This is a genomic window from Pseudomonas sp. TH31 (assembly GCF_016650815.1).
Classification (GTDB): domain Bacteria; phylum Pseudomonadota; class Gammaproteobacteria; order Pseudomonadales; family Pseudomonadaceae; genus Aquipseudomonas.
The window spans coordinates 1-57,671 of the sequence record NZ_JAEKEZ010000027.1 but is presented as its reverse complement, the minus strand read 5'-3'; the positions used below and the strand labels follow the sequence as shown (position 1 = coordinate 57,671).

Sequence of the window (57,671 nt, the reverse complement as noted above, 5' to 3'; positions counted from 1 at the left end):
GCAATGCCTGAGCGCTGGAGTATCTCAGCCACTGATTGGGCGCGGGCCAGAGCCAGTACCTGATTGGCCTCGGGAGCACCGATGCGGTCGGTATAGCCGGTCAGTACCAAGTGCGGTTGCTGGCTGTATTCGTTGCGCAGCAGTTTGCCGAGTTGCTCCACGCTTTTCCGGCCCAGGGCTTTTATGTCTTGCACTCCAGATTTGTCGAAGTCGAACAGGGCATCGGAGGAAAGGTTCAGTTCTCGCGCCGGCGTAAGCTGCTTGATCTGCTGCAAGCTAGGTTGTGTGCAGTTCATATCCCATTTTTTTTGCTGGACTATTTTCTGATTCGCATCCAGCGTGACCGGAGCCTGACAGGTAACGTGCTGCCCGTTTTCGTCGAAACTGAAGGCATAAACGTTACCTTTAGGGATGGTCACCACCTTGGCCGGCTCCCCGGCCACAGGGGCCTTTTCGTCGACAACTACAGGTTGTTTGGTTGCGCCGGATAGGCCCTCGGTGTTGGAGCACGCCACCAGCGCCAATACAAGCAGAGTCAACAAGAAGATATTTTGGCCTTGCATCTTTGGAATACCATAACTTTTCATGAGGGCCCGATCTTAGGTGTGATCTGCCTAGTTGAGTAAAATGGTTAACAATTGCTCAGAATTCAAGTGGCAACAATAATGAGAAATCTGAACGGATTCTCGTTCTTTCAATGCCTCGCGGCCTTTTGTAGCAAGGTTTATCAAGTAAGGGAGTACTGTTTTCTGGCCGGTATGAATGTCCACAGTGGCAATCATCCCGGGGGCGTACGCCTCAACTGAATGCTAGGCGGTTAGCGATAACCGCGTAAAAATAGGATTGCTTTCCGCATCTTCTGACCTTTACCCGCCAACCTCAATGACCTCAAGCTGAGAGGCCAAGTCCTTAGCGTACGATTTTTTCTGTTTTCTCTATTCGTTCGTCGATAACACCGTGCGGGGTGATAAAACGGATGCGGCTGTGGCGATTCTCATGATTGTACCAACGGATAAAATCCCCACCAAATTTACGGATGGGTTGGATTTAAAAAATGGTTTTTGGTTACGCTGTTCTCCAGGCCTAAGATACTTCCGCCTATGAATTCAGAATTGTTTGATTTTTCCGCGATTGGCGACCCTATATGCTAAGAAAATCGAAAAGGCTTCTTTATTTTGCAATATCCACGAACGCCTGTCGCCGAGTTTTCCGATGAAGAAATTGACCTTCGCCGACGCCGAGTACGCAGGTAAACGCAAGGCGGTGTTCTTGATCGAGATGGATCAGGAGGTGCCCTGTAAAGGGCTGATCGCTCTGATCGAGCCTCATTACCCGACGGGTGAGTGTGGTCGCTCGGCTTGTTCGTTGATGGCGATGCAACGTGTAAACTGGTTCGGTTACAGCGATCCGGCGGTGAAGGACGCGTTTTACGAGACTTCCATCCTGCGCCAGTTTTCCGGGCTGAGTCTGGAGCGTATCCTTGACGAAACCACCATCCTCGACTTCCGTCGCCTGCTTGAGAAACATGAGTTAGCGGCAGGATTTCTGGGCGTGATCAATGACTACCTTGTGGCCGCGGCCTGTTATTGCGCCAAGGGACCATCATCTATGCCACGCTGGTCCATGTGCCCAGTTCGAATACAACTAAGAAAGGCAACCAGTATTACTTCGGGGCTAAAGTGTACATCGAGGCCAACGATTAGCCAGGCCTAGTGCGCTCCGTGGTGGTCACGTCAGGCCAATATCGCGGACGTCACCCAGATCGACAAACTGGCGCATGGCTCGGAGAACGTGATGTGCGCTGATACTGGCTATACCAGGGTCGAAGAAGGCGAAGAGCATGTAGGACGCCAAGTCATCTAGCAGATTGCGGCGCTGCGCAGCGCCCACAAGAAACACGGCAAACGCAGCGCGTTGTACAAGGCGATTCGTAAAATCGAGAAGGCCAAGGCCCGGGTGTGCGTCGAGATAGAGCATCTGTTTGGGCTGTTCAAGTATGGCTCGTCGACATTTGCTGGCGAATGAAAGAGAAGTACGTATGTAATGTGGGAAAAGGTGGCCACTACAGTCGAAAAGCATGAATTAGACGACGGAATTGATTGTATTACGACCTGCCGCCGTTTTTAAAACCGCTGATAGCGGGTGGCCGGAACATTTCCAGCTATTTCAGACCATCCCTGTAGCGCCAAAGGTGAAGATATCTTACTTGAAATCCAGTTCCCGATAGCAGCAATGGTTAAAGAGAGATTTTTCCGTGACAGGACATTAATTGACCAACCGTGCAAACACTACCTGAACGGAGTGTTGCTAGCCATCTAGGTATAGTTTACAGAGTTATACGGAAGTATGGCGTATGTGGCGCTGTTTTGGCGCCTGAAAAACATTATTTGCTCGCAGAAGGGTTGTTGTGTATTTTTTCCGAGTTTTATATTGTTTCTGAGCATATAACAGCTCGGGAAGAGCCCCCCTTAAATCGCTACCCGAGTTGCTGCGGGCTCAATATGTAGCGGGTTATGGAGAACAGTGACGCTCAGCACATAAGTAAGAACTGGAATAATAACTCTATCGTCGATATCTGAATTTCAGGAGGCGGAAAGCTATAACAAAGATCACAAGAGAGGGGCACGTATAATGAACAACCGGCTTGAGTTCTTAGGTCTGATTCATAGTGATATTGATGAGTTTTTTTTTCGGGCGAAATACGAACTTGAAAATAAGCTTAAAGATTTTGGCTTTTACAGCTATGCTTATATTGCAACTCTGAAAAATCGAAAAGTAACACCTGTGATAATTTCAAATTATCCGGCAAGCTGGTTAAGTGCGTACAAGGCTGCTAATTATCACCTGATCGATCCAGTGATCAACTATGGCCTGCTTAACTGTGCTCCGTTCTCATGGGGAAAGCTCCAAGGGTTAACCGAGGGTAAGGAGTTTTTTAAGCTTTCCGGGAGGCACCAAATTTCTTCTGGCACCACTTTCATTTTACATGACTCCGTCGGACTATTTGCCGCTCTGAGCGTGTGTAATATTAGCAACCAGGATGAATTTGAACAGCGCTTGGTTGATCATGCCGCAGAGATTCAGATGGCGCTAATCCACTTCCACGATTGCCTTCTGAGTACCCGAACCGTGGAGGAATTGTTTCCTGAGTCAAAGGATGATTTGCTCTCAGAAAAGGAAATGCTCGTACTCAAATGTGTTGTACGGGGTAAAGCCTATCGCGAAGTTGCAGCGATCTGCGCCATTTCCGAGCGCACGGTAAAGTTTCATATGTCCAACATATCCAGAAAATTACAGGTGTGTAATGCCAAGCAGGCGGTTTTCGAGGCTAAAAGACGAGGCATTATTTAATTTCAAGCCCGGTGGGGCAACAGATCCTGCGTTTGTCCACTTGGTACTGGTGGTGAGGCCACTGGATAATGTCAGAGTATGACAGAGAGTATTTCTGAGCGATAACTGCGAGTAGTTGTTTATGGTTTTGGGCTGTCACCGGCATCTCCAGCAGCAGCACCTTCTCGCCCGGCGAAGCCTCACCGGTATCTAGCACGTTGTAATGCCAGCCTCCTTTACGGACGATCCGTGCCATAGCATTACTTACCACGGTGATAATCGACCCCAGCCCAGTTGTGACAGCATAATTGTGCATAGTAAACAGCAGCATCTCAGACAGCGGCACGCTTGATAATCCCAGTAGGCGTGAACGGGTTTTGTCGACAAAAAAACGGCTGGCCTCAGCCGTCAAATGGTGCTTAGGAAGGTCGCAGCGAAAAAAATGGCGAAACGGCCCCTCGACCATGTAGGGGTGTACTGTATTAATTAGTCGCAGGCTCGCCAGAGGAACACCTTTCCACGTGCCGACTAGGTATGTGGTGTTTACACTATCGAACTCGTCGTGCTCGATACCATTTCTTATATTAATATTCCAGTTTAATCGGTCGGCGAAAACTTCTTTGCGCAACCGATATAATTCGTGCAGCCATGGTTGGGCGGCGCTTGCGTAGTTGATATAGTAGAACTCTATGTCTTTCATGACAACCCGCCCTCAAGTGGTATGTTGCGCAGGTGTCTCACACCCTGCGCATCTAATGATTACCTGCTGCTCAGCGAAAATCAACCAATTACAATTACACACAGAAAGAAAACCGGCTTTTTATGAATTGTACTTAGGTACATGCTAATTCGTTAAGATTTGCACTTACGTGCAGTTGTAGGGTTTAAAAAATTACGGCATGTTGTTGATAGATAGCTGGTCGCACCGCACACCTATGATTTACGAAGGCTGCTGGCGATTGTCTTAATAAGGTATGGACGCGCCAATTTTCCGCTGAAATATAATCGCTGCCTAATTTTTTAGCCCCTGTTGTCTTGAGTTTTTAAATATGGTTCTGCAACATTAAATCTGAATATCATCAGTAAAACTGGACAAGGAAATCATGAAAAATTCCGCTTTGTTAGAGCCTCGCCGTGTCGTTGTGACCGGGTATGGTGCTATATGTTCGCTCGGCCAAAACGTCGATGCTATTTGGGAGGGGATCATGAATTACCGGGTCGGATATCGAAAGTACAGACTCGATGACCCGACTATCCATGCAAGTTACTTTGGATTTATTGACGATTTCAGTGGCGATGCAATGCGCCCGTTCTCGAAGAAAATTTCCAAGATGTTACCACTGTTTGCCAAATACAGCCTGATTGCGACCCATGAGGCCATCCAGATGGCCTACGGTGAAGTGCCGCTAGACGAGTTTGTCTCGCCGTTTGATCGCGGGGTGATAGTGGGTACCGGCTGGGGTGGACTCGATACGGCCAACAGCAACAACAACGAATACCGAGAGAGTGGTATAGCCACCTCCTTCGCCACTGTCATGTCGATGTGCAATGCTGCAACCGCCGGCATTACCATGAACTGGAACATGCGTAGCATTCAGAACACCCCAGTCGCTGCTTGTGCCACCGGTACTATCGCCATCGGCGAGGCCTACGAGGCAATTCGAAGCGGTCGCGCCAAGGTGATGATCGCGGGTGGTAGCGAATCGCTCAAAGAGCAATTCAACGTCTGGTCGGTGGATGTCATCCAGGCGCTGACCAAGGAGCAAGAAAACCCGCGTCTGGCCTGCTGCCCGTTCAGCAAGGGACGCAGCGGTTTTGTACTCTCGGAAGGTGCCGCCGTACTGTGCCTGGAAGACTACGAACTGGCCAAGGCTCGGGGCGCGAAGATCCTCGGCGAGATTACCGGCTACGCCAACTATTCGGATGCTTATGACATGACGGCCCCGGCCGAGGACATGCAGGCCCGGATTCGGGTGATCCGAGACGTGTGCAAACAGGCGGGTGTGCAGGCGCAGCAGATCGACTACGTCAACCTGCACGGCACCTCAACGCCACTCAATGACGTCAATGAAACCAACTCAATCAAGATGGCCCTGGGAGATGCGGCGTATGGCATCCCTATGTCCAGCACCAAGTCCTACACCGGGCATCTGATCGGTGCCGCCGGCTCCATGGAAGCGGTTTTTTGCCTAAAGGCCATGGCCGAGGGAGTCGTCCCGGCGACGATCCACATGGACGAAGCCGATCCTGAATGCGACCTCAATTACGTTCCCAATAAGCACCTGCATGGGCAGACGTTGAATAACGTAATGAACCTGAGCTTCGGTTTCGGTGGCGCCAACGCCGGCATCATGCTGCGGAAGGTGAACTAATCATGCAGTTTCAATTCGGAGCACGGGATATCGAGGCGTGGGCCGGCCTGTCCGGTGATCGCAATCCGATCCACTTTAACCTCGAAGCTGCACGACGCATGGACGCGGCTGATGTGGTGGTTCATGGAATGCTGGCGCTGTTGCCGATCAAGCACCGTATGGGACGCGTCAATGGAGTGTTGCCTGACGACTGGGTGCAGTTTAAGGCGCTGCTAAAGGCCCCGGTGCTGCGTGACACTACTGTCGCGCTATCAACTACCCCGCGCACCGGCAGTACAGGCTTCAAGCTATTGTCGCAAGCGGGTACCAGTGAACATGTGATTGGTCATGTACGCACCGTGGAGGCCCCTGTCTGGATATCCAATGCTCTAGGCTTTGTGCTAGAGCGCGGGAAAGTGGCGATCTGGCTGCAACAGTTTCGCGACGGCCTGGGCCAGGGGGTCGATGACTGGGTCGCGCTCGATGCGCTGATCTTTTCCCACTTCATTGGCCACCACATCAGCGTGGTTTTCGACTGCCTGAGCGAGGATTTCCAAGCGAAGCTGCAGTCGAGCAAGCTCGAAGACCTGTCAGATCATCTGGTGGTGCAGACCAGCCATCAGATCACCTTCTGTACCTCGCAGCTCTCGCTGGGCGAGTTGCAAACTGATATCCGCTGCGAGATCGACAACATCAACCTGATCGAAAGCCCCGGCAAGACCGTCGGCACTCTCGATTTGGGCGTGCATGTAAGTGATCGCCACGTGATGACCATCACCCTCGGGTTGATGGTGAAAGAACTTTAACCCCATCAAGGAGCTGTGCAATGACAACTGTAGATAACGTATTTGGCGTAGTGCGCGATCTCATTCTTGAACTCAAGGATGTCGACGAAAGCGATTTGACCCTCGATACCAACATCGAGAGTCTTTCCTTAGACAGCTTGGATTTTATTGAAATGCAAGTCGTGGTCAAGAAAAAAATAGGCGTGGCACTGGACCCGGATTCGTTCGCCAGCCGCAATATTTCCAACCTGCGACAGCTGTGTGAGCTGATTGTCGAGCTCAAACAGTCGGGATCCGCTCTTGCCTGATCGGTATATCGGTACCGCTCACTCATTACTCTAGGAGCGATAAGGAAATGTCCATGCTGACCAATAGTGTGCTCACCATTTCAGAGTCAAAGAAGTCGAAGGTATGCAAGCTGAGCGAGGTCTCGCACCACAAAACAATGGACCATGCGACGGTGCTGCCCTGGGATCAGGACATTGATCTCGGCGTGTACCCCAAGAATCCCGAGCATTTGTGGATCAACGGTACCCGTTTTTGCGATGGCCTGAGCGAAGCGCAAAAACTGGAGCTTGCCTGGCTGGAAACTGCCCGTGACATCTCCATGTTCATCTGGTTGGAACAGACTATTCCGCCACTGTACATGGGATATGTCACCCAGTTTCACGACCGCATTTCTCAGGAACTGCAGGAATACCTGATGATCTTTTCGAAAGAGGAGATCATTCACACGCTCACCTTCAAGCGTTTCATGGGCAAGGCCAACCTGCAACTGTGGAAACCGCCGGTGGGGCTATACGAGCTGCTGACCCAGACGTTACCGAAAATGGAACCGGCAGTGGGCGTGCTGTTCACGTTACTGATCGAGTGGGTGGCAGAACTCGGTGCGATGCACACTTCACAGGGCAAGGATATCGAGCCAATGACGCGCACCATGTTCCGTGAGCACCACAGAGATGAAGCGAGGCACATTGCTTTCGGTCGCTGGATTAGCGAGTCGTTCTTCGAAACGACTAGCCCCGAGTCCATCGCCCAAGTACGGCAGATGAGCCAGCGGATCATCTCGGCGCTGATCGACATGTTTACCTACAACCCGGAAATCGCCCTTCATACCTCATTCGAGTTTCCGATTGCGGTCGATGACAAGGAGAGGATCGAGCAAGTGTGGCGTTCAGAGCACAACAAACGCCTTAACGACGAGCGTTTTGCTGAGTTATACGCTTGGGTCGACAAACTAGGACTGCGCCAATGAACCAACCGCCTTGGGACGCGATCTTCGTCGGTGCGGGAATTACCAGCCTGGCGTGTGCAGCCATGCTGGTCAAACGCCATCCAGGACTACGCCTTCTCGTCATCGACAAGCATATTGTCGTCGGCGGCTATGCCACGACCTTCAGTCGGCCGAGCCAGGGCGTCACCTTCGATTGCAGCCTACATAAACTCAGTGGAATGACAGAAGGTGGGAACCTGATTCGTATTCTTCGGGAGCTCGAACTGGATCGTGCCCTTGATCTGGTTTATCCCGACGATTATTTCTGCGCCTATCGCGCGGGTACAGTGCTGCCGTTGGCCAACAATGCCGAGCAAGCGGAGCAACAACTGGTTGCCCGTTTTGGGCATCAAGCCGAGGGGATTGCTACCTTCTTCGAGCACGTACGCACCTATGGCCGTAACGGTTATTACCAATTCCAGATGCTCAATGGCAGCTTCGAACCGGACATGACACAGCTGCGTTTCGCCCATCGGAATTTCAAGCACAAAACTGTGCGTGAGGTGCTACATGAGTTGTTTGACGATCCGTACCTGATCGAGATCCTCGCGGCGCCGGGCATCTATGTCGGTGGCTACTCCGAGGATCTAGGGTACCTGTACTTTCTACACGTTGTGTACGCCACGCTAAATCGTGGCAACGCTTACGTCGTGGGATCGTCGCAGCGGTTGTCTAACCTATTGGCGCAACGGGTGTTAGAGGCCGGAGGAAAGATCGCACTCAGCACTCACGTTGATGATGTGCTCACCGACGGCAATGGCAACGTCACTGGTGTACGCACCAGTCGCGGTTTTTTTAACTCGGCGCAGGTGTACATCAATACCTCGCCGCACTATGCACTGCAGTACCTGTTTTCGTCGGATATTGAACTGGCGGCGACCCGCGACAAACTTACGGCTCTGAAACCGGCACGATCGACCACTACTGTTTACCTGGTCATCGATCACGCTCCAGCCGAGTTGGGCTTGCATCACACCGAATCGATGTTATTCGCCGACGAAGCGACAGCCGTAGAGTTGCGCATGGCGGCGGAACGCTCTGGATACGACACCGAGCTCAGCGAACACGCCTTTTGGCAAATGTCGCCGATTGAAGTCACCAACTACCACGCGCTTGATGCCGCCGGGGGCAAGGTCGTGTGCCTGAATGTGCTCGATTCGATTGCCCATTGGCCTCGACGGCGTACCCCGGAATACCGCGCGAAGAAGCAACGTGCCAGTGAAGTGCTTGTCGAGCGCTTACTGATGCATGTGCCGGGCTTACGCGGACATGTGATGCATATCGAGGTGGCGACCCCGCACACCTACGTCCGCTTCACCAATAACACCGACGGTTCCGGTTACGGGGCGATGGTTGGCACCGACCTCAAGGGACATGTGTTTCATCACGGGTTCCCGGTGCAAGGCGTGCACTTCCTCAGTGCCTGGGTGGCCGGGCCCAGCTATGAAGCGGCATTCGGTTATGCAGAGATGAAAGCCAAACAATGGAAGCAAGCATGAGTAGGCGCGTGCAATCAACGGGCAGTTTCGGCATCACCCTCTCCAAGCTTTTCATCCGCGTCATGCTTCGACAGGTGCAAGGGTGGAAAATGGATGTTCCTCCCCGGGCAGCAGGCTTCGTTGAAGTTGGCCGCGACGGTAGTCATCTGGAGGGCGCCTCTCTGCGCACGACAGTTGTACGTCCACGTGGTGTGGTGCTTCTGTGTCATCCGTTCCTCAAATACGGTATGCACTACTTATTGAAGAACAAGTTCGATCACGAGTTTCTCGCCCAGGGCTACCACGTCATCGTGTTCAACTTTAAAGGATTTGGCCGCAGCACCTTCGGTGGCCATGCGTTTGCCGATGATGTGTTTGCGATTGCCCGGCGAGTCTCGCGGGACTTCCCTGGGTTGCCGATTCAATTGCTCGGCTGTTCATCTGGCGGCTACCACCTATCCCATGCCTTGGCGCGAGATTCCATGCCGTTCACCTCGGCGGTACTTGACAGTGTGCCGATCTCGGTTCGCAGCTATTTCACCCGTGGACCATTGCGCATAGCCATGCGCTGGATCAGCGGCAGCAATCTAGCGGTGCCTACGGGTACCTGTTCCATTGACTTGTCACTACGTGGCGTGCGGGACATGCCGATTACTTATCTCTACGGACGCAATGATTACTACATTCCAGAAGCAGGCGTTACCGAACTCGCCAAGAGCTGTCGCTCTCTGCAAGTGATCGGTTTCGACAGTTGTCGTCACCTGGAAACCCACAAGAAACACCGCGAGCGATACTTCGAGGAAGTCTTAGGTTTCTTTGCTCGAGCGGAAATCCAATCACGACCTGTGTCGGTGTAACCCGGCATCAGCGGTCAACACAAAAAGGATACTGGGAATGGATGTTCAGCGGGCTTCAGCGGGCAAATGGGTGCTGGTCACTGGCGGCAGTCGCGGTATCGGCCGATCACTGGTGTCGGCGTTGGCGAAGGAGGGCTACCACGTCGTCTTCACATATCAGTCGTCAGCCGACGCGGCAACCGAGCTGGAGCGGGAGGTCTCCGCAGCAGGCGGCGATGCGCACGGCTGCGCCTGCGATGGCCGCGATTATGACTCGGTAGAGCGTGTCTGTGCACAGTTGATTGCAGATCTGGGCGAGCCCTATGCGCTGATCAACAACATGGGGATCACCGGTGACCAGTTACTGTTCAACTTTGATGTAGGTCGTTATCGGGATGTGATGGCTACCAATCTCGATTCGGCGGTGTACTTCAGCAAATGCCTGGCGCCGGCGATGGCCTCAGAGCGCTGCGGCAAGATCCTCCATATGTCTTCGGTGAGCGGGCTCAAGGGCAATAAAGGCCAGTTGAGTTATTCGGCGAGCAAAGCGGCGATGATCGGCATCACCAAGACCATGGCACTGGAGTTGGCGCGCTTCAAGATCACCGTAAACGCGATTGCCCCGGGGTTCATCGCTACAGAAATGGTCGAGCAGATTGCCGATCCGATTCGCAAGTCCATCACCGACCACATCCCGCTAAAGCGCTTTGGCGAGGTCCACGAAGTCGCCGCCCTGGCTAGTTTCCTGCTTTCAGCGAATGCCGATTACATCACCGGTCAGACGTTTGTGATTGACGGTGGCCTGACAGTTTGACCATGAAGTCCAAGTCAGGCCTTAAATAGCCAGGAGAAGTTATGAGTGAACAATACGATACCATTTTTATAGGTGCAGGGCTGGGCGCGCTGGCGGCTGCTAGCTTATTAGCACAGCGTGGTCAGAAAGTTCTGGTCGTTGAAAAGCACAACATACCCGGAGGATACGCCAGCAATTTCCGCCGCAAGGACTTTAACTTTGATGTGTCGTTGCACTCATTCGATGGTGTGGTGCGTGGCGCCGAGTCGTTCAAGGTTATCGAAGCCTGTGGCGTAGCGGACAAAGTCGAGTTTCTCCATCATCCGACTTTGTATCGCTACCGCTCCCAAGACATTGACATTACGGTCGGGCATCGGGACCTAGAGGGCTACAAGCGTGAGCTATTCCGTTTCTTCCCTGACGAAGTTGGCAATATCAATCGCCTATTTGCCGAATCACAACGTAATTTCCGCGACTTGTGTGGATTTCTGTATTCGCGCAAGCCGTTTTGGATGCGATTCATTTCGACGCCGCTAGTCTACCCGCGCGTACTAAAATATGGCCACGAAACAGTCGACCATTTTTTCTCGCGCTTCACCAGCAATGATCGGCTCAAGGAAGTTCTGTCAGCGCAGTGGAGTTACTACGGCTTACCTGCCAAGGACCTCGCTTTCGGCTATTTTTCCTACCCGTTTATCGACTACTTACAGAACGGCGGCTACTCGATAAAAGGTGGCTCACAAGCCCTGTCCAATGCGTTGGTCGAGGTGATCGAAGAGTATGGCGGGCGGGTCGAGCTGGAGTCGGCAGTCAATCAGATTGTAGTAGAGCGTGGACGCATCAGCGGTGTGGTCACTCGTAAGTCGGGAAAGGTTAGCGCACGTAATGTGGTCGCAAACATCAGCCCTCAGGCGGTGGTAGCGATGGTGGGTGAACACCACTTTAAGGCACGTTACCTAGCGCGCATGCGCGAGCTCAAACTGTCAGTCTCCGGGTTTCAAGTCTACTTGGGGCTTAAGTGCTCGCTGAACGAACTGGGTGTCGGCTCGGAAGAGTACATTCATTTTTTTTCCCCAGAGAAAACCCAGCGGCAACAGTATGAGCATGTCCAGACCGGTGAGCTGCACGCCGACAAAACCAGTTGGTCAATAAACTACTTCTCCAACGTCGACCCTTCCATGGTGCCACCCGGAAAATCCAGCCTCGGTTTGTTCACGCTGACCGGCGCAAGTAGTTGGCATTCACTTGACAAGCTCGACTATAGACGCAAGAAGCTCGAACTTACTGAGCTACTAATCAGCAATGCCGAACGTGTCATCCCGGGGCTCCGCAACCACATCGAAGTCTGCGAAGCGGGCTCGCCGCGGACCATGACCAAATTCACCCATAACCCGGCTGGCGCGATTTATGGTTTCGAGCAGAGCACTCGGCAGTCCGGCTTATTCAATCGCTTCCCGCAGAAATACCCGATCAAAGGGCTGTACCAAGTCGGTGCCTGGACGTTCCCAGGCGCAGGCTTCATCGGCACGATGCTCTCGGCGCGTATGTTGGTCGACCGCTACTTCTGACCGGCGACTTTGCAGCCAACCAAACATTTCACGAGGCTCACCATGACCTATGTAGTGACTGATAACTGCATCCAATGTCGGCATACTAGCTGCGTCGATATCTGTCCCGTGGACGCCTTCCACCTGGGGCCGAACTTCATCGTAATCAACCCTGAAGAGTGCGTTGATTGCGGTCTGTGCCTGCCAGAGTGCCCGGAAGAAGCCATCCAGCCGGAGAACCAGCTGAACGACGTCAATCACCATTTCATTCAACTCAACGCCGAGTTGGCGAAGCGCTGGCCGGTGATTCTCCAACGGATTGAGCCATTGCCGGAGCATGAAAAGTGGAGCCGCCAACCGAACAAACTCGCGCTTTTGCAGCACGGTGTCGACCATGGCGCAGCACAACCAATCTTCCCTTCTTGATACCTGACTGGAAACGATGATGTATGCAAACTTTTGATCGTTTCAAAACGCTCAACCGAGACACATTTGACGTGATTGTGGTCGGTGCGGGTATCGGCGGCCTGACCGCCGCAGCGACGCTGGCCAATCGCGGCAAGCAGGTGCTGGTGCTGGTGCTTGATATGCACTACGAAATGGGCGGCTGTGCCACGGTGTTCCACCGCAAGGGCAAAGACTACGAATTCGATGTCGGCTTGCACTATATCGGCGATTGCGGAAAACAAGGCCTAATTCCGCGGATTTTGCGTGGAGCGGGCATCGACGATGGTGAAATAAGGTTCCTCGAGCAGGATCCCGAAGGATTCGACACCCTGCGCTTTCCCGACTTTCAGTTTGGGATTCCGCGTGGTTACGAGCGCTTTCGCGAAAAATTGCTGGAGGAGTTCCCACAGGAACAGGCAGGCATCAGCCGCTATTTCAAGATGCTGCAGCAAGTGTGGGACTTCATGGGTATCCACTCCCGGCCACTGACAGCATTGTGGGTGTTGCCGCGTTCGTTGATGTTGATGCGCCACGCCAAGTCGACCGTGAAACAGTTTCTCGATACCTGCACCCAGAATCAGCGTTTACGCGCGATTCTGACTAGACAGCTCGGCGTTTATCACCAACCTCCGAGCCGGGCGACCATGGTTGGCCATGCTGCCGTGGTCAATCACTTCCTGCAGGGTTCGCATTACCCCTCCGGAGGCGGCCAGATGTTCTCTGACAAACTCGGCGAAGTTGTGGAGCGCAAAGGGGGTAAAATTCTTTTACGCTCCAAGGTTGAGCGCATCCTCGTTGAGAATGGACGCGTCGTCGGTGTAGAGTTCAGTATCAAACACTTGGGTCAACGCGTGGTCAAGGCGGCGGCATTTATCTGCAACGCCGACATCAAGCACGCCTTGCTCGGCCTGATCGGCCCCGAACACCTCAAGCCGCAAACTATTCGTCGCGCGGAGCAGTTCGAAATGTCGCCGGCAATGGGCGTGCTTTATCTTGGCGTCGCCATGGACCTCAAGGCCATGGGGCTGAAGAACACCAACTACCGCGTCTACCCAGACTATGATTACGAAGAGGCGTGCCGCAATGTACTCGCGGGCAGCTTCCCAAACGATCCACACCTGTTCATCGGCAACGCCACCATGAAAGACCCGGCCATTGCCCCGCCCGGGATCTATAACCTGCAATTGATGTCCGTCGTGCCGACCACTGCCAATAGTTGGGGGGTTACCGACGCTGAACTCAAGGACGGCAGCTATCACAACAACTCGGCTTACCTGGAAAAGAAAGAATGGTACGCCCGGCAACTGATCGAGATGGCGGAGCGGGTGATTCCCGGTATATCCAAACACATCGTGTGCCAGGAAGTTTCGACGCCGTTCTCGGTGACCCGTTTCGTCGGTTCAGAGGGTGGCACCTCCTATGGTCTTGCGTTCACGCCGGAGTACTTCCTGCACAACCGTCCGGGGGCCAAGACCGAGATAAATAACCTCTATCTGTGCGGAGCTTCCACACGCACCGGTCATGGTATTTTCGGCGCAATGGTCGGCGGCGTGGAGGCCGCTGCAGCAGTTGCTTGACGTCGCGTGCGTTATGAAGTGATGTATATCGGTAAGCGGGCTGAAGCCGCACATACTTGAGAGGTGTACGGCTAGCTGACTGCCTGCACAACGGAACAACTGCATACCGCACGATATGTTCAACGTATGCGGGAGGTCGGCACCTATGATCCACTTCATTATTAAATCATCAAGCGCTCCTTAAAAAGGGCCCGAAGGTATTTTGTAGAGATTCACTTACATTAAGGCGCAGTGGGATGGGGAATGAATACAATTTGGCACTGATGATCGGCGCGGGACTTAGCGTGATAGCTGCATCGCTTCATATCGGTATCATCATAGCGGGTCCAGTATGGTATCGACTGTTTGGCGCTGGTGACCGTTTCGTATGCGCAGCCACCGCCGGGCGTTTTTTTCCGGCAGTGGCCACCGCAGTCATTTCGCTCATATTGTTCGCCTGGGCTGCCTACGCCTTGTCCGGCGCCGGCGTGATAGGTCGCTTGCCATTGTTGCGTCCGGCGTTAAGTGCCATCACGCTGGTATATCTGTTACGTGGCGTCCTTGGACCGTTTGTCTTGATGGGCACCGGGCGCAGCACCATGTTCATTGTAATCAGCTCAGTGATCTGTCTGGGTTATGGTCTAGTACATCTTCTGGGGTTGATTCAGAGTTGGGACGAATTGGCGTAACCGCTTGCTCTATAGGTCAGTTATTTAGAGGCGAATACTTACAGCAAGTTCAAGGTTGAAGAGCATTGCATCACTCATCTGGATCGCAAGACCGAGACGCTGTCGGATGATCATCTGACGGTTGCAGTGACCTAGCATGTGAAAGTGGGAACGGCGCAGTTTGTCGTGGCCGGTCAGGAGATTCACTATGCCGTTTGAGCGGCGCGATCTCGTTTGACAGTTGTTCGTTGACCGTTTCGAGGTGGTGGATCTTCTGGCCCACGGAGTCGACCTGGGACAGCAGCTGCATGGCCTGTTCAGCCAAGGCGCGCAGCTGTTTCGGTGTCATTTGGTCGAGGTTGGGCAACGAAGTCATGCCGCTGGTTGTGCCAGAGCAGGCAGTCAGCGGCAATAAACCGATGGGCTAATGGCAGGTGCTACAGCGCTGTGATAGAGTCGCCCGCGCCGACCCGTTGCCAAGGTAACCCTAGTACCAAGGCTTGAAGTTGCTCGCTATCGAGGGCGACTTCCGAGCCGTGCCGGATACCGGGCCAGTGAAACTTCCCTTGGTTTAATCGGCGCGCTGCGAGCCAGATGCCCACGCCGTCGCGCACCAGGACTTTCGTCCGGTTGGCGCGGCGATTGACGAAGAGGTAAGCGCAGCGCGGCTTCGCCGCACCGAATACAGCAATCACTCTGGCCAGCGCGGTTTCTGGCGCGCATGTCCATCGGTTTGGTGGCGAGCCAAATTGGCGTCGATGCGGATCACTGGGCAAGCTCACGGATAAAACGGGCACACCCAGCAGGATCTGAGGATGGCCACTTCACCGTAAGTGTTTGGTGGTCAAAAGGAACCTTGATGCTGACAGACACCTGCTGATCAGGCTGGACTTGGGACTCCAGCTTCATCGGAACGAAAGCGGGCAACGCCGGCGACTGTTGATCACGATAAGCAGGTATCTATTTACGAACGAGGTTGACGTTGATGCCGTGGCGCAAAGCTACGCTGGCCATCGACACGCACCGTTGCCTCCTTAAGCACTTCGCCGCAGGTCCACAAGCAGCGGCCGGGGCTACCGGAGCGCCTGAACGCGCGACTCCTAAGCAAAACCGTCAAGGGCAAGGTTTGTCAGATTCTGACGTCGATGACCGACCCACGGCGCTTCCCGTCCGACGAAATCGTCGACCTGTACCGCAAGCGATGGGGAGATCGAACTAGGCTTCGGGAAATGAAACAGACCCTGCTCAACAGCAACTATACATTGCTAACAAGACGCCCGAGATGATCGAGCAAGAGCTGCGGGGCGTTTTGCTGGGTTACAATCTGCTGCGCTACCAGTGGTGGGGATGAGTCGCCACTGTCCAGGTACTTACCCGTGCGCAATGAGCTTTAGCGCATGTACCTGGCCGAGCTGCATGCTTCATGCCCCGCACTATTTCCTGCCTCATTGGCAAGAGGAGCGTATTTATCCCCGAGCCATCAGGCTTGAATCCACGAAGTATCCGATCAGAAATAAAAATGCCGGTCAGCTTAACTGACTGGTATTAGCCCTTGAGGGCCCTTTTTTTAATGCTTGTCTCGTCCTGAATAGGGTTTACACCTTCTGACCTATCTTCAGGAGGACTCAATGGATTCGGGAAAAAGGCGCAGTCAGCGTGACTACACGCTGGCTTTTAAAATATCGGTCGTAGACCAAGTCGAAAAAGGCGAGTTGAGTTATAAAGAGGCTCAACGGCGCTACGGCATTCAGGGCCGGTCCACGGTACTGGTTTGGTTACGCAAACATGGTCGGCAGGACTGGAGTCAGGGCGCATCAATTCGAGTGCCGAGGAGCAGGTCCATGACCGAGCCAACCCTCCCGCTGACACCCGAGCAGCGGATCAAAGAGCTTGAAGAACAACTGGCGCTGAGCAATCAGAAGGCTCAGTTTTTTGAAGCTGTCGTGAACGTTTTGAAAAACGACTACGGTGTTTCTGTCATAAAAAAGCGACCCGGCAAGTCCTCTCGCAAAGGCAAATCCAAAGCCTGAGTATCACCAGGGCTTGCCTGTTCATGGGCATTTCGCGCCAAGCCTATTACAAACGCAACCGAGCTTTTGACGCCAAGACCTGCCAGGACCAGAAGATAGTGGACTTCGTTCTGGAAAAGCGGCGGCGCCAGCCAAGACTCGGTACGCGCAAGCTGCATTACTTGATGGGCTCCGAGGCCCCGGCATCGCTGTGCGTGGGCAGAGACCGCTTGTTCGCCGTCCTGAGAGAGGCGCGAGCGCTCGTTCCGCGCAAGCGGGCTTACCATAAGACGACTCATAGCCATCATCGTTTTCGCCGCCATCCCAACTTGCTCAAAGCGGGCCCGGAGCAAGTCGTCGCCAGTGGGCCTGAGCAGATCTGGGTTGCGGACATAACCTATCTGCCAACGCAGAAAAGTGTGGCCTACGTAAGCCTCATAACCGATGCCTACTCACGCAAGATCGTTGGCCATCATGTGCATGAGAGTCTGCATACAGAGTCAGTGATCAAGGCGTTGCACAAAGCTGTTGGTGAGCGTCAAACCACGCAAGCACTGATCCATCACTCAGATCGCGGAGCACAGGGCGGATTCAACCGGTCGTCGCAACACCTTTGATCGAGGTGTTTATGGGACGACCCGCAGGCTGGATGCAAAATTTGACCGGACGAGGAGCGATGCGCTCGCCAGGAGCGCCGTCACTTCGAAATGAAATCGAGCGGCTGTTTTGGGAGAAGATCGCAACCGGGATCACAAGCGAAAAGGCAGCGGAGGCCGTTGGCGTATCATCAGCGGTAGGCACACGCTGGTTTCGTCATCGGGGCGGGATGCCATTATTCATGTCGAACCACATATCAGGACGGTACTTGTCGTTCGCAGAGCGAGAAGAGATTGGGCTGCTTCGGGCGCAAAGTGTGGGCGTGCGAGAGATTGCCCGTCGCCTTGGACGAAGCTCATCGACAGTTTCACGGGAGCTTACACGTAATGCTGCAACTCGTTGCGGTCGGCTTGAGTATCGAGCTTCAGTCGCGCAATGGAAGGCAGAACTGGTGGCCAAGAGGCCGAAGCCAGCGAAACTGGTGACTAACCCACGACTGCGTCACTACGTGCAAGACCGTCTCGAGGGTAAGGTTCACGATGCTGATGGCCGTGAGATTGCTGGGCCTCAACAAGCTCCCTTTAAAGGCCGAAATAAACCACATCGCAGTGACCGTAAATGGGTCAATGGCTGGTAGCCCGAACAGATTACCAACCGGCTACAGATCGATTTTCCGGACGATGAATCCATGCGCATCTCTCACGAAGCCATATATCAGGCCCTTTATATTCAGGGGCGAGGTGCTCTCAAGCGCGAGCTAGTGAGCTAGTGAGCTGCCTGCGCACAGGGCGAGCATTGCGCGTGCCGAGAGCCAGGGCGCAGGCCAAAACGTGGGCACACGTCAGCAAGGATGTCATGATCTCCAGTCGCCCTGCTGAGGTGGAAGACCGGGCTGTACCTGGGCATTGGGAGGGCGACCTGATCATCGGTCTGAACCGATCCGCGATTGGAACGCTGGTCGAGTACTCAACTCGATTCACCATGCTCGTCCATCTGCCTCGCGAGGAAGGTTATGGGCTAACTCCTCGAACGAAGAACGGCCCGGCGCTGGCCGGCTACGGGGCTGTCACTATGGCCAACGCACTGAAGAAGACAGTGACTGACCTACCCATCGAATTGTGGCGATCTTTGACTTGGGATCTTGGAAAGGAACTATCGGATCACGCTCGATTTACCATCGAATCCGGAGTGAAGGTCTTCTTTGCTGACCCTCATAGTCCTTGGCAGCGCGGCACGAACGAGAATACGAACGGTCTTTTGCGGCAATATTTCCCGAAAGGCACCGACCTGTCTCGTTGGAGTGCCCAAGAGATCCAAGCTGTAGCTCATGCGCTGAACACAAGACCTCGAAAAACACTCGGCTGGAAAACACCTGCCGAAGCGCTGAACAAGTATCTAAAATCCATTCAACAATCCAGTGTTGCGACGACTGGTTGAATCCGCCCAGTACTGCTCCGATCTGTATCAACGACTGCATGCCAGGCATGGAATCAGGTGCTCAATGACCGATGGCTATGACTGCTATCAGAACGCGATGGCTGAGCGGGTAAATGGAATTTTGAAGACGGAGTTTCTGCTGCATCGTCCCAAGGATTTGGCCGAAGGTATGCGTCCGGCCAAGTCATCTACCCAGCCTCGCAAGGCCAAGACATGGTGTGCACTTAAAATTTAAGTGGGCACCAGTTCTAGCCTTTTAAGCGGGTATTTCATGCAGCCAACACGCCGTTCCTATTCAAAATCCTTCAAGGCCCAGGTCATTCAAGAGTGTGCCCAGCCCGGCGCTTCTATTGCCAGCATCGCACTCGGCCATAGCCTCAACGCAAACCTCGTCCACAAATGGATTCGGATGCACGCGCAGAAAAGCATGGCGCTGCAACCTGCATTTATTCCGTTACCCATGCAGTTTGGCGGAGCAAGTTCGCAAGCTACATCGTCGAATATCTGCGTCGAGATCCAGCACCCGTGCGGCACTGTCAAAGTGAACTGGCCAACCGAAAATGCTGCTGCCTGTGCGACCTTTCTTCGAGACCTGCTGCGATGATCCGCATCGACTTCATCTGGCTCGCTACCGAGCTGATGGACATGCGAGCGGGCACCGAAACCGCGCTGGCCAGGGTGATCGCGGTGTTCGGTGCGGCGAAGCCGCACTGTGCTTATCTATTTGCCAACCGCCGCGCTACTCGCATGAAAGTTCTGGTACATGACGGCTTCGGTATCTGGCTGGCTGCTCGTCGGTTGAACCAGGGCAAATTCCACTGACCAAGCATTCGTCATGGCGCTGAAATGCAGTTGGACACCGAGCAACTCCAAGCTCTGGTAGTGGGCCTGCCATGGCAACGTGCGGGTTGCGGCGGCGCGGTCACACTGCTTTAACGGCTGCCATTAGCCTATCGGTCTATCGCCGCGAACTGCCTGCTCTGGCAAAATCTGCAGCATGACTTCTTCGCCCAATCTCGACCAAATGTCCTCCGACCAACTGCGTGCCTTGGCAGCGCAGTTGCTGTCGCAAGTCGACACCATGGGCAAGAAGATCAACCGCGACCAAACGGTGATCGAGAAACTGACTCACGAGATCGCGCAGCTCAAGCGATTGAAGTTTGCCAAGCGCAGCGAGCAGATGAATCCCGAGCAGGCCAGCCTGCTCGATGACCTGATCGATACCGATATCGCGGCGATTGAAGCAGAGCTTCAGGCGTTGCAAACAGTGCCAGCGGCGACCGAGAAAAAGCAAAAGCCCAAGCGCACTGCATTGCCGGCAGAGTTTCCACGCACGTTGATCCATCACGAACCGGACAATACTCACTGCCAATGCGGCTGCGCACTCAAGCGCATCGGTGAAGATGTCAGCGAAAAGTTGGACTACACGCCCGGCGTATTTACCGTCGAACGCCATATCCGTGGCAAGTGGGTCTGTGATGACTGTGAAACACTGATCCAGGCGCCGGTTCCGGTGCAGGTCATTGATAAGGGCATCCCGACCGCTGGGCTGCTTGCTCACGTCATGATCGCCAAGTTTGCCGACCATCTTCCGCTTTACCGCCAGGAGTCGATTTTCGGACGAGCTGGCTTGGCCATTCCACGTTCAACCTTGGCCCAATGGGTTGGCATGACAGGCGTACAGTTGCAGCCTCTGGTCGATGCGTTGCGTGATGTGGTGCTCGGACAGCAGGTCATCCATGCCGATGAAACACCGGTGCAGATGCTCACGCCGGGCGCGAAGAAAACCCACCGTGCTTATGTTTGGGCCTACGCCACCAGCCAGTTCTCGGACTTGGCGGCGGTCGTTTACGACTTCAGCCTCAGCCGTGCCGGAGAGCATGCCCGCAACTTCCTGCAAGACTGGAAGGGCAAGCTGGTCTGTGATGATTTTGGCGGTTACAAGGCAAGTTTCGAACTTGGCGTTACCGAAATCGGCTGCATGGCCCATGCGCGGCGCAAGTTCTTCGAATTACATGCCACCAACAAGAGCCAGCTCGCCGAGCAGGCGCTGCGCTATATCCAACTGCTGTACGAAATCGAAAGTGAGATCCGCGACCTGGAGCCTGATTTACGACGCCGAATACAGCAGGAAAAAGCCGTGCCGGTGATGTCTGCGCTGCATGCCTGGATGATCGCCCAGCGTGACCTTGTGCCCGAAGGTTCGGCTATCAGCAGAGCGCTGGATTACAGCCTGAAACGCTGGGCAGCGCTGTCGCGCTACCTCGACGACGGAGCCGTACCCATTGACAACAATTGGGCCGAGAATCAAATCCGGCCATGGGCTCTTGGACGTAAGAACTGGCTCTTTGCAGGGTCGCTACGCAGCGGAAAACGGGCGGCGGCGATCATGAGTTTGATCCAATCTGCGCGGTTCAACGGGCATGATCCGTATGCTTATTTGAAGGACGTTCTTACACGCCTGCCGACGCAGCGGGCGAGCGAGATTGAGCAACTGCTGCCGCATCAGTGGGTGCCGGCAGAAACCACGTAAGCCCTGATGCTTTGGGACTTGCAAGGATGGCGCAATTAACGGAGTAGTCATAACGATGATTTTGGTTGTTGAAGGTATCAGCGCCAGCGGGAAAACGACTTGGTGCGCTAAGCATGGAGGGCAACATGTCATTCCTGAAAACGGCCGTTTTGAAAACGAGCCGGATCGGATAAAAGATCCAGTCGGAGCAGCAACTTTTTGGGCAGAGCGAAACGTGGATCGCTGGCAAAAAGCGTTGGCCATGGAAGACATTTCTTCGTGGGCTTTGTGTGACAGTGACCCTCTCAAGCTCCACTACATTTGGAGCCTTTGGCAGATCGGCGAGACGAGCGAACACGACTGGCGAATAGAGTTGGACGCCACAAGAGAAACAATCGCACAAGGACGTATTGGCTTTGCTGACTGTTACATTGTTGGCCGCATAGATCCTCAGCTCGCGCGAGAACGAGCCAAAGCAGACACCACCCGCCGACGGAGTGGATTCGAGCTACACGTGCGCCTCCAACAAGCTCTGCTGACCTGGTACTCAGCTATGGATGAAGTGCTTCCCGGCAGAGTGCGATTCGGGTTTCCTTCAGAAATGCCAACCTTGAAAAGCCTTGATGGAAGATATGCGGTGGTGGCCTTTGATCAAATGATCGCATCGCTCCCACGACCTACTCACACCTCTTAGCGAGACGGTGCCTTATATAGCAGTTGGAAGCGGATCGATGTGAGGGCGAAGTAAAGATGTGTTCGCCATCCGCTTACGGCCGAAGCGGTGAAAATGGTTGATGAGTCGGTGCTGATCTACAACGCGGAGCGGCCACATCTGGCATTGAAATACAAAACGCCCGATGCGGTGCATCGGGCGTTAGGGTGAGACAGGTGTAAACCTATTTCAGGACTAGACATGCCGATTGACTATTGCTCTGCAGCAGCCTTGGTATCCAGGGCCTCCAGACGATAACCGTAGCCATATAACGTGCTCAGGACCCAGCCGAATTCAGAGGTCAATTTGAGCTTGTTACGAATGCGGTAGATGTGGGTATCCAGCGTACGCGAGGATAGCACTTCATCCCGCGTCCACAAGTGCTCGTACAGGTAACTGCGCGACAACGGCCGGCTCTGGTTTTTAAATACCAGCAGGGCCAGGTTGAACTCACGCAACGTCAAGGAAACCGGGACCTCATTGACCGTCACCTGTCCTTCCTGGATGTCGAACCGAATGTTACCGAAGGTCAGCACCGCCTCTTCGCTGCTCTTGGCTGGCTTATGTTGCCGTAAAACGTTGTTTAAACGAGCGAACAACTCGGCCTGGCGAAATGGCTTGCTGATGTACTCGGCAGCGCCGGCATTGAGTCCCTTAACCACGTCATTCTCAGCCGTACGGGAGGTCAGCATGATGACTGGCGGTGCCGGTTCGAGGTGCCCCTTGATCCATAGCAACATTTGCAGGCCGCTGATTTCGGCAACCTGCCAGTCCAGGATAATCAGGTCGAAGGTTTCTCTTTTTAGCCTGCGCAACAGCTCGGGGCTGCTGGAAAAGGCTGTGCAAATCGGCAAGGTACCATCGGGCAAAGTGTATGAGCCGAGTGCGCGGGACAGCAATTCAAGCTCTGCTGGTTCATCATCAAGAATTGCAATGCGCATGGCGGGACCGCTCCTGTTCAACGCGTGACACTATCTGCTGACATAAGTGCCAATAAATACACTAACGAATTGTGAACTACTGTCACTCAAGCGGTAGGAGGTGATGCTTCTTCTTTAAGATACGTTATTCGGACCTGCGATTCCAAGAACTTCGCCACAGTCGGCCCTATAAATTTAGCTGAAGAATCGTGATATTAAAACACTGCAATTTATTCCGCCCTGCTCCCGGGAAAGGTCCTTCGCGCTCATGGCTAGTCGCTTAGTGTCACCTCAGAGGTGATGCCTTGGAGAAAAATACTATACGCGTGCTGATTGTAGACAGTTGGTCTTTTCAGTTGATGGAAACACTAATCTAATTGGGTGATGCCGGGGATTTCAATGCCTATCCAGCACTGAACTGCTTGGATGGGTTGATCGGCCTGCGCGACGCCAAAGAAGCCTTACGACGTCCTCTTCAGTAGCATAGCACTGGACTTCAAGGAGCTCAGCGCGTTGTTATTGGCCGCTTTTCGTAACCGCCTGGCCGGGTCTTATTCGCTAATCGGCGATGCTCGCACCCTAGACAGTCACATTGACTTTTTTCAGGATATCAACACCCGTGCGTTCCGCTTCCTCGGTGTATTCGACAAAAGCTTTCATCGTCAGATCTACGCCAATGCGTCGGCATCGCAATACCTCTCACTGATAACAACGGCTGTCTCCTTCCTACTGAAAAACAGCGGTGGACACCAACAGGAGGGGTAAATTAATTTACTTTTGCGGTTCATCTTCGACGGGTTCAGACCGCACGTGCAAGGATAGAGCAATGCGTAATACAGTGATTTTCAATTTGAGTCTTTGCTTGGGTCTGGCCAACATCCTGACACACGCACAAGCGCTAGCCGATCCGGCCGGACAAGTTCACGTGGTCAAAAAAGGTGAAACCTTGTGGGATATTGCAGGGCAATATCTACAAAACCCCACTGATTGGACACAAATTCAGAAACTCAACGCCCTTGGCACTCCACAAAGCCTGCAAGTAGGCACCGAACTGAACATTCCGCTGCTGGACAATGCCTTTCCGGTCAAGGTACTGCACCTGCAAGGCCAAGCCTGGCTCATCGTCAAGGGCCAGACAGAACGTCCTTTGGCACAAGGAATGAAGCTCGACGTAGGGCAAAGGGTGCGCACCGGCGAAGCATCCTTTGTAACTCTGGGCTTCGGCGATGGGACCAAAACCGTACTTCCGCCCTTGAGTCTTGTCACACTCAGCCTGGGCCAGCAATATGAGACGCCGCAAATCTTACTACATCAGGGCGAAGTCGAATCCTATGTGCCTAAACAAGCCACACCGGGCAATAGTTTTGAAGTCATCACCCCCCAAGGCGTACTCGGTGTTCGCGGCACACACTTTCGGGTGCGTATCGACACCCCGCACAAATCCCTGGTCGAGGTGCTGGGCGGTCGAGTCGTGGCCAGCTCAACCCAAACAACACACCGCCCTGAAACCTCGATCAGCCCCAATCAGGGTCTGGTGTTGTCCGACAAAGGCGCACTCCGGGTCAGCACGTTGCTGCCCGCCACTCAAAGTGCCGAACGAGCGCAGGCAAGCCCCGACAACCCTGATTGGCAAATCCGTGCTCACCCCATACTGGGAGCAACCAAATACCTTGCGCAGGTGTCGCACACCGCCGATTTCTTGAGCATCGAACAGGATCAACTCAGCGCGCGCCCCGAATTCAACTTCAAGGGGTTAAAGGACGCCTTCTATTACGTTAGTATCGTCGCTATCGACACTCAGGGGCTGCGGGGTGAACCTGCCCAATTTCTGTTGCTGTACCGCGCGGCCAATGGTGGTGTCGACGTGCAGCAAAATGATCAGGTTTATCTTTTCAACTGGGCTGCCGCCCCAAGCGTTCCATGCATGCGCTATCGCCTAAAAGTATCCAGCAATGTCGATTTTTCCTCGCCGCTCATCGATCAACGTGGTATTCAAAGCACTGCCGTTAATATCAAAGGGCTGCCGCCCGGCCTCCTGTACTGGCAGGTCAGCACGGATCAGGATCAGCAACCCTCGATCATCGGGTCGGGCACCTTGCGGTAACCGTCGCTCGCTATCCGCTCATTTTCAAGACTGTTTAATCTATTGTGCCTAGCGTCCAACAGCTGTTTCGGAAGATTTTCTGGGAGTGGATCATCATTGCGGTGATTCTTCTTCCCTGCGTTGGCCTTCTGGCGTCCCACCCCCAATGGCCTCTGGATCGGTTCATCTACGACAAACTGATGCCTCTGATCACACCGCCCATCGACTCACGCATCCTGCTGGTCGCCATAGACGATGCCAGCATCTCGGCCATCGGTCGGTGGCCTTGGCCTCGGGATGTGCACGCTCGACTGCTTGACAAACTCGCTCCATTCAAGCCAAAGGTTGTACTGTACGACATCATCTTCACCGAGCCCGATCCGGACCCGAAGGTCGATGAACGCCTGGGCAAGGCCATGGCGCGCATTGGTACCGTAGTGGTTCCGACTCTGCGCACTCCCAATCCACGGGCAGGCGAACCACCGCACTTCGCGCATCCCATCAACCCGGTGGCCGAAGGAGCCTGGGCTATCGGACACATTGATGTCGCGGCCGATATCGACGGCGTCATCCGTCGTGTGTACATCAAGGAGGGTAACTCTGCCGGGCACCTCACCCAGTTGGCTTGGCTGGCCTACTCCGCCACCTTCCCTGCTGATCGACAGCCGGTGATGCCGGACATCTGCTGCGTGAAAAACCTCGGAGGGCAATGGTTAGGCTGGAATGAGGAGTTCATTCCCTTCAGTAGTGTCTGGCCTAGGGTCAACAGTGTCTCGGTGATCGAGGTACTCAAAGGCAACGTGTCCGCTGATGTGCTGCGCGATAAAATAATCCTAGTGGGTGCCACTGCTTCAGGGACGGGAGATCGCTACCCGACCCCCGTGGCCTCGTCCGCAGGAGCCATGCCTGGGGTGGTTGTACATGCCCATTTGCTTAATGGCCGGCTCAACAACTATTCGATAAAATCGATGTCGACCTGGCTGAACGTGAGTGTTTCCGCGGTGACGGTATTAATCGTCCTAGGCCTGTTTTTGACATTCCGCCTGCGCCATACCTTTCTAATATCCCTAGGTGTTATCTTTGCCAGTTTGATCTTTAGCCTAGTCTTGCTGAGCATGGGTTGGTGGTCGGCGCCCGGGGCCCGCCTCATCGGGATCGCCCTAGCCTATCTGTTCTGGAGTTGGCGACGGTTGAATGCAGTCGTCACCTATTTCGGCCTGGAACTTGACCGCATGGCGCAGGAGCTAACGACCCAGCCAGCCCTACCCAAACCGACCTTCCACGGAGATGAACTGGTCCGTCGCGCTCTGGCACTTGAGGCCATGATTGCTCATGTTCATGGCTCTCGACGCTTTATTGCCCAGAGCCTGGACAGCCTGCCCTTGGCAGTATTTGTCACCGACCTCAAGGGGCAAGTATTACTTTCCAACCTGAGCGCCACCACCTTGTGGGCAAGTAACACCGATGACGCCCAAGAGCTGATTAACAAGGACATCTTCCAGATCCTGCGAGAGATCGAAGGCCCCTGGAACTCTGTGTCCTTCGCCAACGAGAAGACTTGGCGCAACAACGAACACAACTTACAACGACTGCCGGGGCAAGTCATTCTCACTCCTTCGGGCCGCAGTTTCAAAATTCAGCTGGCCCCCCTGGATACAGAAAAAAGCGAGCCCACCGGCTGGTTGGTTGGCCTACTGGAGTTCACCGTGGAGCGTCTTGCAGAGGAACAACGCGAAAGCATGCTGCGCTTTTTGTCCCACGACCTTCGTGCGCCGCAATCGGTGATCCTTGCGCTGCTGGCGATGCAAGAGACCTCCCCGGAGCCATTGCCCTACAATGAACTGCGTCGACATATAGAACAACAGGTCAAACGCACTCTGGGCCTGACGGACGGTTTCATGCTACTCGACGAAGCCAAATCCAAGCCACAAGTTTTCGAGGAAGTATTCCTAGGCGCGATTGTCATGGATGCGGTGGATCAGGCCTGGCCGCTGGCACAGCATAAAAGCATCCGTTTCGAACAAACGTTCGTCGACGATGAAGCCTGCCTCATCCACGGCTCGCGGGAGTTGCTGACCCGCGCCATTTTTAACCTACTGGAAAACGCTGTGAAATACAGTGAGCCTTCCACCACTGTTTACTTGCAATTGTTGCTACATGACGGTGAGGTATTTCTGACCCTTCGCGACGAAGGTCAAGGTATCAGCGAAGAGGATTTGCCACGGCTGTTCGATGCGTTTTGTCAGTTTGGCAAGGGTAATACCAAGGGCGAAGGGTATGGACTGGGTATGGCCTTTGTAAGCAGCGTGATGCAGCGCCATGGGGCACGTATCGAATGCATCAGTCAGATCAATGCGGGCACCACATTCAGACTCTATTTCCGGGCGGTTTAAAGCACCCTCTTCCGACTCTCCTGGTACCTGCTACATTTGTACCGACTGCCATCTGTGGAGTGTACCGTCAGCCAGGCGGATGCCAACTGAGCCATATCTGGAAGCCATTGTTACACATAGTGACTGCCGAGCTTTTGAACTCATCGAAGACGCTTATGTCGCCCAGGCGAAATGGAACTACTTCAAGTTTCAGCCAAGACACATGAGCAGGCTCAACAGTGAGCAAAAAAAAACCAGTTGCCCCCTCCCCGATGATCAAGAACAGAAACCAGTGCCTGTTCGCGAGCTGAGCTACGACAGCCTGATAATTACCGTGCGTATTGTCTTCCAATGACTGTTAACCCAAGACGCAGCCGGATATTCGAGATGCATTGTTTGGCCCTGCTGAATCGGCGGAGCGGTATGATGTGGAGGTAAAAAAGAACTAGCCGAAGCTGGATCATTTATTTTGAAGATTTCTTAGTTTTTTATCAACAATATTGAATAACCTATGGCACAGCATCCTTCAAAAGGATTCGCAACTTATTGATTATATATACAATCAATCATAATCTTTTTTACGCCCCACAAAGCCCAGCACGCCTTTGTCCAGACCGTAGTTCTGATGAATCAGCGCCGATATCAACGGGTATCCGCCGAACTCGGACCAAGCCAGCTCCTCGACCTTGGGATTGGCAAACAGGTAATCGAACTTGTCCTGCTCGCCACCGCCACGCCAGCCCCCATAGCAGAAGCCCATTTTGAACGCAGCACCGGTCTCGATCATAAAATCGCTGACGGCAATGTTATTGCGGCTCAACGCGTCGATCAGGTTAATTAAACCGCCCTCCCCGACACCAACGATGCCGATGTCCGGCGACTCAATCACGCGTATCTCAACTTTCTTTTCAAACAGCCGGCGCAAGGTCAATGCGGCAAACCAGCCCGCCGTACCACCGCCCACCACAACTAACCGGCGGATATTCCTCACATTCAACATACAACGCTCCTTACCTCTGCGTTTGAATCATAAAAAAGGGGGCAAACAATCGCCCCCACCTTTATTTCTCTTTCAGTTTTAGGTCAGTTTCAGCCTCAGACCACGACCAACTGGTGGTTAGCCAACATGGTCGCCAGATCGGTGTGAACGTTTTGCAGCGTTGTAATCGTGGTCGAGCTGTAGGCAGAGCCTGCGCCGTCACGGTCGATGGCAATCACCGTATTCGCACCGCTATGGGTCACTTGTAGGAAGTCACCAATGTTGCCCGCGCTGCTGTTGATAGTTGCTACGTTGTTGAGGTAGCTAGCGCTTCCGTCTCCGGTGTAGCCCACCAGCAACGCGTGCACATCCAGCCGTTGCGTGCCTACGGTACTCTCCCACGTGCCGACCTTGAAGCCATTTACAATGTCGCTGCCGTTACCACCGGTACCATCGGCGCTCGCCCCGGCCAGCACGCTATAAAGCAACGTAGCATGGCCACCCTGGGTCAGATTGAAAGTGTCGTTACCGCCACGACCTTCAAACTGAGTGTCTGCCAGACTGTCGGTGAACGTGTCGTCGCCCGAACCACCAGCTATGCCTTCAATGTTTGTAAAGGACGCGGTGTTGTAACCGGTGTTTTGCATACCGGTCTTGCTCAAGTCGATGGTCAGTGCCGTGCTGCCGGCCAGTTTGTAGTCAACGATGTCCATACCACCGTTATTGCTCCAAGCTTGTACCCCGGACACCATCGCAGTACCGCCACCACCGTTGTAGGCACTAATACCGGTCTGAGCGAAGAAGGTGTCGTTGTAGCCCGTGCCGATGATATTGCTGCCGCCACCCACACGCCCGCTGTAAGCTTCCACATCATTCGCACCGTCGCTACCGCTCGCGGTCAGCACATAACCGTGGTTGGCGGCGCCTGTGGTCATGCCGCTCCAGGTGCTGTTGACGCTTTCAACCAGATTGAGTGTACCGCCACCGTTGACCCCGGTGGTCGCCGCGTCCACCCCGCCGACATCGCTGGACACACCGTTGACGTTCCTCAACAGTACTACGCTGTAGGTCTGGTCCGTGCTCAAGCCGTAGAAGTCGACGATCCCAGTGCTGTCGTTGGTCTGGTTACCGGACTGTGGGTTAATCACTTGGCTGGCAACCACTTTGCCAGTGGAGTCCACCAACTGTACCGTGTTGCCGTAGTAGGCGTTGATACCATGAGCATCGACGATTCGTACATGCAGGCTGGTACCCGCCGCGACGGTGTTGGTGTTGTGCACATAGGTGGTCACACCGTTGGTGGTGAACACCAACAGATCCTTGGCACCGTCCCAATCCAGGTCGATTCCGATGACGCCGGTAACAGAACCACCGGTACCGTTACCGAAGGTCGCCCCGGTACCGCTACCGAAGGCACCGCTAGCCAACAATTGCGTGGTGGCGAACGATGGCGTCGAGGTGGTGCTGTTGTTGGTGTACAGGTTCACCGTACCGGTGGCGCCGTACTGCGGCAGCTCGATGATGTCCATCTTACCGTCACCGTTCCAATCCAGTGCCAGGGACGGCCCTCCCACCAGGGTGTCACCCATGGAGTAGGTGTTGGTCGCCGTTCCGATCCCCGTCGTCGTCGCGTTGGTAGCACTTAAGTGCCCCGCCCCGTCGTTGAAGAAGATTTTGCTGGTGGCCGTGGATGCGCTGTCGGTCACGCCCAGGAATAGGTCCATGAAACCATCGCCATTGTAATCCCCCCAAGTCATGGACGGTCCTTGAGAGATAGTACTTTCCTGGTTGTAGAACACATCGGTCACGATCTGCGTACTGTCGAGCAGGCCGTTGCCACTGTTGGTCACCACCACTAGACGGTTGGCGCTGCTATTTGTAGCCGTGCCGACTTTGTTGGAGTTAACACTGGCGTGATAGACGATATCTACGGTGCCGTCATTGTTGATGTCGATGCCGGAAATCTCCTTGTCTGGCGCCGAGTTATTGGTATTGGTCGCCACCGGCGTGACCGATGATGTGGCCGTGAACACGTAGTTCCTGTCCTTGACAAAACCATCGATGGTGCCGTCCTGGTTGACCAAAAATGCGGTGTTGTAACCGCCTTGCGACTGAGCGTCATCGGGCGTGTTATCGCCATAAACCACATCGACAAAACCATCGCCGTTTTTGTCATATGCCACCACGCCACCGTACCAGGCGTATGCATTGGCGCCAGGGTTGTTGGTGGTGCCATTGGCGGTGTTATTCGCTGCGCTGTCCACCAGACCGATCTGTATCGGCGTGTACGTCACACCGTTGAAGGTCCAGCCCTGCTGACCGTCGGCATACAGCGAATCCTCACCCAGCAAGTCCATATGGCCGTCGCGGTTATAGTCGACAAAGGTCACGTTCTGGGTTAGGTTCTTGCCGTACTGGGTGTTGCTAGACGTCAGGTTGGTCGACGAGTAATTGCCCAAGGTTGAGCTATTGCTACCGATGCCGTTGAAGATGATCTGATTGCTGAATATCGACCACTGGCCGCCCTCGCCCAGAGTCACGGCCGTGCCTTTGTTGTCGCCGGAACCGGCGCCGCCGAAGGTCACAACAGGTGCTGCCGTCACCGACAACTCGTTGTGGGAGGTGTCGTAAGATGCCACCGAACCGTCGCCATTGAGTACCACCGCCGAGACATCGTAAGTACCGATGGCCAAGCTGGACGGCACTTGTACATACCAAGTGTTGTTCAGTGGATCAACCACTACCGCACCATTGAGCGAGCTGTAGATCACCGCGCCAATGCTCACTTCCATGTGCGCGCCGTTGGTCAGTGCATACGGAATACTGCCGCTAACAATCGGCGTGGTATCGGTTGTGGTCTGGAAGGTTATACGCACAACCGCGCTGGGGTTGTTCGACGAGCCGAGCAACAACTGATTGTTGGCCAACAGGGTCGGTAGATCGGTCACCACATTGTTCAGCGTCACCAAGGTATGGCCAGCAGAGAAGTTACCGTCGCCAGTCAAATCTACGCTGACTGTGGTGTTGGTACCGTCGTTGGTAACTTGCAGATATTTGTCTAGTCCCTGGGAAGCGTAGTCGAGCACAAACTTGCCGCTGATGGCGTCCTTAAACACATAGGCAGTTCCTGTGTAGGACGACAACAGACTGGTCAGGTCCAGCACATCCGCCGCGCCACTGGTCACGACATTGCCCACGGTGAAACCGGAGACGGTGTCGCTGCCATTGCCGCCCGTGGCATCGCCGGGATCGAGCTGCGTGTACAGTAATGTGCTGTGACCGCCGCCGGTCACGGTGAAATTATCGTTACCGCCACGGCCCTGGAACACATTATTCACGCCTGCGTTGGTGTTGGCCGTGAACGTATCGTTCCCTGCCCCACCCAACACACCTTCGATGCCGATGAAGGTGGCGGTGTTGAAGCCGGTGTCCTGTGCGGTGGTGGTATTGAGGTTCACCGTAATACCGGTGGCACCCGCTAGTTTGAAGTCAACAACGTCTTCGCCCTCTGTGGCGCTCCAGACAGGAGTGCCGAAACGTGCATTACTCCAACCGCCGCTGCCGTTGTAGACATCGGTGCCTGCCGTGGCGAAGAAGGTGTCGTTGTAACCGGTGCCGACGAAGTTACCGTCAGCGGTGTTGATGTCAGACTCGGCCGACAACACATAACCATTGGTGGCCGCGCCTGCAACCAGATCGGTCCAGCTGGCATTGACGTTTTCGATGGTATTACCACCCAGACTCGCCAGGCCGCCGATGTCGGAAGAGACACCACTGACACTACGTACCAAAACGGCGGTGTAAATATCGGAAGCATTCAAGCCGTAGAAATTGACTAGGCCCGAACTGTCGTTCGTACCGATGCCCGACTGCGCGTTGAGGATCTGTGAAGCCACCAGCACACCTTTACTGTTGTATAGCTGTACGGTGTTGCCATAAAACACGTTGAGGCCGTTGGCGTCGACGATTCGCAAGTGCAGGCTGGTGCCGGCCGCCACGGTGTTGGTGTTCTGGATGAACACTGTGTTACCCGAGGAATTGTAAGCCAGCACGTCCACCGAGCCGTCCCAGTTGTAGTCGACCGCTGCCGCACCGTTGATGGTGTCGTAGGTGGTCGAACCTGTCACCGAAACACCACTGGCAAAGGTGCCGCCGCCCTGATTCTGATAGAGCAGTGGCGAAGCATTGACCCCGTAGGCCGGCAGCTCGATCACGTCCAACTTACCGTCGTGGTTCCAGTCCACCGCTACCGACGAACCACCATGGAGCGTATCGCTGAAGTAAGTTGCAGTACCGCCAGTGGTGCCGGCACTGGTGCCGAAACCGCCGCTGCCATTGTTCCAATAGATACGGCTGGAGAAGCTGTCGGTGGTGTTATCGGCACTGCGTCCGATATTCAGGTACAGGTCCATGTACCCGTCGCCATTGAAATCGGCTCAGGTCATGGACACCGGTACGTTGGAGTTACCAGAGGTGGGCGCGGCAAATACACCGGCAATGCTGGCCAGCGTGAAGCTGTTGGTGGTGGACTGATCGTTCTTGAACGTAGTCAGCGCGAACCGGCCGTTGACGTTGGTGTGCTCAACGATGTCCACGGTGCCATTGTTTTCAAGGTCAACACCCGAGACTTCGGCAAAACCGTTAAGTGTCGTGCCCGTCGGTCGCCCCATACCACTGGTAGCCGTACCGTTCATGAAGGTCAGCGTACCATTGGTGTTGGTGACAAATGTCAGTGAGTCACCGTAGTTATCCCCCAAGACGAAGTCCAAGTAACCATCACCGGTTTTGTCGTAGGCCGCCACACCACCATAGTACAGCGAGTTTCCGGTGAGCGAGCCACGGACATACGTAGTGCCATCACTGGTGGTCCAGTAGTCCTGAAAACCGGTGTGTGTGGTCACCGACATAACACCGGCATAGCCGGAACGGGTGAAGTCAGCGAAGGTTGCGCCCACCGGATGACGGCCCGCAGACGGGACCGGGGTCGAAGTGTAGGTCGACAGATCACTGCTGTTGAACACCGCTGCACCGGTACCACCGGACGTGCTCTGGAAAAACGACCACAGGCCGTTTCTGCCAAGAGACGCCGTTGCACCGCCCGTGTTGTTCTGAGCGTAGGTCCCGCCCCAACCAGCAGAGGCTGCAGTCGAATTGTCCGCACTGACCACATTGAAATTGGAGATTGCGCTCAGCCTGGTGCGGTTACCAGCCGCGTCAACCAGCATGAAACCCAGTTGGAAGGTGCCAGTGGCCAGGCCAGCGGCAGTGATTGACCAACTACCATCCGCTGCGGCCGTCGCGGCACCCAGCACGCTGTCGATGCCTTCGGAGTACACGCCATCGTTGTTGACGTCATTGATCAACACCACCGTCATCCCCGCCTCGGCCTTGCGGCTATTGGCACTGGTGAAGGTTAAGTCAGTCCGGGTGGTGATGCCGTCCCCCTGCACGCCGCTGTCGTAGGCACTGGTCAAGACCGGCGCCAACAGACTTTGGATCGGTGCTATCACGTCAACATTAACCAGTTGCGATGCGGTCGCAGCGGACACATTACCGTCGCTGTCCACAGCACGCACTTGATAAGTTGTCGCCGCCGTCCGTGGAACGTTATCGACATAACTCCAAGTGTGAGTCGCATTGTTGAATGTGACGTTATCCCACGTCACCCCATCATCGGCACTAATCTGCAGGAACTCACCCGTTGCAGCCAGGTTACCGGCATAAGTGCCCATTATCATCAGCGTGCTGTCACGAGTTGTGAAATCGCTATTTGAAGTGCTGTTGGTGGTGCTGCCGGTGCCATTAACCAGGCCGGCGTCGGTGTCAGTGGAAATAGCAGTCAACGCGATTGAGGTCACAGCTGGTGGCGTTGTATTGACATAAGGCACAGTCGTTGTTGGGCTATTGTTGCCCGCTGCATCACTCGCACTCGCTTCCACGTTGCCAGTGGGTTGATCCTCTGACGATTGCGAGGAGTAACTGCCATCGGCTGCCGCCACGACACTGCCCGAGGTGCCATCTGGGTAGGTCACCTTGACCGTGCTGTTGGGCTCGGCTTGCCCCGTGACGGTCAGGCTGCCATCCGGATTAACGTTGACATTGACCGTCGGCGCGCCTGGCGCCGTGGTGTCGAGGTACTCGACGCTGGTCGCCGGGCCGGTGTTGCCGGCAGGGTCGGTGGCGTTCGCAGAGATCTGGCCCGAAGGCTGATTCGGAGGCGTGGTCACGGTGTACGTGCCATCGGCTGCCGCCACGACACTGCCCGAGGTGCCATCTGGGTAGGTCACCTTGACCGTGCTGTTGGGCTCGGCTTGCCCCGTGACGGTCAGGCTGCCATCCGGATTAACGTTGACATTGACCGTCGGCGCGCCTGGCGCCGTGGTGTCTCGCGGTGAGGTCTCATGATGGCCACCGCCACCTGCTGCTGCACCGGCCAGTGCCACGCCCCCCAACACCCAGGCTAAGGTGGAGAGATCAAAGCTTTCATTGACCAGTAGCGGCTCAATTGAATCGATTGGAAAGTACTGCCCCATCACCTGACCACTTTCAGAAAACTCAGCCCACCACAGCTGCTTGTCATCTTCGATAACCAGATCGTTTTGCAATGGTCCTTGCGCGGGGAAAAAAGCATGAACCTTGACCACCGCGCCTGAATTCAGCGTCACGACGAGCATGTCGCCCAGGCGGGCGATGCTTTTTATATCCGAACGCTTGACAGCTAACTGGACAACTGACGGCGCTTGTAACGACAACTCATTAGCGTAAGCAGAAACCTCAATATGAGTCGACTTATTAACAACTGATAGCAGACTTTCCATAAATACAACCTCGGCACAATTGACAGAAAAACAAAAACCAAAACCGTCGCAAAAGTACCAACACCATCAACCCCGAAGTATTTTCCGTCACAATTGTTCACAAGAAAAAACGTCAATAAAAGCACACCAAAAATTATTAGAACTTACTTTTAGACAGAGGCAAATTCGCGCCCTACGCGCCCCCCTTACCAATCATGTAAAAATTCAGAATTCGTGCAAAGAACTTTAATAATTGCTTTTTCTGGCGCAAAAAACACCTCTAACTCCCGAGCTTCCCGATGTAGCAATGCATTGAGAAATGCATATTCCGTAACCGCGCCCACCTCTCCAGCCGCCCACTGCAGTAAAATATGAACAATTGACACCAAATTCTTATGACCGGCCATCGGAGTGTTAGGATGGCAACATGAATCACACTTTCAGTCGCTTGAAGCTATTCATGTGCACTTTGGTTGCGACACTGCCCTGATAAATTTACGTCCACACGCTGGTGAATTCACATGAGTAAAAGACTTCGAGACGCACCGTCCTGACAAACAACGACTTTAATGAATATGAACGAGCCTACCACTTAGGCTCAAGATCACCCAAACCATCCTGCTTTTATTGTTTTCTGGCCGTCCCTTCTCTATCGGCGGACCTCTTCGTACCCGAATTTTATTTATTAACCAGGAATTTTTAAATACATGTTCAGATCCAGCGGCTTGTTATTTGGCATGTTATTGCTTCCTCCCTTCATCTCTTTTGTCCAAGCGGGAGCGCTGGATCTACCATGGCTGTCCGAGGAGAGGACCACCATAACGCAAGGGCCACAACGGCTGGCAGGCAAGTTAGGGGTGGCATCCGGACCTGCCAATTTTCGTTCAAGTGCGCCGCTACGCGCAGGAGTTCTCGACCTGCGTGAAGCCGTGGCCATCGCAGTGAATCGTCACCCATCGATCACTTCTGCCGTCTCCGCGATTACCCAGCAAGAAGGTGTAGTGGATTACAGCATGGCTGGTTACTACCCGAAAATCACCGCAGGGGTGAACTCAGGAAAAGTTAATACCTATGGCAACAGTCAGGTAGCGACGGTGTCGGTGTCGCAGATGATTCATGACTTCGGCAAAGTTAGCGGGTCGGTCAGCCAAGCCGAGGGGCAGATGTTCAGGCAGCAGGCATTGCTGCTTAAGCAAATCGATTCTATCGCCCAGGAAACCGCACAGACAATGTTGGAGGTGCATCGCCAGCAAGCGCTGCTGAAGATCGCCAACGACCAGGTTAAGGCTATCCAGGACGTGCTGGAAATGGTCAAGTTGCGTGCCGACTCCGGGCTCACCTCACAATCGGACTTCATCCAAGCCACCACTAGGGTTCAGAGTGCCCAGGCCAACCAGCAACAAGCCTCCACCCTACTGGGCCAGTGGCGAGCGCGGCTGTCAACACTAGTGGGCAACCCCCTGCCCGCCTCAGTAGCGGATCTGCCTTCTGGCCTGGAGCAAGTGGCGCATTTGGACAGCCCTTTGGACTACGCCATGCTCCCGGACGTGCTGGCGGCCGAAGCAGACCGCAAGTCAGCCTATGGTCAACTGGAAAATGCCAAGGCTCAACGCTACCCGACCATTGCGATCGAGGCCTCGGCCAACGAGGCCATCAGCGGCACCAACCCGAGCAACGGCATTGACCGTGGCAGCTACAACACCGTGATGCTGACAGGCTCCATGTTGCTGTACCAGGGCGGTGCAGTTTCTGCGCAGATTCGTTCGGCCCTGGCTGGCATCGACCGGGCGGAATCGACTATCAACGAAGCGCGCCTGTCGGCCGAAGACTTGCTGCTGCGCTCGCGCGAGCAAGCCGTGGGGGCTCGCATGCGCCTAGGGATTCTCCGCCAGCGTATGGCCACCATGACTGAGACGCGAGAGCTCTACAAAGAGCAATACACCGTCGGCACTCGCTCGGTACTTGACCTGCTCAACGCCGAGCAAGAGGTCTATCAGGCCGCTGCCGACCAAGAGACCACCCGCCATGACTTCTGGGCGGGTCTGATCACGTTCATCGGTGCCTCCGGTCGCAGCCGCGACGCCTATGCTCTGAACAACACCTTTATTCAACACATCGAGATCCAACAATGACGGCTCAAGAGACCGGCAGTGCCGCACAGTATCAGCCGTGGCTGGAAGCAATGCTCAACATTGCCAAGCATTATCGGATGGGGGTTTCCGAGGAGACTGTGCGTGTGTCCCTGTCTTGGGGGCTTGGCAGCGATCCTGATGCGGTGCTGCATCGCATGGCCGCGCAAATGGGGCTGATGCTGCGCTTTGAACCATACTCCGATGCGGTCCTGGATCCTTGGCGTCTTCCCCTGGCAGTACAGCTGCAGGACGGACAGGTCGCGATCGTCGAGAAAGCCGACGGCCGGGGTAACCTGAGTATTCTCATGAGCGGCGAGCAGGGGCTGTACATCAGCCCAACCGTGGAGCACCTGCGCGCAAGAGCCGCCCGGGTCGCGGTCTTGCGTCCAGAAGCTTCGGTGCCCGATGCCCGGGTCGATGATTACATCAAGCCGTATCAGGCCAACTGGTTCTGGAACATCGCACTGCGGGACTGGAAGCGTTATGGTGACATAACGCTGGCGGCAATGGTGGCCAACATCCTGGCCCTGGCCGGAGTCATTTTTTCCATGCAGGTCTACGACCGGGTCGTTCCGGCGCAGTCGGAATCGACTCTATGGGTGCTGTTTCTCGGTGTAATGCTGGCGATCAGTTTCGAGTTCATGTTGCGCATGTCGCGCTCAAAAATCGCTGACCTGATCGGTAAACGCGCCGACCTGAAAATCACCGACCTAGTGTTCGGCCATGCGCTGCGACTGCGCAACGATGCCCGCTCAAAATCCACCGGCACCTTCATCTCGCAGATCCGCGAACTGGAGCAGGTGCGGGAGTTGATTACCTCGACCACCATCAGCGCGATTACCGACCTGCCCTTCGTGTTGCTGTTTCTGGTGATCCTTTACCTCACTGGCGGGCCGCTGGTGTACATCGCAATGGGTGCCCTGCCCTTGCTGATACTGCCAGGCTTCCTCGCACAAAAACCGTTGGCCAAGCTGTCCAACGAAGGCATGCGCGAGTCGGCGATTCGTAACGCGGTATTGGTCGAAGCGGTGCAAGGCATCGAAGACATCAAGCTGCTGCGCGCCGAGCCCCGCTTTCAGAACCAGTGGAACCAGTTGCACGCAGTGTCGGCGGATATTTCCATCAAACAACGCCATATCACCAATCTACTGATGACCTGGACCCAGGAACTGCAAGGCCTGGTCTACGCTGCTGTGTTGCTCGGCGGTTGCTACCTGGTGATGAGCGGCGACATGACTACCGGCGCTCTGGTGGGCTCCTCGATTCTGGCTTCGCGGATGATGGCGCCCTTGGCGCAGATCTCCAGCGTGTTCGCTCGCTGGCAGCAAGCCAAGGTCGCGCGTGTGGGCCTCGATGAGCTGATGAAACGTCCGGTCGATCAACCGGAACACTCCAAGTTGCTGCACCGTCCTTTGATCCACGGCCAGTTCACTCTGAACGATGTGCAGTACCAATACGGCGAAAAAAACAAGGCCCTGGCGTTAGATATCAAGACCCTGAAGATCCAACCTGGCGAGCGCATCGCGGTGCTGGGCCGCAACGGTGCGGGCAAGTCCACGTTCTTACAATTGCTGGCCGGCATGCATGTACCGCAGCGCGGTTCGGTCAAGCTCGACGGCCTGGAAATGCCGCTGATCGACCCTGCCGATGTACGCCGCGATGTGGGCTTGCTGACCCAGAACTCGCGACTGTTTTTTGGCTCGATCCGCGACAACCTGACCATGGGTCGCCCCATGGCTACCGACACCGAAATCCTCCAAGCCCTGACCTTGAGCGGCGCATTGGGGCTAGTTCAGTCCCAAGAAGGCGGCCTGGACTACGTGATCATGGAAGGCGGCATTGGCCTGTCCGGCGGACAGAAGCAAGCCCTGCTGCTGGCCCGCACCATCATTCGCGAACCCAACACGCTGCTCTTGGACGAGCCCACCGCCTCCCTGGATGAGGTGAGCGAAACGCAGATACTGGATCAACTGGCGCCATGGCTCGAAGGCCGCACCCTAGTGGTGGCGACTCACCGTTTGGCGGTGCTCAAGTGGGTTGAGCGGATTCTGGTGATTGATGGCGGACGGATTGTAATGGACGGCCCCAAAGAGCAGGTACTCGCACAGTTCGGCCACAAATAACCCGGTCCGAACTGCAGACACCTCCATTATTTTTACGAGCGAGCCAAACACCATGTCCAACTCCGTCATCATTCCGCCTCAACCCGCCGCGGCTAAAAAAGTAACGCCACGCCCCCTGACAAGCAGCAAGTCGATGGCTTTGGCCTGTCGGAAAATACCCTGCCGAACGCCTCGAAACTGGTCTGGTTGGTGACCATGCTGCTGCTCGCCTTCATTGCGTGGGCTTGGTATTTCAAGCTTGACGAAGTCTCCACCGGTACCGGCAAAGTAGTCGCCTCCTCCAAGGAGCAGGTGATCAAATCCCTCGAAGGCGGTGTACTCGCCAGTCTGCGGGTGCAGGAAGGCGACATCGTGGAGAAGGGCCAGGTTCTGGCACAACTGGATCGCACCCGGATTGAATCGGCCGTGGAAGAAAGCGCCTCCCGGGGTCGTGCGGCCCAGGCCACCTCGGCGCGCCTGATGGCGGAGGTCAACGGCACAGCGTTGCAGTTCCCCAAGGAAGTGCTAGATGAACCCAACCTGGTGCAAGCCGAAACGGCGCTGTACAGCTCCCGTCGCAAGAGCCTGGAAGAATCGCTCTCCGGCATGAACGAAGCCATGCGCCTGATCCGCAGCGAACTGCAAATGACCGAGCCGCTGGTCAAACGGGGGGCTGCAAGTGCCGTAGAAGTGCTGCGACTCAAGCGCCAGCTTAACGAACTGCAAAACAAATACAACGACACCCAGAGCCAGTATCTGGTAAAGGCTCGTGAGGAATTGGCCAAGGCCAACGCTGAAATCGAAGCCCAAGAATCAGTCACCCGAGGGCGCAATGATTCACTGACACGCCTGACCTTCACCTCCCCTGTTCGAGGGGTGATCAAGGACATCGAGATCAACACAGTCGGCGGTGTGATACCACCCAACGGCCAGTTGATGCGAATCGTACCGCTGGATGAACGATTGCAGGTGGAGGCGCGGATTTCGCCTCGGGATGTCGCCTACATCCATCCAGGACAAGACGCCACGGTGAAGATCTCCGCTTATGATTATTCGATCTACGGCGGCCTACTAGGGAAAGTAATACTTGTATCGCCCGACACTATCCAAGACGATGTGCATCGGGACGTTTATTACTACCGGATTTATATATTGACCGAGTCTGACTCGTTGCAGAATAAAAATACGGGGAAGCACCCATCGTGCCCGGCATGATTGCCACAGTGGATGTCCATACCGGTCAGAAAACGGTGCTTTCGTACTTGATTAAACCTTTCAACAAAGGCCGCGAAGCATTAAGAGAACGATAAAAATTTCAACTTTTCCATATTTAGCACCGAATAGATTCTGAGTAATTGCTAACTATTGAAACCACCTAAGATAGAAGTAATCATGATAAATGATGATATCCCCAAGATGCGAAAGCAAAATATATTTTTGTTGACCCTGACTGTCTTGGAGCTGGCGGCGTGCTCTAACACAAGCAGCCACCCCGCCACAGCAAAAACAATCATCGTCGACGAAAAAGCCCCAATGGCCGGCCCTCCCCAAGATTGTGACTACGGCCAAAGGCGACGCTTACACTCTCAGCTTTGACGAAAACGGCCAGCGAGTCATTTGCCTGGTTCCGCTCTTGCTGGATGCTAATAAGTAAATAACAGAGTAAAACAATGGAATATGAACTGTGTCAGCCCACCCCTAACAGCAGGTCAAGCAGCCCACAATCGGAACTGGACCCTCCCACCGACGCACTGTTCGACTTCGGTAAATCCGACATGCAAGACATGAAAGTTCAGAGCCGGCAAAGTGTGGAGCAATACGCACGACTACTCCACCGCGAGTACAGCGAGCAATCACAACTGGTGCTGACCGGTTACACCGACCGGACCGGACCGCCCGAGTCCAACCAGATACTGGCCATCGCCCGCGCCCAGTTAGTGCCTGAAATACTTCAGCGTTCAGGAATTGACCCAAACCGCATCACAACCCAAGGTAAAGGCAGTACCAATCCTCTAGGAAAACTCTGGAAAAGACTTCCAGATTTTGTGACGTACGCACCTCGCCCAAACTGAACGGTTGAACCCCGATGAAACAGATGCCCTTCGCCGATGCCGAGTATGCCGGCAAACGTAAGCAGAGCCGTCGCGAGCGGTTCCTGATCGTAAGGAACAGGTGGCGCCCTGGAAGGGCTTGGTTGCCTTGATCGAGCCGCATTATCCGAAGGGGGATGGCTGCTGGCTAGCATATCCATTGATGACGATGTTGCGGGTTCATTTGATGCAGAACTGGTTAGGTTACAGCGATCCGGCAATGGAAGAAGCGCCTTACGAAACGACGATCCTGCGCCAGTTTTCAGGGGTGCATTTGGATCGAATTTCTGACGAAACCACCATTCTCAACTTCCGGCATCTGTTGGAAAAACATGAGTTGGCGGGCGGGATTTTTCAGGTCATCAATGGCTATCTGGGTGATCGTGGTTTGATGCTGCGTCAAGGCACGGTGGTTGACGCAACGATCATTCATGCGCCGAGTTCGACCAAGAACAAGGACGGTAAATACGCCCCCTAAATGCATCAAACGAAGAAAGGAAACCAATATTATATTGGAATGAAAGCGCACATCGGCTTCGATGCCGAGGCGGGTTTGGTCCATAGCCAGGCGGGCCCGGCGGCGAATGTAGCGGAGGTGACTCAGGCCGATCAATTACTGCATGGCGAGAAAACTTACGACTGCGGCGATGCGGGTTACACCGGCGTGGACAAGCGCCATGACATCAGGGTCGCAAGATGATCTGGTCGATTGCCACCCGCCCAAGCAGCTATAAAAAGCCCGCGAAGAAAAGTTTGATCGGTCGCCTGCGACGCAAGATCGAATACGCGAAAGCACAGGTACGGGCCAAGGTTTGAGCATCCGTTTCGCGTGATCAGGCGCCAGTTCGGATATACAAAAAGTGCGCTTGCGTGGCTTGTCAAGAACACCGATCAGCAGACGACGTTGTTCGAATTGTCGAATCTGTGGATGGTACGACAACGGTTGATCGGTATGGGTATGGGCGAGGTGCGCTTGTAATGCGGACTAATCACCCTGAAACAGTAGGATTAGAGGAAAGAGTCATGAGTTAAAGACAAGAAAGGTCTGTTATTCGACTGACTCATGATTTTTTTACCTCAAGTAGCGAGGCCATGAAAAAACGGTGGGTGCTTCAGACCGTCCATAGGGCTTTGACAACGTCATGTTGGTCCTTGCGAGAGGTCAGCATGATCACCGGCGGCACGGGATTGAGGTATTCCTTGATCCACAGCGGCATTTGCAGACCGCTAATTCCGGCTACCTGCCAATCGAGAGTAATCAAGTCAAAGGTTTCTCTTTTGAAGCCACGCAACAACTCTGGACTGCTGGAAAATTCCATGCTGATGGGCGAATTTCTCCAGATAAAGTGTATGGGCTAAGTGTGCTGGACAACAGTTCGAGCTCTACAGGCCAGCCCTCAAGAATGGCATTATGTATAAGGAAACACTACTTATCAACACATTTTGCCAACCTCCGGCATGGCGCTAATAAACACACCAATGTATTGTGAACAACTGTCAATAAAGCGGTAATTCGTGGCGCTTTTTCTTTATAATCCTCACACAAAATAAGAATTCCAGTAGTTCTTTACAGTTGCATTTTACAAATTTGACGGACAACCACTTCCCTAGAACAAAACAATTCTGCTCCACCCTATCCTCAGAGAAAGGTTTTTCATCATCATGACTAGCCGCCTTGTTAGTGTACTTTTAAAGGTAATGGCTCTCGAGAAAAACAATATACATTTGTTGATTCATAGAAAACTAGTCATTCCAATTAATGGGCACACTAAGGTGTCCCTGGAAAATCTGGGGTGCCTGCGCATTATGGGGTGCCGCTTGTCGAACGATGATTTCGGCGGGGGCTTCTCCTCACTGCAGCACCTGTAGCTGGGGCAGCCCCTGGGCATGTCGGTGGTGATCGAGGGCATCGAAAACGCCGAGCAACACCAGGAACTGCAGGAACTGGGCTGCACCCAGGGTTAGGGTTACTGGCGTTCCCAGCCCATGAACGGCACCAATCTGCTGCGCTGGCTACACAACAACCAGCCGGTCTCCAGGAGCGCATATGATCAATAAAGCCTTGCGTATCATGATCGCCGACTCGCAGCATTTTCAGCGTTTGCACCTGGAGCGGGACTTTAACCGCGAGGGCTACTACTGCATCGCGCCGGTGTCGAGCCTGGAGGAGATGCTAACGTTGCTGGAGTACGGCGACACCGCCTTCGACCTGGTGCTGATCAATGCCAGCTTGACGCTCGACGTCCGTTTCAACTTGTTGGATTTTTGCCTGGACCATCCGCTGATTCGCCAAGCCTTCATCTACGACGTACCGGAGCACCGATTGGCGAGGCTTGGTGCCAAGGTCAAAGCCCGGATTGTCTTCAGTTCCATCCAGCGTTCCGATCAAGCAACTGATCCACAAAGTCGACCCGGCACGCAAACCGGTAAGTCATCTGTGTAGTTGTTTAACGAAACCGGATACAGGCGAGAATGCTCGCAGATAGAGCTGTTTGATCAGCACTGATTGATCAGGTAAGTCCCCAGAACGGGGGATCGGCCAAGCTAATGATGGACTCAGCCGTTTTATTCCACTTGAACGGCTTGGCCGAATGCTCATTGTGAGCCTCGATAAATTGGCGGATAGCTGCCTTCAGGTCGGCGCCACTACTAAAGGCGCCCCGGTACAGCGCTCGCCTTTCCAGTTGTGCAAACAGCCATCCACGACGTTCAACCAAGACGCACCGGTCAGTGCGAAGTGCAATTTGACACACGGATGCTTTTCCAGCCACTGCTTGATTGCAGCAGTTCTATGGGGCGAACTGTTTCTAGAATCACATGCAAGTATAGTCCTGTGACGTACTGCGTTCAATCTGTTGCAGAAAAGCCAGAAACTCCTCGGTTCGATTGCTCGTACACAATCTCAATCTTTAAATATTACCGATCATCAATTAATGGCAAATGCAAAATGCCCCCTCGGATTTATAGATCAGCGCATCCGCACTCTTACTCACCCTATTGCATGTTGTGTATTCCGTTCTTGAACTACAGTTCCCCGATCCATCATATTTTTTTCACGGAGTGGTCTTGCTAGAAAGTGGTGAATCGCTACCCCAGAACACCCGCATGCAGCACTCAAAAAAATGATTTACGACTATCAACAAATTGATAATTCATCGCACATATTATCGCCCGAGATAGAAGAAAGTGCCTGGGGGGGGGGGGATTTTTATTTCATAACCGCCTCCAAAAACAAGAACCTGGACAACCCCTCAAAGGAATATGCCCATTGCCAACTGGATTACAACCATGCCTATTGCTCCAGAGAAAATATGCCACTTACGTTTTATCGCCTGCCTACTGAACCTGATAATTATTTGCGCATATAAGTGAGCTGAAAAAACACACTGTTTTGGTAAACGCAGTAAGGATACACCCACATCAAATTTACCCCGAGTCAGGTGATACGCTCACCGAATCGCCCAGCCTCATAGTACCTGCCAACCAACTACCCCATACAAATCACACCCCTCCCCTAATCCCCCCTGGCACATTGAGCGGCTTTCACAACTCTTGATACGTTTTTTTGACGACCTGCGCGAATACAGAAAATTAACATTTAGACTATCTGCACTATCGCCCTTCAACATCAACACACATACAACTCTCGCCCACCGATTGCCCGCCAAGAGCCGCAGCGAAAAATTTCACTTATCTTACAAACCAATTAAATGCCAACAGCCACAATAAAAAAAACAGTCCACAATCAGACTTTTCATTGAATCGATGCTTCCTCAGAAAGACAATCAATCAAACGACATGTAGAAAGCTTATAGCTCTCGCCATACTCCCCCATCAATAGCAGCACTCTCATGACAGCCCCTATCAACAATATCAATACAAATGCATTCTACCCACGAAACAAGAGAACCTAAAATGAACAGCATTCATCTATCCGGCTTCAATTGTGGCAACGAAAAAACCGGTGACGCTAGTATTCGCTACTTGCATACATGGATTCAGAAGAATGGAGCCAGAAAAACTGTCGGGCCCGGGGGAAACCTTTAGAAACAAACGAAAACGTTATACTCTCAGTTGAAAGTGGGGCTTGGAGACTATTAATTGGTAGCCAAAAAGTCATCAGCATAATAGGACCGGGAGGGATTTTAATGCTCGACCACCAACCTGATAGCTATCGTGGCCCATCCAGCCAATACGAAGTCCTCTCTCACTCGATTTATTACGAACTCCCCATGAAGCGTGTTCATTTGGCCGCCGCCAATGTAGAGTTACTGAAAGGTATCTTTGAGTTTATGACCCGAAACACCAGTAACATCTCAAACAAATGGCTAAATCAATGTATTGGTGATAGCTATACGGAAGTTAAATCCGCGCTGGAGTGGATGAATGCACTACCAGATCTCATTCGCGCAAAATATACCGCCATTGCATTCATAACTGATACAACCGGCGTATCAAGATCACACGCTTTATCAATCATGAAATCTTTAAAGCAAGGTGGTTACATTGACATGGATAGTGGACATTTAATAAAAATAAAAAAAAACTCCCCGGCGGATATTAAATACCTTCATGAAAGTTCTGAAATAACCAGCGCTTTTTGATGCCTTATTTGTTTTAGGCCCAAAAAACGCTGACTTGCTCGTCAATTTGACTTTTCCTGTCCTTAATTCATCGTTTCCTCCCCTGAACAATGCACTCTCAAGGACCCGGCCCACATTACAGGGGCACTCTCCCGCTACCAGAAGCCGTTTTCGTATCATCCATAAGTTCGATAGAGCAAATAGCATCGTCTACTGAGCGATATTTTTCAGCAAGCCGCGAAAGCGCATTTTCGTATAAACAAACTGATACTGCCCCCCCGAAACGGATGCTCAACCTTCACCCGAGCTTGTGCTTTCGAATATTCGATCTTGCACCGCAGGCGCCAGCTCAAACTCTCTTTCGCGTGTTTTTATAGCTGCTCGACCGGGCGGCAATAGACCAGATAATCGTACGGTATTGAGGATTGTAGTTTTATCGTGGCTCAACCATCGTGTTCATGTCAGGCGGGTGTTTCACAATGACGGGAGTCTTTTCAAACCTTCCTTATCTGACTTGAGTGCCGCGTTGCGTTTTAGCTAATCGCGCAGAGCAATCTCTTACTCACCATCTCAACATTTTTAGACATGACAAAAAGCATTAGAAATCGCATCTAATACATTAAGCTCCAACGAAAAAACTGACACCGAAGCCAAACTTCCATACAATACAATTACTCCCGAACAGAGCCACCCGCGAGAACAAATTGACAAATAAGGTTGTCCAGTGATTGCTCATGCTGCCTATATCCGGCGCCAGGTAGACTTGCCCATATATTTCGACACTTTGAGATACCTTCAACCACTCGGCCATCGCTGATACTTTCGATAGCTCTTCGCTCGCGAATCTGCTTGATCGCTATTCGATCCTGATTTTCAGGCGTGAAACCGCCGCCAAGTTCAAGGGACTCCTTATAAGCATCCCAGTACCGCGATAGCAATTGGTAGCGACCAGCTGCGGTAGATTTGATACCAAGTTTTGGAAGTATTACTAGTATTCGCGGATGATCCACATAACTAGTAAACAACGCGCCCCCTACGATAACATCGTAACCATCATCCAGCGTAGTTTGTATACCATTATCCGTACCTTCCGACCATGCCAACATATCCAAAAATGCGAGTACATTACGCCCCCCCGCTTCACCCTCACTAATTTTAGCCATCTTTATTTAGCTCCTTGACTTGCAGCTCGATAAGTGTCTGCTGCGCTTTCGCCAACAAAAGTGCATCTTTAGTAATTTGCCGCACCTCCTGGATAATTGAATACATTTCCAAGCCGTTGTTAATCCGTGTAGCACCGGACTTCAGCAACATTGATTCAACAGCCCCCAATAACACCTCTCGATCTTTGGCCCTATCAAGTTCCGAATGCAATTCACCCAAGCATACCCCCTTTACCTCTTTCACCTTAGCTTGCATGGTAAATGCGACACTGCCTGCAATGATGGTAGACACCACTAGTGTATGCCCCAACACCCAGCGCCCTGTACTTTTATTTATTGTCATCACGCGACTCCACTTTTCCAATATTGAGCTTTTTATAAATATATGACTGCAAAAGCATCAAAGTAGCATCAGCTCCAAGCCAGCCACACAACCCAATGGCAACGCCAGAAATTTCTGGAGGTGCATATATTGATCGGCACCCTAGCAGTACTAAGTACCCCGCGAATGCTGCGCCGACACCTTGTAATATTGTTTCGCCGATGCGTATCCGCTGATTAGTACCTAACCGGCGCATCATATGTCCTAACACACCGCCGACTGCGGCAATAGCTACATATACCCACGACCTTAGCAACTCAGAAAACAAATCAACATCACTCATATTAACCTCCGTTAAAAAAGCCAGAACTGGACATTTATATATACTCGCAATTTTCCAGTCACCCAAGTATCCAACGCCGGCACACGATACCGCCACCTAAAAAACCAACCACTTATTACACCACTAATGACCAAGCTAGAATTTCTATTATTTAATAACCAAGCACCCGCGCGACAGGTACGAGTAGCAGAGCATTCCCGGTGACCAGTCTTGATCAACCAGGCGCCTTAAGACAACAAGAACTATTTAATCACCCAAACACTCCGCAAGGTAATACACCGTTTATAACGGTGTTCCGACCATTGATCACCTCGTGTATTAGTTCTCGCTTTCTCCGTGGTATTTTTTAGACATCGCTTTGCGCAGGCCCTCACAGCATCATCCGCACCGTGAATACGAGCAGCTTATCCACGCCGGTGTAACCCGCATCGCCGCAGTCGTAAGTTTTCTCGCCATGCAGTAATTGATCGGCCTGAGTCACCTCCGCTACATCCGCCGCCGGGCCCACCTGGCTATGGACCAAACCCGCCTCGGCATCGAAGCCGATGTGCGCTTTCATTCCAATATAATATTGGTTTCCTTTCTTCGTTTGATGCATTTAGGGGGCGTATTTACCGTCCTTGTTCTTGGTCGAACTCGGCGCATGAATGATCGTTGCGTCAACCACCGTGCCTTGACGCAGCATCAAACCACGATCACCCAGATAGCCATTGATGACCTGAAAAATCCCGCCCGCCAACTCATGTTTTTCCAACAGATGCCGGAAGTTGAGAATGGTGGTTTCGTCAGAAATTCGATCCAAATGCACCCCTGAAAACTGGCGCAGGATCGTCGTTTTGTAAGGCGCTTCTTCCATTGCCGGATCGCTGTAACCGAACCAGTTCTGCATCAAATGAACCCGCAACATCGTCATTAATGGATATGCTAGCCAGCAGCCATCTCCCTTCGGATAATGCCGCTCGATCAAGGCAACCAAGCCCTTCCAGGGCGCCACCTGTTCCTTACTATCAGGAAGCGCTCGCGGCGGCTCTGCTTACGTTTGCCGGCATACTCGGCATCTGTTTCATCGGGGTTCAACCGTTCAGTTTGGGCGAGGTACGTACTTCACCAAATCTGGAAGTCTTTTTCAGAGTTTCCTTAGTGCTCTACCGAACTCATATCCACTTAGACTCAAGTGATCTTTTCATTTCCATATTCGATGGCTGCGTTATCTGAGCGAATATTCGATAGAGTTCAACAGCCCCGGCAACGACGGCTATTTGTTGTTGAGTAGCACCCAACACGTCGAGTGCTACATACAGAAGCGCATCTCCCCGAGCCCGCTCAATGTTGATAGGAACTCCGTCGACTGTGATCGACAAATACTCACATAGTTGGTCATGCAGCACATAAGCTTGGCCAAGCTTGCCCCAAGGAGAAACGATACTCAGAGCAATTCGAGGGATAGTTCCACCATCAGTCAGAACTCCGCCCGGTACTGCGACCCACTGCCGCTCGCTGAGCATTAACCGAAAAGGTTGAATCACCCGCCAATGATCCCGACCGAGCAGCCTGCTGGCTTCGGCGTCATAACGTGTGTCCAGTGGAGCATCAAAATATGGATACTTGCGGCTCATAGTCGACTTGCTCCTGGCGCAATGAAATGCAAAAACTCGCTATTCATCTAGTACTTGAATCGCTCGATGGTCGTCTGGGTGCTCCTATATTTGGCTGCTACTTGCGCTAAATATACGACCTTTACCTGTTTGATAACATCATAGCCGTCATCATATCGATTCGGGTAATCGGCTCTGCTTTCAGACTCGTCAAGTATGTCAAGGAAGATTAAAGCATCGTTGCGACTTCATTACTGACAGCCAGTTCCTGTAAGGCGAATGTTAGACGTTAGGTCCTGCACGAAATCCGTTGAATGTCTGGATATGTAAAATCGCCTCCATCGCTTCGGGGCTTACTCCAGCAGCTCCTGGCAGGCTGGTTCTGCCCCAATTTGTACGCCTATACTATTTCAGGCCTCCTAACCAACCAAACGCTGACAGATTTTACACAGCAATGCAGACTTAAAAACGGTGGTGCGCCTTCACACCGCCCGGTCGATAGCCACCGTCATGACGGGCGGCATTCAGCTGTGGACATTCGACATACTCACGCCAGCAGACCAAACAACCCCATGGAGCGGTTAAAACCCCACGCCACATTGTGTTCTATCGTGTGGCAAACGACAACGTGATAGAGGTCGTCAGACTCCTTCATGACGCCTCTATCCGCTTCCTGTTCGTCAGGCCAGCATTCTGCCTCGGGCTTCCTTCAGATTCGCAGTCGCCTGCGACCCCCCTGCCTCTGGCTAACAATTCCCCTTGTTGAGTGTGTAGAGAACTTTCACCTCCACGTCGTCAGCATGGCCACCACGGCCATGCTGATTGCGCTTGCGCGCAACGCGCCATGCCCGGCGCACAAAGCAAACGCCCCGAACAAGTCGGGGCGTTTGTTTCAAACCAGCATCAGTGCATTTTCACACAGTCTTCTAAGGCGCCACTCTCATATTCGGGCAAAGCAGATCGGGTCACCACTTCTCCTTTTCAGGCTTCGTCCCGCCTTGCGCGAACCCTTTCGGACCAGAGGACGTTCAAATATCAACGCCCACTAGTGACAGAGTCCATCCGTCATTCGGGCTTCGGGACGTCGTCCGAGTACTTACGGGTGATTTGATCGGCTTGACTCATGATCGGTGAGGCTGTGTTGATAGTTGTGGACGGGTCGCTGGAGGTCGTGTCCTGTTGCTTGGCAGCCTGCCCCATGGTCTGAGTCAGTGCGTTGATAAAATTGAATATGACCTGAGTCTGAGGCGAGGTCTCGCGCACAATTTTTGGATCCTGTGGTCCTGGCGTGAACGGTTGTGATGGGTCGTGCGGTGGCACACAGATCGACTCGGCGGGCGTCTTCGGGATATAGCCAGCAATGCCCTCCCCTGCGGCTTTCCCCGTTTGAGAAGCGTTCTGGGCGGTATTGAAAATATTATGAAAAACCATGGTTACTGTCCTCAATGTTCATCAGTACTAACTACAGGTAGTGTGGTTGTTTTGTGTTGAGGTTGTCGTTCGCGGAGGCAATTGATTCCGACGCGAAGATGGTGTGCTCCACATTGAGGGCCGACACCGTCTCTGCGATCCCCTTCGGTCGATAGGACTTGCCGGATTGAACCAAATTGATTCTCTGGATATTACGAGCGATCAGGTTTACGGGCTTATCCGACGGATCAGTCGGATCCTGCGGGGGTGTCTCGCCTGCGTTCGCTGGCACTGGTTTGGCGTAATGCAGGGAGACATATCCCGCTAAACTGATGGGCAATTCGTAGATGTAATGCTTGACCTGACGCCGCTGCGTGGCAATCGTCTCCACGCGGCTTGCCCCCCCTATATCGCCCGAAACCGAGGAGCTCGCGGTCAACGATGTTGACAACGATCCGCCGACTGATCCGCTGATACCAAGCATCAACTGAGAGAAGAGCTCTCCGGTGCCGCTAGAGGAGCCGGTTCCTGTGACAGTCGTCGAGCCCGTCGTGGTTTGTGAGGCTAGATCCTGATCCTGAGTGCCGACGTTGTCTTTGTGATTATGCTCGATATGAGTATGCGCCGTGGTCTTCGCAAGGCTAAGTGCCAGACTCCTTTGCAGTTGCTCTTCCATCGTCGCACTGGCACGGCCTCCGAATGTGAGTTGGGCCGTTCCCCCCAGAGACCAGTTGATCGTGTTGGAGATGGAGAATTCGACCGAGTCCTGGAAGTGCCGAGTCTCTTGCGCTCGATTCAAATACGTACGATTGGACAACATATCCGCTGGAGGTTGGATAATGTCGGCGAGCTCCTCGATGAGAGGTGCTCCGATAGTCATGTAGCCTATCCAGCCGAGAGTCGCCGCTGTAGGGCCTGAATAGTTGCCGAAGGTCATCTCATTGATGGATATTCCATCGGGTGATTGGCCGTCGATTTTCAAGTTGTCGGCGTTTAATAAAGGCTGTAACGAGTCCCAGGTGATACCCAGTTCGACCAGATTCTGCTGGGTCAACAGGTGACGTTTCCCAGTGTCGAGGCCATAGGCTTGGGCGTTTGCGTGTACTGTACCTGCCATCTTTGATATCTCCTAAGTGGAATACCCCTCTCTGCAGGGGCTCATTGAAGAATATTTGTGTCTATTCCTCGAGATGGAGTATCTGCAACTTCCAATCTGCTTATCAATAAAGAGTCTGTTTTAGTACTTAATACTCTGCCTTGAAGCTAAACCTGTTATTTGAAGCGCAATACCGTGGTTTCGAGAGGTATCAAGAGCCAAGAACGAATAACTCCAAGCTACATTATTGGATTCTACCCATAGCCAATCGGAGGAACGATCATCAAGCCGGCGTTGGTAATTGCGCAAGATCAACGGGAAATGAGCCCCCCCCGAAAAAACGGATCTAGGCCCACTAGACATGGCTTCCGCTTGAGAGACTTTCATTGTTTCGTTCTCCACCACTTAGCATGGAACTTGGTGCTCGGATTCTGGACTTGCCCCTAAAAACCGGGCACCAACTCCCCGCTAAATTGATGTTGCTGCCAAGCGCCTGAATTCCCTAGGTGAACGATAGTTCAAGGCGCTATGCGGATGCTGTTCATTGTAATGCTCGAATGCAATGGCCAGGTTACGCAGTGTCGTTTCTCGATTCGGCTTGGGAATGTGCGCGACGTAGTCACACTTGATCGTCTTCACGAAGCTCTCGGCCATGCCGTTACTCTGTGGACTTCGAACCGAAGTGGTCACTGGTTGCAAGCCGATCTGTTGAGCAAAAAAGGCGTGTCTGTTCGGCGGTGTACGCCGAGCCGTCGTCGCTTAGCCATTGCACCGACGTGGTGGGCAGTTGATCACCAAAGCGCTTCTCCACGCTTCCAGCATCAAATCGCAAATATCATCGCCGCTGTACCCGGTCGAACTCGCGACCCTGCCGATGGCTTCGCGATCACAGTAGTCCAGGGCGAAGGTCACGCCCAGTTTGGCGCCGTCCTCGCAACGGAACTCAAAGCCGTCCGAGTACCAACGCGTATCGCTGGTTTGCACGGCAACACGGCCTTCGTGCCGACGCGGTACACCGGGCTGTTTGAGGCGGCGCTCCAGCAGCAAGTTGTGAACACGCATTACCCGGTATGATTGCGGGGAGCAACCGGGTTTCACGGGCGCGACGTAATACCCCCAGACACGACGGTAGCCATACCTGGGCAACTCAGTGATCTGGTGTTGGATATCGACCACTAACTCGACGTCATTCACAGGCTTGCTTCGCCGTGCCTTGGGCACTACCGATTGCTTGATTCGAACCGTTAATTGCGAGCGCGCCACACCGAGACATTCGCAGCCTAACCTCACTGGTCGCCCCCTGGGCAACAAGGTGAGTGCGCATCTATTTTCGCGACCGGTCGATCTCCACGGCCTCGTTGAGGACTTCCGCTTCCATAGTCTTCTTGCCCAGCATCCGTTGCAGTTCACGGATCTGCTTGAGCGCATCGCCGCCAGCAAAGAATCCAGCGACCAGGACAAATTTGATATCGCCAACATCACTGATTTTCTCGTGTACTTCCGCTCTCGATCTCGTCTGCGACCCATGCTCGTGGAGGTGAAGCCAGAAGAAAATTGGCTCGAGAACTGGCGGGAGTTATTACCAAAATGGAAGGCCGCGTGGCGGTATGCAATACAACGAGGGTGGGACTTTCACATCTATGACGAATCCCGCATCAGAGGCCAATCGTTGAAGAACATCCAGTATTTGGAACGCTTCAAAAATGCGGACTACGCGGATCAGGATTTGGACGCCGTCATACGTACAGTCACCTTCCGGACAGCGGCCGAGGACCGACGTACAACAGTGTCTTGCCTGATAACGTTTTCGGATGACAGAGAGCTTTTGCAATGGACGTAATATTAGCCAGGCTTCATTAGCCCAGCATATTTTCATTGCCCGCGATCGTAATGTAGTCCGTGTAGATTTGCGGCGCCCCGGAGAACGACGCCAGCTCACGCCATTCCGCGTACATGCGTTCGCTCTCCTGATGCTCGCGCACGAACGTCACCGCTCTTTCCGTTGACACGTCCAGCTCAGGATGGAAGGAGTTCAATGAGCCCAGGCTCTCGATTTCCAGCATGACCGCGTATTGGTCGAGGCGGCTACCGCCCTGCCCCTTGAGCATGTGAAACTTCCAGCCTGGGTAGTCTTCCACGCGGTGAATGTTACCGGTGATGAAATTCTCGAAGGTTTCCGGTGCGACGCCGGAGCGCAGGGCAAGATTGTGGATCCCCACCACGCGGGCTGCCGGTTTCTGGCCGGAAGTCGATTGGTAGTTGGACCCTTCCGGCAGAGAGCTATTGGTGTTCTCGGCCACCAGAGAGTAGTACGAGAAGATCGTCGGCAGTTCGGCGAAAGTCGAAAAGGTTCTCCACTCAGCTATCAGATCCCGTGCCTGCGGATGTTCCGTCCAGAAATCCTGGGCCCGTGCGGTCTGGTCGCCGTTGCGGTCAATGTACTCGGCGTACTGCTCTGCGCTGGGTGCTTCATGGAGTATCAGATACTGATCGACCCTTTCACCGCGTAGCCCCTTTAATAATGTCCATTGCCAGCCTGGATAAGCGGGGATCTTCACACCGCGTTCGCGCACAAAATTTTCGAAATCTTCAGCCGTAACGCCTTTTTTCAAATTAAGGCCGATGTAGTGCAGGCTGAAAACCGGATCGGATAATTGACTCATAAGGACTCCATTGATTAACAACGTCGGGGCAGAGTAAGTAGGTTTTTACCTTGAATCGGTGCCTCAGCGTGTAATGCGTCGGCCGCTGGAACAGACAAGCAGCATGATCACCACTCCCGTACTGAAGGCCACGGTCAGACTGGAATGGTGGGCAATAAATCCAATAAGCGCCGGGCCGCTCAACAAGCCCGTGTAGCCGATGAGGGTCACTGCCGAAAGCGCGTAGCTCGACGGGACATCCGGCTGGTTACCGGCAGCGGTGAACAAAATCGGTACGATATTAGACAGGCCAATGCCTGCCAGGATGAATCCAGCGAGAGCAACGCCAGGAAGGTCGACTGAGACGATAAGCAACAGCCCGACCGCAGCGCACGTGCTGCCCAGCATCAGCATGCGCTGGCGACCGACAGCGTTGACCAGGCGATCGCCATACAACCGGCCCAGCGCGACGGCGATGGAGTAAAGGGTGTAGCCAAAACCGGCATGGCTTTTTTCCATACCGCGCTCGGCGTGAAGGAACACGGCTGACCAGTCCAGCATCGCGCCCTCAATCAGAAAGATGAAAAAGCACAAGACCGCAATAAACAGAATCCCTGGATGCGAGAGCGCTTGAAACGTCCCTCCAGACTCGCCGGTTTCCTGCGGCCCCTTTGCCAGCAAATGACCGCCCGCCTGCATCACTACCAGTGCGATAAGCGCCACAATCAGTAAAGTCGCCGGAAGAGGCATCAGACCCGCCCACAGCAGCAGGCTGACGCCCCCTGCCCCGGCGACACTGCCGATGCTGTAAAAGCCGTGGAACCCGGACATTCTGGCCTGCCCGCTTTCGCGCTCAACAATCACCGCCTGGGCATTCATCGACACGTCCAACAGACCGTTTACCGCGCCAAACACAAGCAATGCACCGCCAATCTCCACGGGCGAGCTGGCGTACATCATGAATGGCAGGATTAAACAGAACACAACTGCGCAGACAAGGATCAACGTCCGACAGCCGAACTTGGCAATTGAGCGTCCGGTAAAGGGCATCACCAGCATGGAGCCTGCCGCAATACAGAACAGCAACAGGCCCAATGTGCCATCATCAATAGTTAGCCGGGATTTGACAAACGGAATCAGCGGCGCCCAGGACGCCATTCCCAGCCCGGCAGTAAAAAAGATGCTTCGTGTGGCATACTGCTGGCGAAGATTCGAACCGATCTTCGGGGGGGATACATTTATATTCACAGGAATATCACCTTTTTTGTCGTCAACAGCCCGTGCTGAATGCTTCGAAAAACGGTGGCCATCGAGTCTGGAGTGCCGCGCTGAGCACTGCGTTTATCACCGGGTAGGATGAGCCTCCCCGCCTCGGATCAGCTCAGGCTTTGCGCCACCGATAAATAATCGGTGTAGATCTGTGGCGAACCGGAAAACGACGCCAACTGCTTCCACTCTTCGTACATCTGTTTGGTATCCCGGTGTGCACGGGCAAATTTCGCCGCCTCATCGGTGGCGATATCGGGTTCCGGGTAAAACACATCGAGCGCCTTCAGGCTGGCTATCTCCATCAGCACCACGTACTGGTCCAGACGGTTACCACGCTCGCCTTTGAGCAAGCGGAATTTCCAGTGCGGGTAGTCGTGGATGCGGTGGTGGTTTTGCGCAATGAAGGTCTCGAAGGTGTGCGCATCGACATCGGGGCGCAGCGCCAGATTGTGGATGCCGATCACCCTTGCGACAGGCTCTTGACCCGCTCGCTCCTGATAACGAAGGCCATAGGGCACAGTGCTTTTGGTGTTTTCCGCGAGTAGCCGGTAGTCAGTGTAAAGGGTGGGCAGTTCGCTGAAGGTGCCATAACGCTTCCATTCACCGAGAATCTCCAACGCTTCGGGATGCTCGCGCCAGAACTGGCGGGCCAAGTCTGTTTTATTGCCGTCTGCCGCCACATAGCTGTCGCGCTGGGTAGCGCTGGCTATCTCAAACAGCATCAGGTATTGCCCTTCCCGTTCGCCGCGCAACCCCCGCAACAACGTCCAGGTCCAGCCTGGATAGCAGGGAATATGCGCGCCTTTCTGACGAACAAAGGTTTCAAACTGTTCTGGCCTCACACCGGTTTCAGTGTCGATAGCGATGTAGTACAGGCTGAAGACCGGCACCGATGAATTCTTTTGTTGTTCCATCTGATGCCCCCCTCAGGCTTGCGGCGTGACGAACTGGGTGTTGATGACGGCTTCGACCAGCGTCACACCGTTCGGCGTCAGGCTGACCAAGTCTCCATCGACGGTAACCAGCGCTTTTTCAACCAGCGTCTTGAGTGTGTGGCTGATAATCGGGTTGTCGTAAAAGCTTCTGCCTTCAAAACGCTGTTTGAATACGGTGTCATTCACCGGAACCAGCGTGGAAAGGGCCATTTTGAACGCGTTGACTTCGCGCTGGAGCGGCGATATGCCTCGGCTTCCTTCGATGGGCAGGCGGTCTTCATCAAGCGCTTGCTTGTATGCGTTGTAGTCAGTGATGTTGATGGCTTCGGCGCGGGTGCATTTGGAGCTGCCACCCAGGCCGATCGCAACTTCCGGGTACTGTTTCTCGAGATCGGTGATCAGCCCTTTCCATTTCTCCGACTCCAGATGGTTCTGGTGGAAGTACATAGTCGGGTGTTCGCGATAACCGGGTGATAGGTACTGCTCAATCAGCTCGCGCATCTGGTA

General features: G+C 53.7%; 46 protein-coding genes and 12 pseudogenes (1 of these 58 running past the window's edge). 33 read left to right on the top strand and 25 right to left on the bottom strand.

Annotated features, from left to right (window positions below; translation table 11 throughout):
• On the bottom strand, nucleotides 1-542 hold the 5' portion of the coding sequence (locus JFV26_RS18315) for an OmpA family protein (RefSeq protein WP_201194466.1). The gene continues 136 nt to the left of window position 1, outside the view; the window shows 542 of its 678 coding nt (coding positions 1-542); its start codon is at nucleotides 540-542; the stop codon falls past the left edge of the window.
• A gap of 670 nt (nucleotides 543-1,212) precedes the next feature.
• Here JFV26_RS18315 and JFV26_RS18310 point away from each other — a divergent pair.
• Together JFV26_RS18310 and JFV26_RS18305 are read left to right on the top strand one after the other, a co-directional pair.
• A pseudogene (locus tag JFV26_RS18310) lies at nucleotides 1,213-1,995 on the top strand (IS5 family transposase); the annotation flags it as partial.
• 636 nt (nucleotides 1,996-2,631) lie between these two features.
• Nucleotides 2,632-3,351 carry a helix-turn-helix transcriptional regulator gene (locus JFV26_RS18305; protein WP_201194463.1) on the top strand — a complete coding sequence of 240 codons (720 nt, stop codon included), beginning with the start codon at nucleotides 2,632-2,634 and terminating at the stop codon, nucleotides 3,349-3,351.
• Here JFV26_RS18305 and JFV26_RS18300 read toward each other — a convergent pair.
• Entirely contained in the window at nucleotides 3,344-4,030 is a 687-nt protein-coding gene (locus JFV26_RS18300) for an acyl-homoserine-lactone synthase (RefSeq protein WP_201194461.1), read from the bottom strand. The genes JFV26_RS18305 and JFV26_RS18300 overlap by 8 nt on opposite strands.
• 403 nt (nucleotides 4,031-4,433) lie before the next feature.
• Here JFV26_RS18300 and JFV26_RS18295 point away from each other — a divergent pair, with 403 nt between their 5' ends.
• From JFV26_RS18295 to JFV26_RS18245, 11 genes are all read left to right on the top strand, one after another.
• On the top strand, nucleotides 4,434-5,702 hold the full coding sequence (locus JFV26_RS18295) for a beta-ketoacyl-[acyl-carrier-protein] synthase family protein (RefSeq protein WP_201194459.1): 1,269 nt from the start codon (nucleotides 4,434-4,436) through the stop codon (nucleotides 5,700-5,702).
• A 2-nt stretch (nucleotides 5,703-5,704) separates the two neighbouring features.
• Nucleotides 5,705-6,487, top strand: coding sequence for a MaoC/PaaZ C-terminal domain-containing protein (locus tag JFV26_RS18290; RefSeq protein WP_201194457.1), 783 nt, complete (start codon nucleotides 5,705-5,707; stop codon nucleotides 6,485-6,487).
• Nucleotides 6,488-6,507: 20 nt separating this feature from the next.
• The gene (locus tag JFV26_RS18285) at nucleotides 6,508-6,774 is read left to right on the top strand and encodes an acyl carrier protein (protein ID WP_201194455.1); all 267 of its coding nucleotides are present in this window, start codon (nucleotides 6,508-6,510) and stop codon (nucleotides 6,772-6,774) included.
• 53 nt (nucleotides 6,775-6,827) lie between these two features.
• Entirely contained in the window at nucleotides 6,828-7,721 is an 894-nt protein-coding gene (locus tag JFV26_RS18280) for a diiron oxygenase (protein ID WP_201194453.1), read from the top strand.
• Nucleotides 7,718-9,238 (top strand): phytoene desaturase family protein, encoded by a 1,521-nt coding sequence (locus JFV26_RS18275; RefSeq protein ID WP_201194452.1) that lies wholly within the window; start codon nucleotides 7,718-7,720, stop codon nucleotides 9,236-9,238. Before JFV26_RS18280 ends, JFV26_RS18275 begins: the two co-directional genes overlap by 4 nt.
• A complete protein-coding gene (locus JFV26_RS18270) occupies nucleotides 9,235-10,074 on the top strand; it encodes an alpha/beta hydrolase (protein ID WP_201194451.1) in 840 nt (279 codons plus the stop codon). Before JFV26_RS18275 ends, JFV26_RS18270 begins: the two co-directional genes overlap by 4 nt.
• Before the next feature lie 37 nt (nucleotides 10,075-10,111).
• Nucleotides 10,112-10,867 carry a 3-oxoacyl-ACP reductase FabG gene (fabG, locus tag JFV26_RS18265; protein ID WP_201194450.1) on the top strand — a complete coding sequence of 252 codons (756 nt, stop codon included), beginning with the start codon at nucleotides 10,112-10,114 and terminating at the stop codon, nucleotides 10,865-10,867.
• A 41-nt stretch (nucleotides 10,868-10,908) separates the two neighbouring features.
• Nucleotides 10,909-12,414 (top strand): phytoene desaturase family protein, encoded by a 1,506-nt coding sequence (locus JFV26_RS18260; protein ID WP_201194449.1) that lies wholly within the window; start codon nucleotides 10,909-10,911, stop codon nucleotides 12,412-12,414.
• A gap of 42 nt (nucleotides 12,415-12,456) precedes the next feature.
• Entirely contained in the window at nucleotides 12,457-12,819 is a 363-nt protein-coding gene (gene fdxA, locus JFV26_RS18255; RefSeq protein ID WP_201194448.1) for a ferredoxin FdxA, read from the top strand.
• A gap of 23 nt (nucleotides 12,820-12,842) precedes the next feature.
• The gene (locus JFV26_RS18250) at nucleotides 12,843-14,417 is read left to right on the top strand and encodes a phytoene desaturase family protein (protein ID WP_201194446.1); all 1,575 of its coding nucleotides are present in this window, start codon (nucleotides 12,843-12,845) and stop codon (nucleotides 14,415-14,417) included.
• Between the two features lie 236 nt (nucleotides 14,418-14,653).
• Nucleotides 14,654-15,085 (top strand): hypothetical protein, encoded by a 432-nt coding sequence (locus JFV26_RS18245; RefSeq protein ID WP_201194443.1) that lies wholly within the window; start codon nucleotides 14,654-14,656, stop codon nucleotides 15,083-15,085.
• A 151-nt stretch (nucleotides 15,086-15,236) separates the two neighbouring features.
• Here JFV26_RS18245 and JFV26_RS33675 read toward each other — a convergent pair.
• Together JFV26_RS33675 and tnpB (JFV26_RS34955) are read right to left on the bottom strand one after the other, a co-directional pair.
• Nucleotides 15,237-15,440 (bottom strand): annotated as a pseudogene (locus tag JFV26_RS33675) (IS66 family transposase); the annotation flags it as partial.
• A gap of 61 nt (nucleotides 15,441-15,501) precedes the next feature.
• Nucleotides 15,502-15,759 carry an IS66 family insertion sequence element accessory protein TnpB gene (tnpB, locus tag JFV26_RS34955; RefSeq protein WP_201194442.1) on the bottom strand — a complete coding sequence of 86 codons (258 nt, stop codon included), beginning with the start codon at nucleotides 15,757-15,759 and terminating at the stop codon, nucleotides 15,502-15,504.
• A gap of 933 nt (nucleotides 15,760-16,692) precedes the next feature.
• Here tnpB (JFV26_RS34955) and JFV26_RS18235 point away from each other — a divergent pair.
• From JFV26_RS18235 to JFV26_RS18205, 7 genes and pseudogenes are all read left to right on the top strand, one after another.
• Nucleotides 16,693-17,657 (top strand): annotated as a pseudogene (locus JFV26_RS18235) (IS3 family transposase); the annotation flags it as partial.
• 65 nt (nucleotides 17,658-17,722) lie between these two features.
• A pseudogene (locus JFV26_RS18230) lies at nucleotides 17,723-19,107 on the top strand (IS30 family transposase).
• A 7-nt stretch (nucleotides 19,108-19,114) separates the two neighbouring features.
• Nucleotides 19,115-19,297, top strand: a pseudogene (locus JFV26_RS18225) (integrase core domain-containing protein); the annotation flags it as partial.
• An 81-nt stretch (nucleotides 19,298-19,378) separates the two neighbouring features.
• Nucleotides 19,379-19,711 (top strand): IS66-like element accessory protein TnpA, encoded by a 333-nt coding sequence (gene tnpA, locus JFV26_RS18220; protein ID WP_207203983.1) that lies wholly within the window; start codon nucleotides 19,379-19,381, stop codon nucleotides 19,709-19,711.
• Nucleotides 19,708-19,929 (top strand): IS66 family insertion sequence element accessory protein TnpB, encoded by a 222-nt coding sequence (gene tnpB, locus JFV26_RS18215; RefSeq protein ID WP_201194440.1) that lies wholly within the window; start codon nucleotides 19,708-19,710, stop codon nucleotides 19,927-19,929. Before tnpA ends, tnpB (JFV26_RS18215) begins: the two co-directional genes overlap by 4 nt.
• 175 nt (nucleotides 19,930-20,104) lie before the next feature.
• Complete coding sequence (gene tnpC / locus JFV26_RS18210) at nucleotides 20,105-21,640, top strand: IS66 family transposase (RefSeq protein WP_201194439.1); 1,536 nt, start codon at nucleotides 20,105-20,107, stop codon at nucleotides 21,638-21,640.
• 55 nt (nucleotides 21,641-21,695) lie between these two features.
• Nucleotides 21,696-22,313 carry a hypothetical protein gene (locus JFV26_RS18205; RefSeq protein WP_201194438.1) on the top strand — a complete coding sequence of 206 codons (618 nt, stop codon included), beginning with the start codon at nucleotides 21,696-21,698 and terminating at the stop codon, nucleotides 22,311-22,313.
• A 230-nt stretch (nucleotides 22,314-22,543) separates the two neighbouring features.
• Here JFV26_RS18205 and JFV26_RS18195 read toward each other — a convergent pair whose 3' ends face one another.
• Entirely contained in the window at nucleotides 22,544-23,272 is a 729-nt protein-coding gene (locus JFV26_RS18195; RefSeq protein ID WP_201194434.1) for a response regulator transcription factor, read from the bottom strand.
• Nucleotides 23,273-23,764: 492 nt separating this feature from the next.
• On the opposite strand from JFV26_RS18195, the gene JFV26_RS18190 reads away from it, so the two are divergent.
• The 4 genes from JFV26_RS18190 (at nucleotide 23,765) to JFV26_RS18175 (ending at nucleotide 28,061) form a co-directional block, all read left to right on the top strand.
• Nucleotides 23,765-24,016, top strand: a complete 252-nt coding sequence (locus tag JFV26_RS18190) for a hypothetical protein (RefSeq protein WP_201194432.1) — start codon at nucleotides 23,765-23,767, stop codon at nucleotides 24,014-24,016.
• A 61-nt stretch (nucleotides 24,017-24,077) separates the two neighbouring features.
• Nucleotides 24,078-25,355 (top strand): FecR family protein, encoded by a 1,278-nt coding sequence (locus tag JFV26_RS18185; protein WP_201194430.1) that lies wholly within the window; start codon nucleotides 24,078-24,080, stop codon nucleotides 25,353-25,355.
• 44 nt (nucleotides 25,356-25,399) lie between these two features.
• Entirely contained in the window at nucleotides 25,400-27,727 is a 2,328-nt protein-coding gene (locus JFV26_RS18180; protein ID WP_342215464.1) for a CHASE2 domain-containing protein, read from the top strand.
• A 79-nt stretch (nucleotides 27,728-27,806) separates the two neighbouring features.
• Entirely contained in the window at nucleotides 27,807-28,061 is a 255-nt protein-coding gene (locus tag JFV26_RS18175; protein ID WP_201194427.1) for a hypothetical protein, read from the top strand.
• Nucleotides 28,062-28,268: 207 nt separating this feature from the next.
• Here the strand turns inward: JFV26_RS18175 and JFV26_RS18170 are convergent, their stop codons facing one another.
• The 4 genes and pseudogenes from JFV26_RS18170 to JFV26_RS18160 form a co-directional block, all read right to left on the bottom strand.
• Nucleotides 28,269-28,706, bottom strand: coding sequence for a tryptophan 7-halogenase (locus tag JFV26_RS18170; protein ID WP_201194425.1), 438 nt, complete (start codon nucleotides 28,704-28,706; stop codon nucleotides 28,269-28,271).
• A gap of 95 nt (nucleotides 28,707-28,801) precedes the next feature.
• Nucleotides 28,802-32,629 carry a beta strand repeat-containing protein gene (locus JFV26_RS34480; protein WP_342215465.1) on the bottom strand — a complete coding sequence of 1,276 codons (3,828 nt, stop codon included), beginning with the start codon at nucleotides 32,627-32,629 and terminating at the stop codon, nucleotides 28,802-28,804.
• Nucleotides 32,630-32,905: 276 nt separating this feature from the next.
• Nucleotides 32,906-33,106 (bottom strand): annotated as a pseudogene (locus JFV26_RS34475) (hypothetical protein); the annotation flags it as partial.
• Between the two features lie 15 nt (nucleotides 33,107-33,121).
• Nucleotides 33,122-35,503, bottom strand: a complete 2,382-nt coding sequence (locus tag JFV26_RS18160; RefSeq protein ID WP_201194421.1) for an Ig-like domain-containing protein — start codon at nucleotides 35,501-35,503, stop codon at nucleotides 33,122-33,124.
• An 836-nt stretch (nucleotides 35,504-36,339) separates the two neighbouring features.
• Here JFV26_RS18160 and JFV26_RS18155 point away from each other — a divergent pair.
• The 5 genes and pseudogenes from JFV26_RS18155 (at nucleotide 36,340) to JFV26_RS18135 (ending at nucleotide 42,785) form a co-directional block, all read left to right on the top strand.
• Nucleotides 36,340-37,614, top strand: a complete 1,275-nt coding sequence (locus JFV26_RS18155; RefSeq protein WP_342215463.1) for a TolC family outer membrane protein — start codon at nucleotides 36,340-36,342, stop codon at nucleotides 37,612-37,614.
• On the top strand, nucleotides 37,611-39,737 hold the full coding sequence (locus JFV26_RS18150) for a type I secretion system permease/ATPase (RefSeq protein WP_201194417.1): 2,127 nt from the start codon (nucleotides 37,611-37,613) through the stop codon (nucleotides 39,735-39,737). Before JFV26_RS18155 ends, JFV26_RS18150 begins: the two co-directional genes overlap by 4 nt.
• Before the next feature lie 195 nt (nucleotides 39,738-39,932).
• Nucleotides 39,933-41,026: pseudogene (locus JFV26_RS18145) on the top strand (HlyD family efflux transporter periplasmic adaptor subunit).
• Between the two features lie 360 nt (nucleotides 41,027-41,386).
• Nucleotides 41,387-41,788 (top strand): OmpA family protein, encoded by a 402-nt coding sequence (locus JFV26_RS18140; protein ID WP_201194415.1) that lies wholly within the window; start codon nucleotides 41,387-41,389, stop codon nucleotides 41,786-41,788.
• A 14-nt stretch (nucleotides 41,789-41,802) separates the two neighbouring features.
• A pseudogene (locus JFV26_RS18135) lies at nucleotides 41,803-42,785 on the top strand (IS5 family transposase).
• 133 nt (nucleotides 42,786-42,918) lie between these two features.
• Here the strand turns inward: JFV26_RS18135 and JFV26_RS18130 are convergent.
• A complete protein-coding gene (locus JFV26_RS18130) occupies nucleotides 42,919-43,125 on the bottom strand; it encodes a response regulator (protein WP_201194413.1) in 207 nt (68 codons plus the stop codon).
• Nucleotides 43,126-43,853: 728 nt separating this feature from the next.
• On the opposite strand from JFV26_RS18130, the gene JFV26_RS18125 reads away from it, so the two are divergent.
• Nucleotides 43,854-44,249: a response regulator gene (locus tag JFV26_RS18125; protein ID WP_201194411.1), complete on the top strand. Its 396-nt coding sequence runs from the start codon at nucleotides 43,854-43,856 to the stop codon at nucleotides 44,247-44,249.
• Between the two features lie 67 nt (nucleotides 44,250-44,316).
• On the opposite strand, the pseudogene JFV26_RS18120 reads toward JFV26_RS18125, so the two are convergent.
• A pseudogene (locus JFV26_RS18120) lies at nucleotides 44,317-44,691 on the bottom strand (transposase); the annotation flags it as partial.
• Nucleotides 44,692-45,954: 1,263 nt separating this feature from the next.
• Between JFV26_RS18120 and JFV26_RS18115 the strand changes: the two are divergent.
• Entirely contained in the window at nucleotides 45,955-46,410 is a 456-nt protein-coding gene (locus tag JFV26_RS18115) for a helix-turn-helix domain-containing protein (RefSeq protein WP_201194409.1), read from the top strand.
• Between the two features lie 650 nt (nucleotides 46,411-47,060).
• On the opposite strand, the gene JFV26_RS18110 is transcribed toward JFV26_RS18115, so the two are convergent.
• The 6 genes and pseudogenes from JFV26_RS18110 to JFV26_RS18090 all read right to left on the bottom strand — a co-directional run bounded on the left by JFV26_RS18110 (nucleotide 47,061) and on the right by JFV26_RS18090 (nucleotide 49,833).
• Complete coding sequence (locus JFV26_RS18110; RefSeq protein WP_201194407.1) at nucleotides 47,061-47,552, bottom strand: glycoside hydrolase family 24 protein; 492 nt, start codon at nucleotides 47,550-47,552, stop codon at nucleotides 47,061-47,063.
• On the bottom strand, nucleotides 47,545-47,895 hold the full coding sequence (locus tag JFV26_RS18105) for a hypothetical protein (protein WP_201194405.1): 351 nt from the start codon (nucleotides 47,893-47,895) through the stop codon (nucleotides 47,545-47,547). Before JFV26_RS18105 ends, JFV26_RS18110 begins: the two co-directional genes overlap by 8 nt.
• Nucleotides 47,882-48,217: a phage holin family protein gene (locus JFV26_RS18100; protein ID WP_201194403.1), complete on the bottom strand. Its 336-nt coding sequence runs from the start codon at nucleotides 48,215-48,217 to the stop codon at nucleotides 47,882-47,884. Before JFV26_RS18100 ends, JFV26_RS18105 begins: the two co-directional genes overlap by 14 nt.
• A gap of 242 nt (nucleotides 48,218-48,459) precedes the next feature.
• Nucleotides 48,460-48,591 carry a hypothetical protein gene (locus JFV26_RS34950; protein WP_446739937.1) on the bottom strand — a complete coding sequence of 44 codons (132 nt, stop codon included), beginning with the start codon at nucleotides 48,589-48,591 and terminating at the stop codon, nucleotides 48,460-48,462.
• A 29-nt stretch (nucleotides 48,592-48,620) separates the two neighbouring features.
• Nucleotides 48,621-49,294, bottom strand: a pseudogene (locus tag JFV26_RS18095) (IS5 family transposase); the annotation flags it as partial.
• A 77-nt stretch (nucleotides 49,295-49,371) separates the two neighbouring features.
• The gene (locus JFV26_RS18090) at nucleotides 49,372-49,833 is read right to left on the bottom strand and encodes a DUF1353 domain-containing protein (RefSeq protein ID WP_201194402.1); all 462 of its coding nucleotides are present in this window, start codon (nucleotides 49,831-49,833) and stop codon (nucleotides 49,372-49,374) included.
• A gap of 514 nt (nucleotides 49,834-50,347) precedes the next feature.
• Between JFV26_RS18090 and JFV26_RS33665 the strand changes: the two are divergent.
• Nucleotides 50,348-50,473: pseudogene (locus JFV26_RS33665) on the top strand (type II toxin-antitoxin system RelE/ParE family toxin); the annotation flags it as partial.
• A 404-nt stretch (nucleotides 50,474-50,877) separates the two neighbouring features.
• Here the strand turns inward: JFV26_RS33665 and JFV26_RS18085 are convergent.
• From JFV26_RS18085 to JFV26_RS34940, 4 genes are all read right to left on the bottom strand, one after another.
• Nucleotides 50,878-51,243, bottom strand: coding sequence for a hypothetical protein (locus JFV26_RS18085; RefSeq protein WP_201194401.1), 366 nt, complete (start codon nucleotides 51,241-51,243; stop codon nucleotides 50,878-50,880).
• Nucleotides 51,244-51,274: 31 nt separating this feature from the next.
• The gene (locus tag JFV26_RS18080; RefSeq protein WP_201194400.1) at nucleotides 51,275-52,339 is read right to left on the bottom strand and encodes a hypothetical protein; all 1,065 of its coding nucleotides are present in this window, start codon (nucleotides 52,337-52,339) and stop codon (nucleotides 51,275-51,277) included.
• 447 nt (nucleotides 52,340-52,786) lie between these two features.
• Nucleotides 52,787-53,008 carry an integrase core domain-containing protein gene (locus JFV26_RS34945; RefSeq protein ID WP_201194399.1) on the bottom strand — a complete coding sequence of 74 codons (222 nt, stop codon included), beginning with the start codon at nucleotides 53,006-53,008 and terminating at the stop codon, nucleotides 52,787-52,789.
• A 69-nt stretch (nucleotides 53,009-53,077) separates the two neighbouring features.
• The gene (locus tag JFV26_RS34940; protein WP_201194398.1) at nucleotides 53,078-53,512 is read right to left on the bottom strand and encodes a hypothetical protein; all 435 of its coding nucleotides are present in this window, start codon (nucleotides 53,510-53,512) and stop codon (nucleotides 53,078-53,080) included.
• A gap of 118 nt (nucleotides 53,513-53,630) precedes the next feature.
• Between JFV26_RS34940 and JFV26_RS18065 the strand changes: the two genes are divergently transcribed.
• On the top strand, nucleotides 53,631-54,158 hold the full coding sequence (locus tag JFV26_RS18065) for a Tn7 transposase TnsA N-terminal domain-containing protein (RefSeq protein ID WP_446739936.1): 528 nt from the start codon (nucleotides 53,631-53,633) through the stop codon (nucleotides 54,156-54,158).
• A 16-nt stretch (nucleotides 54,159-54,174) separates the two neighbouring features.
• Here JFV26_RS18065 and JFV26_RS18060 read toward each other — a convergent pair whose 3' ends face one another.
• From JFV26_RS18060 to JFV26_RS18045, 4 genes and pseudogenes are all read right to left on the bottom strand, one after another.
• Nucleotides 54,175-54,981, bottom strand: a complete 807-nt coding sequence (locus tag JFV26_RS18060) for a hypothetical protein (protein ID WP_201194397.1) — start codon at nucleotides 54,979-54,981, stop codon at nucleotides 54,175-54,177.
• Between the two features lie 63 nt (nucleotides 54,982-55,044).
• Nucleotides 55,045-56,208 carry an MFS transporter gene (locus tag JFV26_RS18055; protein WP_342215462.1) on the bottom strand — a complete coding sequence of 388 codons (1,164 nt, stop codon included), beginning with the start codon at nucleotides 56,206-56,208 and terminating at the stop codon, nucleotides 55,045-55,047.
• Nucleotides 56,209-56,336: 128 nt separating this feature from the next.
• Nucleotides 56,337-57,143, bottom strand: coding sequence for a hypothetical protein (locus JFV26_RS18050; RefSeq protein ID WP_201194396.1), 807 nt, complete (start codon nucleotides 57,141-57,143; stop codon nucleotides 56,337-56,339).
• Nucleotides 57,144-57,155: 12 nt separating this feature from the next.
• Nucleotides 57,156-57,671 (bottom strand): annotated as a pseudogene (locus JFV26_RS18045) (radical SAM protein); the annotation flags it as partial.

Excerpts from the sequence above, each read along its gene's own strand:
- JFV26_RS18305 (WP_201194463.1), top strand. The coding sequence starts at position 2,632 with ATGAACAACCGGCTTGAGTTCTTAGGTCTGATTCATAGTGATATTGAT.
- JFV26_RS18300 (WP_201194461.1), bottom strand. The coding sequence starts at position 4,030 with ATGAAAGACATAGAGTTCTACTATATCAACTACGCAAGCGCCGCCCAA.
- JFV26_RS18295 (WP_201194459.1), top strand. The coding sequence starts at position 4,434 with ATGAAAAATTCCGCTTTGTTAGAGCCTCGCCGTGTCGTTGTGACCGGG.
- JFV26_RS18290 (WP_201194457.1), top strand. The coding sequence starts at position 5,705 with ATGCAGTTTCAATTCGGAGCACGGGATATCGAGGCGTGGGCCGGCCTG.
- JFV26_RS18285 (WP_201194455.1), top strand. The coding sequence starts at position 6,508 with ATGACAACTGTAGATAACGTATTTGGCGTAGTGCGCGATCTCATTCTT.
- JFV26_RS18280 (WP_201194453.1), top strand. The coding sequence starts at position 6,828 with ATGCTGACCAATAGTGTGCTCACCATTTCAGAGTCAAAGAAGTCGAAG.
- JFV26_RS18275 (WP_201194452.1), top strand. The coding sequence starts at position 7,718 with ATGAACCAACCGCCTTGGGACGCGATCTTCGTCGGTGCGGGAATTACC.
- JFV26_RS18270 (WP_201194451.1), top strand. The coding sequence starts at position 9,235 with ATGAGTAGGCGCGTGCAATCAACGGGCAGTTTCGGCATCACCCTCTCC.
- fabG (WP_201194450.1), top strand. The coding sequence starts at position 10,112 with ATGGATGTTCAGCGGGCTTCAGCGGGCAAATGGGTGCTGGTCACTGGC.
- JFV26_RS18260 (WP_201194449.1), top strand. The coding sequence starts at position 10,909 with ATGAGTGAACAATACGATACCATTTTTATAGGTGCAGGGCTGGGCGCG.
- fdxA (WP_201194448.1), top strand. The coding sequence starts at position 12,457 with ATGACCTATGTAGTGACTGATAACTGCATCCAATGTCGGCATACTAGC.
- JFV26_RS18250 (WP_201194446.1), top strand. The coding sequence starts at position 12,843 with ATGCAAACTTTTGATCGTTTCAAAACGCTCAACCGAGACACATTTGAC.
- JFV26_RS18245 (WP_201194443.1), top strand. The coding sequence starts at position 14,654 with ATGGGGAATGAATACAATTTGGCACTGATGATCGGCGCGGGACTTAGC.
- tnpA (WP_207203983.1), top strand. The coding sequence starts at position 19,379 with ATGCAGCCAACACGCCGTTCCTATTCAAAATCCTTCAAGGCCCAGGTC.
- tnpB (WP_201194440.1), top strand. The coding sequence starts at position 19,708 with ATGATCCGCATCGACTTCATCTGGCTCGCTACCGAGCTGATGGACATG.
- tnpC (WP_201194439.1), top strand. The coding sequence starts at position 20,105 with ATGACTTCTTCGCCCAATCTCGACCAAATGTCCTCCGACCAACTGCGT.
- JFV26_RS18205 (WP_201194438.1), top strand. The coding sequence starts at position 21,696 with ATGATTTTGGTTGTTGAAGGTATCAGCGCCAGCGGGAAAACGACTTGG.
- JFV26_RS18195 (WP_201194434.1), bottom strand. The coding sequence starts at position 23,272 with ATGCGCATTGCAATTCTTGATGATGAACCAGCAGAGCTTGAATTGCTG.
- JFV26_RS18185 (WP_201194430.1), top strand. The coding sequence starts at position 24,078 with ATGCGTAATACAGTGATTTTCAATTTGAGTCTTTGCTTGGGTCTGGCC.
- JFV26_RS18175 (WP_201194427.1), top strand. The coding sequence starts at position 27,807 with ATGCCAACTGAGCCATATCTGGAAGCCATTGTTACACATAGTGACTGC.
- JFV26_RS18170 (WP_201194425.1), bottom strand. The coding sequence starts at position 28,706 with ATGTTGAATGTGAGGAATATCCGCCGGTTAGTTGTGGTGGGCGGTGGT.
- JFV26_RS18160 (WP_201194421.1), bottom strand. The coding sequence starts at position 35,503 with ATGGAAAGTCTGCTATCAGTTGTTAATAAGTCGACTCATATTGAGGTT.
- JFV26_RS18150 (WP_201194417.1), top strand. The coding sequence starts at position 37,611 with ATGACGGCTCAAGAGACCGGCAGTGCCGCACAGTATCAGCCGTGGCTG.
- JFV26_RS18140 (WP_201194415.1), top strand. The coding sequence starts at position 41,387 with ATGGAATATGAACTGTGTCAGCCCACCCCTAACAGCAGGTCAAGCAGC.
- JFV26_RS18130 (WP_201194413.1), bottom strand. The coding sequence starts at position 43,125 with ATGGAATTTTCCAGCAGTCCAGAGTTGTTGCGTGGCTTCAAAAGAGAA.
- JFV26_RS18125 (WP_201194411.1), top strand. The coding sequence starts at position 43,854 with ATGATCAATAAAGCCTTGCGTATCATGATCGCCGACTCGCAGCATTTT.
- JFV26_RS18115 (WP_201194409.1), top strand. The coding sequence starts at position 45,955 with ATGCTCGACCACCAACCTGATAGCTATCGTGGCCCATCCAGCCAATAC.
- JFV26_RS18110 (WP_201194407.1), bottom strand. The coding sequence starts at position 47,552 with ATGGCTAAAATTAGTGAGGGTGAAGCGGGGGGGCGTAATGTACTCGCA.
- JFV26_RS18105 (WP_201194405.1), bottom strand. The coding sequence starts at position 47,895 with ATGACAATAAATAAAAGTACAGGGCGCTGGGTGTTGGGGCATACACTA.
- JFV26_RS18100 (WP_201194403.1), bottom strand. The coding sequence starts at position 48,217 with ATGAGTGATGTTGATTTGTTTTCTGAGTTGCTAAGGTCGTGGGTATAT.
- JFV26_RS18090 (WP_201194402.1), bottom strand. The coding sequence starts at position 49,833 with ATGAGCCGCAAGTATCCATATTTTGATGCTCCACTGGACACACGTTAT.
- JFV26_RS18085 (WP_201194401.1), bottom strand. The coding sequence starts at position 51,243 with ATGGTTTTTCATAATATTTTCAATACCGCCCAGAACGCTTCTCAAACG.
- JFV26_RS18080 (WP_201194400.1), bottom strand. The coding sequence starts at position 52,339 with ATGGCAGGTACAGTACACGCAAACGCCCAAGCCTATGGCCTCGACACT.
- JFV26_RS18060 (WP_201194397.1), bottom strand. The coding sequence starts at position 54,981 with ATGAGTCAATTATCCGATCCGGTTTTCAGCCTGCACTACATCGGCCTT.
- JFV26_RS18050 (WP_201194396.1), bottom strand. The coding sequence starts at position 57,143 with ATGGAACAACAAAAGAATTCATCGGTGCCGGTCTTCAGCCTGTACTAC.